Origin of the sequence: Parabacteroides sp. ZJ-118, assembly GCF_011038785.1 — a bacterium.
Taxonomy (GTDB): Bacteria; Bacteroidota; Bacteroidia; order Bacteroidales; family Tannerellaceae; genus Parabacteroides.
This window is the reverse complement of sequence record NZ_JAAKDT010000011.1, coordinates 1-57,671: the sequence shown is the minus strand read 5'-3', so window position 1 is coordinate 57,671 and position 57,671 is coordinate 1. Positions and strand designations below refer to the sequence as shown.

At 47.1% G+C, this 57,671-nt stretch carries 47 protein-coding genes, 1 tRNA gene and 3 pseudogenes (1 of these 51 running past the window's edge); 19 read left to right on the top strand and 32 right to left on the bottom strand.

All coding sequences use genetic code 11. From position 1 onward, the window contains the following. From G7Y39_RS05080 to G7Y39_RS05060, 5 genes are all read right to left on the bottom strand, one after another. Positions 1-111, bottom strand: the 5' portion of a protein-coding gene (locus tag G7Y39_RS05080) for a sensor histidine kinase (RefSeq protein WP_165155695.1). The gene continues 2,889 nt to the left of window position 1, outside the view; 111 of the gene's 3,000 nt are visible here — the first part of the coding sequence; it begins with the start codon at positions 109-111; its stop codon lies beyond the left edge, outside the window. Next, positions 95-1,663: a hypothetical protein gene (locus tag G7Y39_RS05075; protein WP_165155693.1), complete on the bottom strand. Its 1,569-nt coding sequence runs from the start codon at positions 1,661-1,663 to the stop codon at positions 95-97. Before G7Y39_RS05075 ends, G7Y39_RS05080 begins: the two co-directional genes overlap by 17 nt. 3 nt (positions 1,664-1,666) lie before the next feature. Beyond that, the gene (locus G7Y39_RS05070) at positions 1,667-2,836 is read right to left on the bottom strand and encodes a PP2C family protein-serine/threonine phosphatase (RefSeq protein ID WP_165155691.1); all 1,170 of its coding nucleotides are present in this window, start codon (positions 2,834-2,836) and stop codon (positions 1,667-1,669) included. A 117-nt stretch (positions 2,837-2,953) separates the two neighbouring features. After that, positions 2,954-4,081 (bottom strand): 4-phosphoerythronate dehydrogenase PdxB, encoded by a 1,128-nt coding sequence (pdxB, locus tag G7Y39_RS05065; RefSeq protein ID WP_165155690.1) that lies wholly within the window; start codon positions 4,079-4,081, stop codon positions 2,954-2,956. A 106-nt stretch (positions 4,082-4,187) separates the two neighbouring features. Further along, positions 4,188-5,387, bottom strand: coding sequence for an MFS transporter (locus tag G7Y39_RS05060; protein ID WP_165155689.1), 1,200 nt, complete (start codon positions 5,385-5,387; stop codon positions 4,188-4,190). Between the two features lie 102 nt (positions 5,388-5,489). Here G7Y39_RS05060 and G7Y39_RS05055 point away from each other — a divergent pair, with 102 nt between their 5' ends. The 3 genes from G7Y39_RS05055 to G7Y39_RS05045 are packed head-to-tail and all read left to right on the top strand — an operon-like array spanning position 5,490 to position 7,860. Next, on the top strand, positions 5,490-6,095 hold the full coding sequence (locus G7Y39_RS05055; RefSeq protein ID WP_165155688.1) for a DUF4254 domain-containing protein: 606 nt from the start codon (positions 5,490-5,492) through the stop codon (positions 6,093-6,095). After that, a complete protein-coding gene (locus tag G7Y39_RS05050) occupies positions 6,095-7,123 on the top strand; it encodes a glycosyltransferase family 9 protein (protein WP_165155687.1) in 1,029 nt (342 codons plus the stop codon). The genes G7Y39_RS05055 and G7Y39_RS05050 overlap by 1 nt, the downstream gene beginning before the upstream one ends. Continuing rightward, on the top strand, positions 7,120-7,860 hold the full coding sequence (locus G7Y39_RS05045; protein WP_165155686.1) for a lipopolysaccharide kinase InaA family protein: 741 nt from the start codon (positions 7,120-7,122) through the stop codon (positions 7,858-7,860). Before G7Y39_RS05050 ends, G7Y39_RS05045 begins: the two co-directional genes overlap by 4 nt. Before the next feature lie 60 nt (positions 7,861-7,920). Here G7Y39_RS05045 and G7Y39_RS05040 read toward each other — a convergent pair whose 3' ends face one another. Further along, positions 7,921-8,625 (bottom strand): DUF5672 family protein, encoded by a 705-nt coding sequence (locus tag G7Y39_RS05040; RefSeq protein WP_241159963.1) that lies wholly within the window; start codon positions 8,623-8,625, stop codon positions 7,921-7,923. Between the two features lie 301 nt (positions 8,626-8,926). On the opposite strand from G7Y39_RS05040, the gene G7Y39_RS05035 reads away from it, so the two are divergent. After that, entirely contained in the window at positions 8,927-9,790 is an 864-nt protein-coding gene (locus G7Y39_RS05035; RefSeq protein WP_370520357.1) for a hypothetical protein, read from the top strand. 7 nt (positions 9,791-9,797) lie between these two features. On the opposite strand, the gene G7Y39_RS05030 is transcribed toward G7Y39_RS05035, so the two are convergent. The 5 genes from G7Y39_RS05030 to G7Y39_RS05010 form a co-directional block, all read right to left on the bottom strand. Beyond that, positions 9,798-10,433, bottom strand: coding sequence for a viroplasmin family protein (locus G7Y39_RS05030; protein ID WP_165155707.1), 636 nt, complete (start codon positions 10,431-10,433; stop codon positions 9,798-9,800). Between the two features lie 124 nt (positions 10,434-10,557). Further along, positions 10,558-11,574 (bottom strand): S41 family peptidase, encoded by a 1,017-nt coding sequence (locus tag G7Y39_RS05025; protein ID WP_165155683.1) that lies wholly within the window; start codon positions 11,572-11,574, stop codon positions 10,558-10,560. A gap of 11 nt (positions 11,575-11,585) precedes the next feature. Next, a complete protein-coding gene (locus G7Y39_RS05020) occupies positions 11,586-12,455 on the bottom strand; it encodes a DUF3316 domain-containing protein (RefSeq protein WP_165155682.1) in 870 nt (289 codons plus the stop codon). Between the two features lie 3 nt (positions 12,456-12,458). Next, positions 12,459-15,101 (bottom strand): DNA gyrase/topoisomerase IV subunit A, encoded by a 2,643-nt coding sequence (locus G7Y39_RS05015; RefSeq protein ID WP_165155680.1) that lies wholly within the window; start codon positions 15,099-15,101, stop codon positions 12,459-12,461. Between the two features lie 690 nt (positions 15,102-15,791). Beyond that, positions 15,792-17,228, bottom strand: a complete 1,437-nt coding sequence (locus G7Y39_RS05010; protein WP_165155678.1) for a Gfo/Idh/MocA family oxidoreductase — start codon at positions 17,226-17,228, stop codon at positions 15,792-15,794. A gap of 138 nt (positions 17,229-17,366) precedes the next feature. On the opposite strand from G7Y39_RS05010, the gene G7Y39_RS05005 reads away from it, so the two are divergent. Beyond that, positions 17,367-18,911: a glycine--tRNA ligase gene (locus G7Y39_RS05005; RefSeq protein WP_165155676.1), complete on the top strand. Its 1,545-nt coding sequence runs from the start codon at positions 17,367-17,369 to the stop codon at positions 18,909-18,911. Positions 18,912-18,915: 4 nt separating this feature from the next. After that, complete coding sequence (locus tag G7Y39_RS05000) at positions 18,916-19,437, top strand: FKBP-type peptidyl-prolyl cis-trans isomerase (RefSeq protein ID WP_165155674.1); 522 nt, start codon at positions 18,916-18,918, stop codon at positions 19,435-19,437. Positions 19,438-19,838: 401 nt separating this feature from the next. Here G7Y39_RS05000 and G7Y39_RS04995 read toward each other — a convergent pair whose 3' ends face one another. The 8 genes from G7Y39_RS04995 to G7Y39_RS04960 all read right to left on the bottom strand — a co-directional run bounded on the left by G7Y39_RS04995 (position 19,839) and on the right by G7Y39_RS04960 (position 28,099). Continuing rightward, entirely contained in the window at positions 19,839-20,636 is a 798-nt protein-coding gene (locus tag G7Y39_RS04995; protein ID WP_165155672.1) for a LytTR family DNA-binding domain-containing protein, read from the bottom strand. Positions 20,637-20,643: 7 nt separating this feature from the next. Next, entirely contained in the window at positions 20,644-21,411 is a 768-nt protein-coding gene (locus tag G7Y39_RS04990; RefSeq protein ID WP_165155670.1) for a LiaI-LiaF-like domain-containing protein, read from the bottom strand. A gap of 318 nt (positions 21,412-21,729) precedes the next feature. Then, positions 21,730-22,962 (bottom strand): glycosyltransferase, encoded by a 1,233-nt coding sequence (locus G7Y39_RS04985; RefSeq protein ID WP_165155668.1) that lies wholly within the window; start codon positions 22,960-22,962, stop codon positions 21,730-21,732. A gap of 33 nt (positions 22,963-22,995) precedes the next feature. Then, positions 22,996-24,207 carry a radical SAM protein gene (locus G7Y39_RS04980; RefSeq protein ID WP_165155666.1) on the bottom strand — a complete coding sequence of 404 codons (1,212 nt, stop codon included), beginning with the start codon at positions 24,205-24,207 and terminating at the stop codon, positions 22,996-22,998. Then, positions 24,168-24,413 carry a hypothetical protein gene (locus tag G7Y39_RS04975; RefSeq protein WP_165155664.1) on the bottom strand — a complete coding sequence of 82 codons (246 nt, stop codon included), beginning with the start codon at positions 24,411-24,413 and terminating at the stop codon, positions 24,168-24,170. Before G7Y39_RS04975 ends, G7Y39_RS04980 begins: the two co-directional genes overlap by 40 nt. Before the next feature lie 215 nt (positions 24,414-24,628). Then, on the bottom strand, positions 24,629-25,384 hold the full coding sequence (locus G7Y39_RS04970) for a succinate dehydrogenase/fumarate reductase iron-sulfur subunit (protein WP_165155662.1): 756 nt from the start codon (positions 25,382-25,384) through the stop codon (positions 24,629-24,631). A 30-nt stretch (positions 25,385-25,414) separates the two neighbouring features. Then, the gene (locus G7Y39_RS04965) at positions 25,415-27,358 is read right to left on the bottom strand and encodes a fumarate reductase/succinate dehydrogenase flavoprotein subunit (RefSeq protein WP_165155660.1); all 1,944 of its coding nucleotides are present in this window, start codon (positions 27,356-27,358) and stop codon (positions 25,415-25,417) included. 48 nt (positions 27,359-27,406) lie between these two features. Beyond that, positions 27,407-28,099 (bottom strand): succinate dehydrogenase cytochrome b subunit, encoded by a 693-nt coding sequence (locus tag G7Y39_RS04960; RefSeq protein ID WP_165155658.1) that lies wholly within the window; start codon positions 28,097-28,099, stop codon positions 27,407-27,409. Between the two features lie 323 nt (positions 28,100-28,422). Between G7Y39_RS04960 and G7Y39_RS04955 the strand changes: the two genes are divergently transcribed. Next, on the top strand, positions 28,423-30,627 hold the full coding sequence (locus tag G7Y39_RS04955) for a patatin-like phospholipase family protein (protein WP_165155656.1): 2,205 nt from the start codon (positions 28,423-28,425) through the stop codon (positions 30,625-30,627). A gap of 38 nt (positions 30,628-30,665) precedes the next feature. Next, the gene (locus tag G7Y39_RS04950; RefSeq protein WP_165155654.1) at positions 30,666-31,337 is read left to right on the top strand and encodes a DUF2461 domain-containing protein; all 672 of its coding nucleotides are present in this window, start codon (positions 30,666-30,668) and stop codon (positions 31,335-31,337) included. A 12-nt stretch (positions 31,338-31,349) separates the two neighbouring features. Here the strand turns inward: G7Y39_RS04950 and G7Y39_RS04945 are convergent, their stop codons facing one another. After that, positions 31,350-32,534 carry an LruC domain-containing protein gene (locus G7Y39_RS04945; protein ID WP_241159962.1) on the bottom strand — a complete coding sequence of 395 codons (1,185 nt, stop codon included), beginning with the start codon at positions 32,532-32,534 and terminating at the stop codon, positions 31,350-31,352. A gap of 328 nt (positions 32,535-32,862) precedes the next feature. Between G7Y39_RS04945 and G7Y39_RS04940 the strand changes: the two genes are divergently transcribed. Next, positions 32,863-33,273: a DUF3836 domain-containing protein gene (locus G7Y39_RS04940; protein ID WP_165155650.1), complete on the top strand. Its 411-nt coding sequence runs from the start codon at positions 32,863-32,865 to the stop codon at positions 33,271-33,273. 161 nt (positions 33,274-33,434) lie between these two features. Here G7Y39_RS04940 and G7Y39_RS04935 read toward each other — a convergent pair whose 3' ends face one another. Beyond that, positions 33,435-34,796: a TrpB-like pyridoxal phosphate-dependent enzyme gene (locus G7Y39_RS04935; RefSeq protein WP_165155648.1), complete on the bottom strand. Its 1,362-nt coding sequence runs from the start codon at positions 34,794-34,796 to the stop codon at positions 33,435-33,437. 157 nt (positions 34,797-34,953) lie between these two features. Here G7Y39_RS04935 and G7Y39_RS04930 point away from each other — a divergent pair, with 157 nt between their 5' ends. Continuing rightward, positions 34,954-36,174 (top strand): DcaP family trimeric outer membrane transporter, encoded by a 1,221-nt coding sequence (locus G7Y39_RS04930; RefSeq protein ID WP_165155646.1) that lies wholly within the window; start codon positions 34,954-34,956, stop codon positions 36,172-36,174. Positions 36,175-36,227: 53 nt separating this feature from the next. On the opposite strand, the gene xerD is transcribed toward G7Y39_RS04930, so the two are convergent. Further along, complete coding sequence (gene xerD, locus G7Y39_RS04925) at positions 36,228-37,133, bottom strand: site-specific tyrosine recombinase XerD (protein WP_165155644.1); 906 nt, start codon at positions 37,131-37,133, stop codon at positions 36,228-36,230. A gap of 102 nt (positions 37,134-37,235) precedes the next feature. Between xerD and aroQ the strand changes: the two genes are divergently transcribed. The 5 genes from aroQ to G7Y39_RS04900 are packed head-to-tail and all read left to right on the top strand — an operon-like array spanning position 37,236 to position 41,401. After that, positions 37,236-37,652 carry a type II 3-dehydroquinate dehydratase gene (gene aroQ, locus G7Y39_RS04920; protein ID WP_165155642.1) on the top strand — a complete coding sequence of 139 codons (417 nt, stop codon included), beginning with the start codon at positions 37,236-37,238 and terminating at the stop codon, positions 37,650-37,652. Between the two features lie 60 nt (positions 37,653-37,712). Further along, positions 37,713-39,170, top strand: a complete 1,458-nt coding sequence (pyk, locus tag G7Y39_RS04915) for a pyruvate kinase (RefSeq protein ID WP_165155640.1) — start codon at positions 37,713-37,715, stop codon at positions 39,168-39,170. Between the two features lie 5 nt (positions 39,171-39,175). Continuing rightward, positions 39,176-39,811, top strand: a complete 636-nt coding sequence (locus G7Y39_RS04910) for an O-methyltransferase (protein WP_165155638.1) — start codon at positions 39,176-39,178, stop codon at positions 39,809-39,811. Between the two features lie 12 nt (positions 39,812-39,823). Further along, entirely contained in the window at positions 39,824-40,159 is a 336-nt protein-coding gene (rbfA, locus tag G7Y39_RS04905) for a 30S ribosome-binding factor RbfA (RefSeq protein ID WP_165155636.1), read from the top strand. Between the two features lie 12 nt (positions 40,160-40,171). Further along, complete coding sequence (locus G7Y39_RS04900; protein ID WP_165155634.1) at positions 40,172-41,401, top strand: FtsX-like permease family protein; 1,230 nt, start codon at positions 40,172-40,174, stop codon at positions 41,399-41,401. Positions 41,402-41,445: 44 nt separating this feature from the next. Here G7Y39_RS04900 and G7Y39_RS04895 read toward each other — a convergent pair whose 3' ends face one another. Then, positions 41,446-42,528, bottom strand: coding sequence for a mannose-1-phosphate guanylyltransferase (locus G7Y39_RS04895; protein WP_165155632.1), 1,083 nt, complete (start codon positions 42,526-42,528; stop codon positions 41,446-41,448). 205 nt (positions 42,529-42,733) lie between these two features. Here G7Y39_RS04895 and G7Y39_RS04890 point away from each other — a divergent pair. After that, positions 42,734-42,817 (top strand) — tRNA-Leu (locus G7Y39_RS04890). A gap of 664 nt (positions 42,818-43,481) precedes the next feature. Beyond that, positions 43,482-45,056 carry a VapE domain-containing protein gene (locus G7Y39_RS04885; RefSeq protein ID WP_241159961.1) on the top strand — a complete coding sequence of 525 codons (1,575 nt, stop codon included), beginning with the start codon at positions 43,482-43,484 and terminating at the stop codon, positions 45,054-45,056. A gap of 67 nt (positions 45,057-45,123) precedes the next feature. Here G7Y39_RS04885 and G7Y39_RS13635 read toward each other — a convergent pair. From G7Y39_RS13635 to G7Y39_RS04850, 9 genes and pseudogenes are all read right to left on the bottom strand, one after another. After that, positions 45,124-45,387 (bottom strand): annotated as a pseudogene (locus G7Y39_RS13635) (GNAT family N-acetyltransferase); the annotation flags it as partial. A gap of 74 nt (positions 45,388-45,461) precedes the next feature. Continuing rightward, a pseudogene (locus G7Y39_RS13630) lies at positions 45,462-45,650 on the bottom strand (GNAT family acetyltransferase); the annotation flags it as partial. Positions 45,651-45,721: 71 nt separating this feature from the next. Next, positions 45,722-48,922, bottom strand: coding sequence for a type I restriction endonuclease subunit R (locus G7Y39_RS04875; RefSeq protein ID WP_165155628.1), 3,201 nt, complete (start codon positions 48,920-48,922; stop codon positions 45,722-45,724). A 2-nt stretch (positions 48,923-48,924) separates the two neighbouring features. After that, positions 48,925-50,037, bottom strand: a complete 1,113-nt coding sequence (locus G7Y39_RS04870) for a YhcG family protein (protein WP_206225147.1) — start codon at positions 50,035-50,037, stop codon at positions 48,925-48,927. 19 nt (positions 50,038-50,056) lie between these two features. Then, the gene (locus tag G7Y39_RS04865) at positions 50,057-51,268 is read right to left on the bottom strand and encodes a restriction endonuclease subunit S (protein ID WP_165155626.1); all 1,212 of its coding nucleotides are present in this window, start codon (positions 51,266-51,268) and stop codon (positions 50,057-50,059) included. Between the two features lie 4 nt (positions 51,269-51,272). Continuing rightward, positions 51,273-52,952: a class I SAM-dependent DNA methyltransferase gene (locus tag G7Y39_RS04860; protein WP_165155624.1), complete on the bottom strand. Its 1,680-nt coding sequence runs from the start codon at positions 52,950-52,952 to the stop codon at positions 51,273-51,275. Positions 52,953-52,959: 7 nt separating this feature from the next. Continuing rightward, entirely contained in the window at positions 52,960-53,166 is a 207-nt protein-coding gene (locus G7Y39_RS04855; RefSeq protein ID WP_165155622.1) for a helix-turn-helix transcriptional regulator, read from the bottom strand. A gap of 82 nt (positions 53,167-53,248) precedes the next feature. Further along, positions 53,249-53,395 (bottom strand): annotated as a pseudogene (locus G7Y39_RS13625) (KilA-N domain-containing protein); the annotation flags it as partial. Further along, positions 53,392-54,438, bottom strand: coding sequence for a Fic family protein (locus G7Y39_RS04850; RefSeq protein ID WP_165155620.1), 1,047 nt, complete (start codon positions 54,436-54,438; stop codon positions 53,392-53,394). The pseudogene G7Y39_RS13625 and the gene G7Y39_RS04850, both read right to left, overlap by 4 nt. Before the next feature lie 929 nt (positions 54,439-55,367). Between G7Y39_RS04850 and G7Y39_RS04845 the strand changes: the two genes are divergently transcribed. Both G7Y39_RS04845 and G7Y39_RS04840 read left to right on the top strand, forming a co-directional pair. Then, entirely contained in the window at positions 55,368-57,059 is a 1,692-nt protein-coding gene (locus tag G7Y39_RS04845; RefSeq protein WP_165155618.1) for an RNA-binding domain-containing protein, read from the top strand. 167 nt (positions 57,060-57,226) lie between these two features. Further along, positions 57,227-57,514 carry a helix-turn-helix domain-containing protein gene (locus tag G7Y39_RS04840; protein WP_165155616.1) on the top strand — a complete coding sequence of 96 codons (288 nt, stop codon included), beginning with the start codon at positions 57,227-57,229 and terminating at the stop codon, positions 57,512-57,514. The last annotated feature ends 157 nt before the right edge of the window (positions 57,515-57,671 follow it).

Below are 57,671 nucleotides of genomic sequence, written 5' to 3'. Positions count from 1 at the left end.
CCGGAAAAACGGTACACCTTCTTGCGACAGGGCCGGCAAGAGCGTCCCTATCCACACGATCCATAGGATGATCGTGTACTTGGGTGTCGATATATTATTTATACGTCTCATATTGATTTAACTCACCGATATAATAATCCCATTCCTCCCTCGTGAAGTTCCGGGATATATGTTGCCGGATTTGCGCCGCCATATAGTCTGGGGAGATAGAGACCAAGCTGAGGTTTCCTTTCTCGTCGCCGGTAAAGATCCAGTCTCCGCTTTCTCTGATCACGAATGTATGTATCCACTCGGAAGGCTGGTACACGATGGATGAGACGATCTTACTCTCATTATCGATGCTCCATAGACGAACCGTGCCGTCGTAACTGCTCGTAAATAATTTCCCTCCGGAGAATCGGATCTCGGTCACGGGCGAGATATGTCCGACTAGCTCTTTATAGTTTTTGGTTGCGGTATTTACGATAGCCACTAATCCGTTTTTATAACCGATTGTTAACCTCTCGGTCTGTTTGCCGATTCGCATACAAGAGATCGGTTGCTTGATCAAATCCCATAGCAAGCGAATGTTTCCTTGCTTGTCAAGTTGATAAACCCCACCTTCCTCATCGCCCCAAATGATGTCAAGCCCATTTTTGGTAAAAGCCGTGATACGGTGTGGGTGCTTGCAGACCGTCGTAAATTTCCAGTCATTGATTTTCGCCTTTTGGATCTCCCCTTTTTTATAGGCGATGAATAGTTGGTTCTCGATTTGTTCCATACCGACTGGCTCTTTCATGCCCAAAGGAAGCTCTATCTTTTTATTGGCGTTATTTACGACGAGTAATAGGTCCGGATAAGAGAGCGCGATATATTGTTTGTGCTCCGAATCTACCACGACCTTCCGGAAATCATAAGTGGAATTACTCACGAGAAAATGTTCTTGCGATAAATGATTCCCTTCTATTTTCCATACATATAACTCTCCATATTGACTGGCGGAGAGCAGATGCGAGCCTTGGGCATCTTGGAAAACCTGTATGTCCCGGATCGCTCCGGCATGGAGCCTCCAGCGCTTGGATAGGTCGCTAATTTGAGACAACGCATCGAAAATAGCCGGTTGGTAGATATCTCCTTTGTTTTCAGACGTGAATTTCCATGCGGAGTAACTTAATAAGGTGGCCAATTCCTTATTCCCGATCGTATATTGTGTAGAGGCCTGTGAGCCCAACGAACGTCCCAAGGCCAATCGAGCCAATGTGTCCGCTTTCATCCGGGCCTCTACCGCCTCTTTCCGACGGATCTCCGCCAGTTTCTTCTGCTCCTCCATCTGATTGTAGGCTTCTAGAGCAGCTTCTTGAGCCATGACTGCTTTTTCCTTCTCTAGTTCGGCGTGGTTGCGCATCTCCTCGGCGATCTTGGTTTGGTTGACCGCTTCTTGCCGTTGTATGTCGGATATCTCCTTTTGCTGGTAGGCTATTTCTTCCAATTGTGTACTGATACGGCGAGTGATGGTCGCTTCTTTCTGGCTCTCGGTGGCTTGCCGTAATTGCTCAATCAAGGTGGCTCGTTCTTGTTTATGCCGCAGGTTCTCTTTCCAAAGCGAATACACAGATACCCCTCCTCCCGCCAATAAAAGCAAAAGGAATAGCGTGAGTCCGATATGTCGCTTTAGGAAAGGCATGTGTTAGTTTTTCTTACGTTTGATCACAAGCATCGTCATGTCGTCGGATTGGGTCGTATCACCGATGAAATCGCCTAAATCGTTATGAACTTCCTCGATGATAGTTTTGGAGTCCTCGTAATACAATTCTGCGAGCGAGTCTGCTAGGCGTTCCTCGCCGAAGGCTTCGTTTTTCGTATTAAACGCCTCGGTTATTCCGTCTGTGTATAATACGATCGCCTCGCCGGGATTTAGATGTGCAGAGTCATTCTTATACACGAATCCCTCCAGCCCGCCCGCTACGAAATTGGTGTGTTGCGGTACTTGTTCCACTGTTCCGTTGTCTCGCAAGATATAAGAGGGGTTATGTCCGGCGTTGGTAAAGTCTATATCGCCGGTTTTATGATTTAAGATACCGTATAGCATCGTGACGAACATGGAGTTTACGCTCGCTTTGCATAAAAGCCGGTTTACCTCGTTCATGCACTCGTTGGTCGTCTCCGCGGACATGGCCACGGAACGGAGCAGGGTGTTGCTTACCGCCATGAAAAGCGCCGCGGGGATTCCTTTTCCGGAGACGTCCGCCATGACAAAACCGATCTTGTCCTCGTTGATGCGGAAGAAATCATAAAAATCTCCGCCGATATCTTTCGCCGGTGTCATGGATGCATAAATATCCAACCTCTTCTCTAATTCTGGGAAAGGCGGGAACTTGCATGGTAAGATCGCTTTTTGGATCTCTCCGGCCGTAGCCAGATCGGTTTGCAAGGATTGCAACTGGTAATGCTCTTTTTGCGTCTCCTTGATATATTTGATTTGCTCGACCGCTTTTTCGATGGTCGTGGAGAGATCGTCCAAGTCGATGGGCTTGGTTGCGAAATCGAAAGCCCCCCGGTTCATCGCTGTACGAATATTCTTCATGTCGCCATAGGCAGATACCATGATGCATTTTTGGGCGGGATTCCGAAGCTCGTTGATTTTGGAGAGCAGGGTGAGACCATCCATCTCAGGCATATTGATGTCGCTAAGGATAATATCGAAGTCGGGATTTTCTACCATCAACTTCAATGCCTCTAGTCCATTATGGGCAAATGTGAATTCGTATTCTCCTTTCCGGATTTTCCGTCTAAAGTAGTGGGTTAACAATACTTCCAAATCCTGCTCATCGTCTACGCTTAATATTTTTATCGCCATATCGCTTGTTGTTTCATTTGTAAAGAGTTATAATTGAATCACAAAGATAGCGAGTTTTTTAATAAACATCTTCCTTGTTCCTGTACGTTTTTATATTAAAACGTCCTCGTCGCTATGTCAAATAGTCTCGGGTGTTATACTAAGTCCAAAACCGAGTGCGTTCAGTTTTTGAATTTCTTCCGGTCGGGCATGTAAAACCCGGTAGGCTTTAAACTCTCGAGGATGGTTGTAATGAGACCTGAACCATTCGAACCGTTCTGGTGACTCTCTCAAGGCCCGGTCTACCGCTATGGGATTGAAGGTGGATAAGACAGCCTGTTCGATCCGGAGGCCTTGAAATTGGTCGAGGTCGATCTGCTCGTTGGAAGGAGCGGGAGGAGCCACTTGCCCTATCTCCTCGATCCGTAAGCCTAGATGGCGTTCAATCTGTTCTAGGCACATCCGTGTGCCGTTGGCTTTTCCGTCGGCGGAGAAGCCGGCTATATGCGGGGTGGCTATCGTGGCCTCGGACAATAGCGTGCGATCTATGTCCGGCTCATTTTCCCAGCAATCGATAATCAGATCGCTCACAAGCCCAATTTGTTTGGCTTGTAGTAGAGCAAGGGTATCGCATACGGCTCCTCGGCAACTGTTGATGAACCATGGTTTTCGCTTAAGTTTACCGAAGAAGGTCGTATTGGCGAGATGATAGGTCGGGTATTTCCCCTCTTGGGTCAGCGGGACGTGCAGGGTGATGATATCCGCCTCTGCGGCGATCGTGTCCAGTGGGACGAATCCTTCCACTCCTTCTCGCTCTGCCCGGGGAGGGTCATTTCGGAGTATCCGCATACCCATGGCACCGCAAAACCTTTCCACGACACGGCCTACATGACCTATTCCCACGATCCCGATCGTTTTGCCCTTTAGGCTCTCGCCTCGTTGTAATGCTGTGTGGATCAAGGAAGATAATACGTACTGCCCGACCGATACGGCATTGCATCCCGGAGCGTTTTTCCAGATAATGCCTACCTCCTCGCAATAACGGGTATCGATATGATCGAAACCGATCGTGGCGGTGGTGATCAAACGCACACGGCTGCCCTCCAGCAAGTGGCGTGTACATTTGTCGATACTGCGGACGATCAAGGCATCAGCATCTCGTACGTTCTCGGGTGTGAAATCCTTGGATTCCAAATAAGATACGTCCGCTATCGGCTCCAAGATCCCTTTTAGATAAGGGACCGTGTTATCTGCTATTATTTTCATCTTATTCGCTTGATTATCGTTACGCGATATTAAGTAAAAAACAGGGGATATACAAGTGAAGGGAGTTTCTCCTAGTAGAAACTGTAATGTACTAACAATAGGGTGTCTATCTTAACTTGTGCCGATTGAAATGGGGACCCGCCTTTAGTAAGAAGAACAAGGTGGACAATACCGTAAGGCAAGCGCCGGACAGGTAGGCGTGGTTGAACCCACCCAATTCTTGTGCGATGGCGCCCCCGGCCATCAGCCCAATACCGATACCTATGTCCCAACTAGTTAGATAGGTAGAAGTGGCCGTACCCCGTTGGTTGTTGGGCGCCAGATTTACGAAAAGCGTGTTGAAAGCCGGGAACATGGTTCCGAACGCCACGCCTTGCGAGAGGGCTATACCTATGTAGAGGTAAGAAGAAAATACCGGATTCCAATGCATCAATTCCTTGAGCGCCGCGAGAAGAAAGAATGTGGCCGCCGCCAAATACATCCCGAGGGAGATAACAAGCGTGATCCGCCCTTTATCCACTTGCCGTCCGGAGAACAGGCGAGACACAGCCAGCCCGATCGCCATGAAGGTGAAATAGAGCCCGGAGTTTATGCTGATCCCGATCTCGGCGGCATACATGGCCACATAGGAGGTCGTCATTCCGTAGGGGATGGAAAGCAATAGTAGGGAGATCCCCGCCCAAGTTCCCTTCACCAAGAAAAAACGGTCAAGGGAGATCGGTTCTCGTTTGACCGGTTGCTTATAAGGCGTCTTGACCATATAGGCCATGATAAAGCCAAGGCTTCCGGATAGCAGCGAGCAGGAAAAGATCACGTCGTATGTGAAGTTCCCTTGCAGGAACAGCCCGATCATCGGCCCGAAACTCATAGCGATGTTATTGGCTAGGCCATAATAGCCAATGCCTTCCCCGCGGCGGGAGGAGGGCAGGATATCGATCAGTATCGTATTTCCGGCCACTGTCACCATGCCGAAGGCGAAACCGTGTACGATGCGTAAGGCGATAAAGAGGGTAAGTGCCGTGGCTACCATGTACCCGCCGAATATGGCGGTGAAAATGAAATAAGCTACCAGATATAAGGGACGGCGGGCGAAAGTATCCAGCAAATATCCGGCGAATGGACGGATACAGAGCGCCGCCAGCGTATAGCACGATAAGATAAACCCGATCATGGACCTCCCGATCATGAATTCTTCCTTTAGATAAAAGGGCAAGATTGGCAGGATTAGATAAAATGCGAAAAAAAGCAGGAAATTCGCCGCTAATACATAGCAAAAGCTGGATGTGACGATCTTATCAGTATGCATGGGGACGTATCGTTTATAAATCGTGCGAAGTTAGGTGAATTTATTGAATGAATCTTTATCTTTGCCACACAAAGTAGTTACCGAAAGAAAATAATTGAACTTATGAACTTCAGCGAACAATGTTTCCGGATTTTTGAGCAAGCTACGGAAGCTTATCACGTGACCGATGACGTAGACTCCACGGTGCATAACCCGTATGCGGTAAAAAGCATTGAGTTTTACCTTTATCTAAAGAATTGGATCGATGCCGTGCAATGGCATTTGGAGGACATTATCCGGAATCCGGAGATCGATCCGGTGGAAGCGCTGGCTATCAAACGCCACATCGATAAATCGAATCAAGATCGTACAGATTTGGTGGAGCTAATTGATAGTTTCTTTCTGGATACGTACAAGGGCGTAAAAGTATTGCCGGACGCTACGATTAATACGGAAAGCCCGGCTTGGGCGATTGACCGTCTGTCTATCCTTACGCTAAAGATCTATCATATGCGCGAGGAGGCAAACCGTTCGGATGCCACAACCGAGCATAAGGCCCGTTGCGAGCAGAAACTAGCGGTGCTGGTGGAGCAAAAACAGGACTTGTCTTCGGCGTTGGATCAATTACTGTCTGATATTCGTGACGGTAAGAAATACATGAAAGTATATAAGCAAATGAAGATGTATAACGACCCGGCTTTGAATCCGGTATTGTACGGTAAGAAATAATGGCAGACATATTAGTAATACGACTTTCCGCTATCGGGGATGTGGCGATGACCGTTCCTGTTATCTATTCCGCTGCCAAGGCGAACCCGGAGGACTCTTTTACGGTATTGACACAAGCTTTCTTGGTCCCGGTATTTATGAATCGGCCTGGGAACGTGAACGTGATCGGTATTAATACGAAGACCACGGAGAAGAATTTGGCGGGGTTGCTCCGTTTTACCTCTGCGCTGGTAAAGTACGATTTCGACTTGGTACTGGATTTGCATGACGTATTGCGAACCATGATCATCCGCACGTTTTTCCGCTTGAACGGCAAGCGGGTATTTGTCGTGGATAAGGCCCGGAAAGACCGCGCGCGGTTGACCGACGCGGAGCATAAGCAATTTAAACAACTTCGCCCGGTGATTGAATGTTATGCGGATGTTTTCCGTAACGCCGGACTTAATTATATGGAGACATTTACGTCGCTGTTTGAGTCCTCCGCGCCGGATTTATCCGCCTTGGAACCTCTTGCGGGAATGAAGACCGGAAAATGGATCGGCATCGCCCCTTTCGCCAAGCACCGGGGAAAGATTTATCCGGTCGATGAGATGGAGCAAGTCGTGGCCAAGCTTTCAGAGAGAGAGGATCTTACGATCTTTCTGTTTGGTGGTCGCGGTTACGAGGAGGCTGTCCTGGAGCAATGGGCTTTTGAACATCCCCGGGTAAAAAGCGTGGCGGGTAAATATGCCTTGGATCATGAGCTGGCCTTGATCAGCCGGTTGGATCTGTTGCTTTGTATGGATTCTGCCAATATGCATTTCGCCTCCTTGGTCGGTACGCGGGTACTTTCTATTTGGGGCGCTACCCATCCTTATGCTGGATTTTACGGATATCATCAAGATCCGAAAGATTGTATCCAGCAGTTGGATCTGCCTTGTCGCCCTTGTTCCGTATTCGGCCAAAAGCCCTGTTACCGGGGAGATTGGGCCTGTATGTCCGAGATCACGCCGGAGCAGATCGTTGAAAAGATAGAACTTTCTTTATGAAGATTGTGATCCATCCGAAATATGCGTATCTAAGCGATTTCATACATCGTATTCCGAGCCTCTTTGAGCAGGAAGGCACGATCATTTATGTGGGCAGGAATTTGATAAAAACTTTTGATGTCGAGGGGCAGGTCTTAAATGTCAAGCGGTTTAAGAGGCCTCATCCTTTGAATCGCTTGGTATATACCCTGTTTCGTCCCTCGAAGGCGAGGCGGGCCTATACCTATGCCTTGCGATTGTTGGAGAAGGGAATAGAGACCCCGGAGCCGGTCGCTTATATCCTATGTAAGGAGGGAGGGGTGTTGGGATGGAGTTATTTTATCAGTATCCAGGTTCCGGCCTCTTACCATACCTTGTATGAGATCAGTCAAGGTCCGCTGGTAGAAAATGAGGATGTTTTTCAGGCTTTGGGGGGGTATACAGCCCATTTGCACCAAAAAGGGGTTTATCATAAAGACTACTCTCCGGGAAATATCTTATATCGTAGGGACTGTAAAGGAGTTCGTTTTGTCCTGATCGACATAAACCGGATGTCATTTGGCGCTGTCTCTTTGAGGCGAGGGTGTGCTAATTTCGCCCGTATATGGGGACGGGAAGCCGCTTTCCGCATCTTGGCGGAAAGTTATGCGGATACCTTACGGGTAGATAGGGAAAGATGCGTAAGGCTCGTGCTCCGTTATCGGAAAACGTTTTGGCATCGGTACGCTAGAAAACATCCCGTGAAGTTCGAGATGTAGGCGTTTAACGTGCTTTTTTCGACCGGGAACTCCATTCGGTGATGTGCGGGCGATCGCTTTCTAGCTTGATGACCGTCTCTTTGCGCGCATAATACTTGGTTGAAAAGGGATGAAACGTGTCCAAAAATTTCTCATTTTTCGTTTATACCAAGCATGGCATCCGAATGGCAATTGCTTGTTATTCATTTTGAAACATAAGTCCGGGTATTTGTCGAAGGCAAAGCGGAGTGCTTCTTGGACCGATGGATACAGGAACCTTTCGGCTTCTGTGGCCCAAAATGCATCCTCATTATATAGGTGATGACGCTTTTGTGCCAGATAAAAGCGGATACGCTCTTTTTGCTCCTGTGTCACACGGTAATGGCTGGCTGTTTTCCGGAGGGATAATCCTCCATTCCCTATTTTGTTGTATAAATCTTGCTTGGATGGCTCTCCCCGGAATTTATGATAAGCGTGTATCAGGCGCATGATACCGGATAAGATCGGGTATTGGTATATTTTACGTTGTAACCAAGGAGCTCCGATATAATCATACCCCTGTCCGCACCAATCCGTCAGAGCGTCATAGAAGACATAGGCGTCCAGTTGATATATGAGGATATAGTCGCTATCGAGAAAACGCTCATAGAAATCGCTTGATAACATCAATCGGTTGTAGCCACTGATCCCCTTAAAGTAGAAGTCGGGAAATGAGACGAACGTAATGGCCGGATGTGTATTCGCCAGCTCCGACAAATCCAGTGACTCTGGTTTGACAACTACCAAAGGATATGCCTTTAAGATTTTGTATGCTTGTGAGAGAGAGAGCCTTTCTTCTTTTGAAAAGGTCGCCTTATAAATCGGTATGACTACTTTTACTAAACTCACGTTACCTTGTATATTGAATAGAATATCTTTGTGGGGAACAAACATAACTAAAAACATTAATTTTCTTATGGCTAGGCTTGAGAAAATTTTGATTTAAGATTTTTATGTTTACTTTTACACACCCAAAAGTGGAGCGATAGCTGAGTCATCTGATTTTTGGTGTGCGTTTTGCCTTGTTGAGGCGATAATTTAAAAGAGGGTGCTTGTTATGTGGATGAGGATTGTCCTTTTGTTTATTTTAAGCCTATATATATCTTTCCCCGCGGGGGCGGAAAGTTGGCGGGATAAGACCGCTCTGCTGGTTTATTCACCTCGTTATTTCGGGGCGAACGCTTTTCCGCTTCCGGTGCTGACGGGGGGGGATTTGTCCGACCGTTGGGAGCTGGAGTTGCGCGGCGAGTATCATACGATGCCGGGCGATCAGACAAAAGATATTTTCGCTCGTGTTTATGTACCTATCGCGCAGGGACGTGCGGGTGTGGTGGTGAGCGGCGTGATACAGGAATGGTATAAGACTTCGGAGGCTGTGCGCGACGAGCGTAATGCGGTGGAGACAAGTTCGCCTATTCGTTGTTTCGGCGATGTAATCGTCAATTGTTATTACCAAGTGTTGCGAAACAAGCGCTGGGCGGATGTCGTCGTGAGTGTGAATTTGAAGACGGCGAGTGGCGGGCGTTTATGTGACGCTCGATTTACGGATGCGGCCGCTTATTGGTTTACGGCTGAGGCTGGCCGGATGTTGTGGGAAGATACGTCTCGATCTGCCTGGGTCCGTTTGCAGGGGCTGGCAGGCTTTTACTGCTGGATGACCAATGATTTGATACATCGTCAAAATGATGCCTTTTGCTATGGGATTGGTCTGAGCGGTTGTTTCAAAGGACTTTCGCTGAGTTGGGATTGCTCCGGTATCCGAGGGTATAAAGGCAATGGGGATCGACCGATTGTTTTACGTTCTACGTTAAGCTATGAGATAAAGAAGAACATCCTTTCGTTTGGTTATAAGCATGGAATACAAGATTATTTGTATGATAGCTTTTCCTTGGCTTATACCCGTTGTTTTTGACAGGTAATCATTTCCTTCCGAAATCTGCCGGGATCTCTCCCCATACGGATGTCTCCCATTTGAGGATCCGGGTGGTATAGGTGTGGGTGTTCAACCATTTCTCGGCCCGCTCGATGAGGTCGAAGATCGGTTCGTTGATCGGTTTACGCTCCAATAGCGTTTTGCATTTCTTTTTCTTGACCCAGTTGATGGCGTTGCGGCTATCCGAATAGATCGGTAGGTCGCTTCCTTTTTGCTGCAGCAAGGCGAGGCCGTGTACCAAGGCGAGGAATTCCCCGACATTGTTCGTACCCTCCTGCAGCGGGCCGATATGGAAGATCTCTTGTCCGGTAGCGGTATAAACACCTCTGTACTCCATATTCCCAGGATTGCCGCTACAGGCGGCGTCTACGGCAAGACTCTCATTGATGGGCCTCCCGATCGGGGCTCCCGGCGCGAGACGGGCCGCGGCTCTCGGAGAAGAGGCAGTCTTCAGGTAACGGGTATAGCCGGCCTCGAAGGCTTTGGCGGCCTCCTCCCGGTTCTCGAAGGATTTATACTTGGCCCCCTCTTGCCCCTCTACCTGTGCCTTGCATTCCGCCCAGTTATCATAGATTCCCGGGTTTAACCCTTTCCATACGACATAAAACTTATTCTTGGCCATGGCGTTGAACTTATCTATAAATTCTCTCATCGAATCTAGATCTGTCTACGGGGCAAAATTACATAAAAACGGCGACTTTTATGCGGGCTGGATAAAAATACTGTTTTTTAGCGAAGCCTTATCCTTATCCCTCCTCAGTCTTTGACAAGAGGTAGGCGATCGCCGCCTCGATAATCGTATCTTTACCTTTCTCGATATCTTCTTGGGTCATAGATACCTTGTGTGTGGGGTCGATACCGAATTCTGTATGCTGTTTGTTTACGTCCAGCATGGGAGATGCGGAGAAACGGACACCCCAGCCGTTGGGCAACTCGGAGTTGAAGGGGAAACCACTACCGCCTCCGGTACGATCCCCCATCGTCGTTACATAAGGCATCATGCGTACTTTCTGTACGAAATCGTTGGCGGCGCTGTAGCAATGGCGGTTTGTTAAGACCACGACAGGACGCAACCAGCGGATACGCTCGGAAGGTGAGAGATAGAGGGGATAAGGTTCGGAAAAGTCATGGTGTCCTTTACCTGTCTTATGCCGGATATAGCCGGTCAGTATCTTTTCCTCCAAGAAACGGGAAGCGATGCGATCGGCGTTTGATAACATACCTCCGCCATTATCCCGGATATCGAAGATCAAGCCTTTGCAATCCTTGAATTGATAGAATATATGATCCAAACCGCTCTCGCCGGCCGAACTGGAAAAGCTACCGTAGTAAATATACCCGATCTGCCCGTCACACAATGTCGTGTATTTAAGTCCTCCGGCGATTGAGTAGTCCCTTCCGAGATAATTCTCTTGTATGTCCGAGTCGAAGTTTTCCGGATAATCGAGGTACCAATCCCAATAGCGGGACATATTGAAGGTAGATATCAAATTGGTATGCCCGTCTTTCAGCTCGTTTAGCATGTTGCCTAATACGTCGAATAAGACGTATTGGCTCATCGTATCGCTTATCTGCGTTTTATAGCGGTCGTGAACCTCGTTCCAATCCATCTCCTTGTATTCGAAGAAGCAGTAATTCTCATCCAATATTTTCCAGAGTGCCTCAAAATTCTCCTGTGGGGAGGCTACGTATTCGTCTGATTTCTCACATCCGGCAAACAGGAATCCGAGAGATATACATATATATGTAAGGTATCGTTTCATTTGATTTCCTTTTAATAATAAGCGCTTCTGGCCTGCTGGGTATTCTTTAGGCGCTTTCCTCCGAAAGCGATAAATTCTTTCACGAGGCCGATCATAAAAGAGTGAGAGATCATATGAGACTGTATCCCATTGACATCCGTACGATAAGAGCTGTTTAGATAACCTGCCCGTATCGTGAAATCACAAACCGGGAAATCAACCGTGAAAAAGTTCTTCATGGCGAATTTATTATGGAAGGAGTTGAATTGTACCACTCCCGAGGCGTTCCCCAGATTGAAGATCTCATAATACGATTGCCCGTAATGGGGGGAAAATAAAATACCGGCGAAGGGGATCGTGAACTGGTAGCGTAGCGTCATGAGATATTCCTTGACGCATAACTTATAGATCGCCATGGCGGAGATGTTCAAATCGATATCCGCTTTCGCCGAGGCCGGGTTATTCCCGTTGCGGGTATTGTAAATAAAACCACCCATGCCATGCACGGCACCACCCGCCAGAAGCTTTAAATCCGGCAATACCGCGGGCAAATGATAATGGTATCCCAGCGTATAATCAATAAAACCCGCGAGATCCGTAGCGGTAGAGGCTGCATTATCCGTGTTCGCCAGATCGACACTTATGATTTGCTGCCTGGATACCTGATAGTTTGCCAGCCGGACCCTTTTCATCCGTTCATTCATTACCCGTAATCCGGGGCCTGTATAGTTCTTATCTTCCATGCTGGGAGACAAGTAGGTGTCCATTAGGTTGTAACTTCCTATACCGATCATCGTCCCGCTGTTGATAGACCAAGGGATCTCGCTTCCACCGGACTGGGCCTTGGCCGGTGACGCGATAAACAGCAGGAGCAAACCGATTAAACAGGTAATAGCTTTCATAGGTTATTTGTCAAACAATTTCATCTGTCCCGTAATTTCATCGATAATATCCGTGTCGCTCTGCCCGTCGTCAGTATCGCTGCCGGCCTCATTGGCTTCGGCATCGCCTGATTCTGGTGCGTTTTCGGAAGGGACGAAGCGATTTGGTTCCAGCTCATTGATGGTCTCAATCTCAAATGTGGAGATTCGTTTACCTTTGGCTTTGAAGCCTTTCACCGCGATAAATTCGTCAGCATCGAGGACAAGCGCTTCCCGGAAGGCATCATGGCCTCCGAAGATCACCTCGATACGAGGGTAGACCTCATCCGTAAGCAACATCAAGCGGTTCTTCGGATTCTCTCCCAGGAAATTCTGCTTCCGTGTGTTTACCTCCAACAGGAATCGCTTGATGTAATAATATTTCTGATCTGCGTCGTATAATACGGCAGTCCATATCTTGCTCGGCCGGTATTTCTCGATGACCATAATATTGGACTCGTAGTGATTGCTAAGATCGAAATTCGTGGCGTAGAAATCGCCGTTCGGCAGGATCACTAATATTTGATCGTTGCTGTGGAACTCGCCTAGCTCTTCTCCCCGTCCATCGTAATTCAACCGGAGTACGTCCCAGTCGAACCATACTTCCCGTCCGCCCAAGGTGGAAGAGCCTTTCTGCTTGAGGCTGATCTTGTGTACTTCCGCTTTCGTCAGGATATTACCTTGAGAACCGCGTCCCTTGATGGCTATCTCGCTGAAGTTCTTCTCGAAGACGAGTAGTTTCTGCCGAGGTTTGGGTTTCAGGATTACCTTGACGGTCTCCGCCTCTCCGTTCGGGTTTGCGCTGAAGTAAAGGACACGGGAGTTTTCCGTACCTTTGGTCAGGTCGTATTCCCGGTCGCGTGTAGCGCCTGTGACGGCGAAGCGTTTGATGTAATTATATCCGAACTTGCCGTCCCGGTATACGACATTGTAGATGGTGCGGTTGTCATTACGCTCAAATATGTTGACATATAGAGTATCTTTACCGATAAAGATCTTATCCGCTACCTTAACGATCTTATAAGTACCGTTGCGATAGAAGATGATGACGTCGTCTATATCCGAGCAGTTGCATATGAACTCGTCCTTTTTCAGTCCCATGCCGATGAAACCTTCTTGACGGTTGATATACAATTTCTCGTTCGCCTCCGCGACCTTGGTCGCCTCGATCGTGTCGAAATTGCGTATCACGGTATGGCGAGGGTAAGCCTTGCCATATTTCTCTTTCAGCATAGCAAACCAATCGATGGTATAGTCGACGATATGTTCCAGCTTATCATTGATCTTGGCGATTTGTTCCAGGGTCTGGGCGATGAACTCGTTACTCTTGTCGGAGTTGAACTTTAAGATGCGTCCCATCTTGATCTCCATGAGTTTCAAGATATCGTCCCGGGTGACTTCACGGATAAATTGAGGCTTGAACGGCTCCAAACGAAGATCGATATGAGATACCGCCTCGTCCATGTCTTTAGCGTTCTCGAACTCCGGATCCTTATAAATGCGTTCCTCGATAAATATCTTTTCCAGGGAGGCGAAGAACAGGGCCTCCTCTTGCTCTTGTTTCTGGATCTTGAGTTCTTCCCGTAAAAGCTCCAGCGTACGATCCGTGGAGTGGCGGAGCACATCGCTGACCGTAAGGAAATGCGGCTTGCCCTCCTTGATCACACAGCAGTTCGGGGAGATACTGATCTCACAATCCGTAAAGGCGTATAGGGCATCGATGGTCTTGTCTGAAGAGACTCCCGGAGCGAGATGCACCAAGATCTCAACATCCTTGGCGGTATTATCGTCTACCTTCTTGATCTTGATCTTCCCCTTATCGTTCGCTTTTAGGATGGACTCGATCACGATAGAGGTCGTTTTTCCATACGGGATCTCCGAGATCGCCAATGTCTTATTATCGAGCTTGCTGATTTTCGCGCGGACTTTTACCGATCCGCCTCGTTCTCCATCATTATATTTGGCTATGTCGATAGAGCCGCCTGTCTGGAAATCCGGGTATAACGCGAATTCCTCTCCCCGTAGGTAGGCGATGGAAGCGTCTAATAACTCATTGAAATTATGAGGAAGTATCTTGGAAGACAGGCCTACGGCGATACCTTCCACACCCTGTGCCAGCAATAGAGGGAATTTTACCGGCAAGGTAACCGGTTCCTTATTACGTCCGTCGTAAGAAAGCTGCCAAAGGGTTGTCTTGGGATTGAATACGGTCTCCAAGGCAAACTTGGAAAGGCGAGCCTCTATATAACGGGGAGCTGCGGCTCCGTCTCCCGTCAGGATATTACCCCAGTTCCCTTGGCAATCGATCAATAGATCCTTTTGTCCCAATTGCACCAAGGCATCTCCGATAGAGGCGTCTCCGTGAGGGTGGAACTGCATAGTGTGACCCACGATATTCGCTACCTTGTTATACCGCCCGTCATCCAACCTTCTCATGGAGTGCAGGATACGTCGTTGTACGGGCTTCAGTCCATCGTTGATATGCGGAACGGCCCGTTCCAAGATCACGTAGGAAGCGTAGTCCAGGAACCAGTTCTGGTACATCCCAGACAAATGATAGGTCGTGACACGTGCGTCCCCTTTTCCCTTATCCTCGATATAATCGTCTTCTTTATCTTCCGGTCTCATAAAAAATCCAGTTCTTTCTACACAACGCTATTGCGACAGATTGCTAACAGGGTGTAAATATAGCAAATTCTATTTTATTTCTTTGATAATTTGGCTGACAACATACGAACGGCGCCTCACTTTTCCATGATGATTAGCTATGTCGACTAGGTTTTGACATTTTGTAAACGAAAGTCCCGGAGAATCGATTATTCCGGGCCAAGGGACAGGGACTCTTCAAATTCACGTTAAAATATATTTAATCAATTCATCTTTAATCATATACGGAAAAGCGCCCTTTCATTCTAGCGAAAATCATTCATCCGAAAGCGTATCCATTGACTTCTTTGGGCGATTCCATTGGGTTACGACTGGGTTCTAACGAGGTTACAATGCCCATTCACGGCTGTTGACAACCCTATTCATGATGGTTTACAATGCCCAACGGCAGCGTTGGAAGTTGCTCAACGCGACTAAATGTGTAGGCTTTTGCCACCTTTTGCGCCTGAAAGTGGGGATATTTCCACCTAAAAGCGCGTTTCATGGCTCCTCTTGGCTTCTGGTTTGGCCGATCTTGGGGATGTCGTTGTCACGATTTACCCATAAAAAGAATCAGAAAGAAAGGAATAGGGCGATTTGGGTGACTAGATCATAGGGGAGAATTGAAAGCTAAAGCGATAAACAAATAACTTTCAATTCTCCAGGTTTGAATTAAATGGTATAGTATTGTTCCCATCCTTTGCGAGGTGGTACTCCGCACAGCATCTTATTCGCCTCCGGATCGTTCGTGATCTGTTTCGTGTCACGGTCGAAGACGAGCTTGCGGTTCAAACGCTGAGCCAATACGCCGAGACAGAATACCTGACTCAATGGGCCGGCGATAGAGAACGGCGAGCGGGTTTTCTCCTTACCCATACAACTTAGCAAAAAGTTCGCGAAATGGTTAGACGGGCTTTTCGGTACTTCCGGTAAGCGGGATTCCATCTCTTTCGCTTTCTCATCCGGGATGATAGATAAGGTGCTCCCGTGAGATCCCCCCTTGAAGGTTAATTCTTTCGAGTAGATTTCCTTACCCGGGTTCAACTTCGCCGGTTGGATCTTGCCGCCGGCTACGGTCGGGATGTTCGGATCAAGCTCCGATACGCCGTAACCTTCCGGTACGGCGGGGATATTGTCCAGCCCATCGTACCAAGTGATATCCACGGCCGGCATATTCCCTCTTTCCGGGAATCTAAACAAAAGGGTGGACGACATCGGGAAGAAGAACGGGTTATGATCTTTCAAATAGAGCGGATTTACCTCCGTAGGTAACCCCAGATCCAGAAACTCATGCGCCGTATCCAGAATATGAGCGCCCCAGTCCCCTAACGCACCCATTCCGAAATCATACCAGCAACGCCATTGCCCCAGATGATAATCATGGTTGTAATCGTGATATTGAGCCACACCGATCCAAGTATCCCAATCCATCGTGGCGGGAACCGGCTCTCCCATAGGCATATGCCTAATGTTCGGGTTCCAGCCGTGCCAGCGGCGGGAGTTGTTCATGTGAGCGGTGATCGCTGTCACGTCCTTGATGATACCAGCTTCTTTCCATGCCTTGAATTGGAAATAGTTCGCCTCGGAATGTCCTTGGTTACCCATTTGGGTGACAACGCCGTATTTCTTGGCCCCACGCATCATGATCTCTATTTCTTGGAACGTGCGGGCCATCGGTTTCTCTACATATACATGTTTGCCGTGTGCCATCGCCTCGATCGTGATCGGGAAGTGGGAATGATCCGGTACGCCTACGCTTACGGCATCGATCTTGTCCGCCATCCGGTCGAACATTGTGCGGAAGTCCTGAAAACGGGCCGCTTTCGGGAACATGTTGATAAGCTCTTGCGTGTGCGGGGCTCCCATGTCCACGTCGCAGAGAGCTACTACGTTACATAGGCCTGTGTTATACAATTCCTTGGCGATCTCGCCCCCTCGTTGTCCGATGCCGATGAACGCTATATTTACCCGGTCATTGGCGCTGATTAGCGGGGAAGTAGGTAGGACATGTCCGTGCGCGGGTGTCCAGAATGACGGGATAGCCGATACCGCCGATAAGGTTAACGCTCGCTTCAAGAACGAGCGGCGTGAGATTTCTTCTGATTTCATGGTATTATCTTGTTTAAATTATACTGTTTGCGCAGACACTAACGATTTACGTCGTAAATATACAAAACTTTCTATAGTTACGGAAAAAATTACTTACTTTGTGGCCTTAATGATGGATCAATAGCAAATTAGTATAGTATGGCACAAGAAGATGTATTTAAGAAATTAGTTTCACACTGTAAGGAGTATGGTTTCGTATTTCCCTCCTCGGAGATTTATGACGGACTGGGAGCGGTATACGATTACGGCCAGTATGGTGTTGAGTTAAAGAATAATATAAAGAAATATTGGTGGGATAGCATGACGCTGCTGCATGAGAATGTGGTGGGTATCGATTCCGCTATTTTTATGCACCCTACTATCTGGAAAGCTTCCGGCCATGTTGACGCTTTTAATGATCCGTTGATCGATAACAAGGACTCGAAGAAACGTTACCGTGCGGACGTCTTGATCGAGGACCATTTGGGCAAGATCGAGGAGAAAATGAATAAGGAAGTGGCGAAAGCCGCCAAGAAGTTTGGCGACGCTTTCGATGAGGCGAAGTTCCGTGAGACGAATCCTCGCGTGTTGGAGCAGCAAGCGAAATGGAACGAGATCCATGAGCGTTATAGCAAGGCGATGAACGAGTCTAACTTCGAGGATCTTCGCCAATTGATCTTGGATTGCGAGATTGTTTGCCCGATTTCCGGGACTCGTAACTGGACGGAGGTCCGCCAGTTCAACTTGATGTTCTCTACGGATATGGGTTCTACCGCTGATGGTGCGATGAAGGTTTATCTTCGTCCGGAGACAGCTCAAGGTATTTTCGTGAATTTCTTGAACGTGCAGAAGACCGGCCGTATGAAGATCCCGTTTGGTATCGCTCAGATCGGTAAGGCGTTCCGTAATGAGATCGTGGCTCGTCAGTTTATCTTCCGCATGCGCGAGTTCGAGCAAATGGAGATGCAATTCTTTGTTCGTCCGGGAGAGGAGATCGAGTGGTTTAAGAAATGGAAGTCTACTCGCTTGAAGTGGCATAAAGCTCTTGGTTTGGGCGATGAGAAGTATCGCTATCACGATCATGAGAAATTGGCTCACTATGCTAACGCGGCCACGGATATCGAGTTCGAGATGCCGTTCGGATTCAAGGAAGTGGAAGGTATTCACAGCCGTACGAACTTCGACCTAAGCCAGCATGAGAAATTCTCCGGCAAGAAGATACAGTATTTCGATCCGGAATTGAACCAGAGCTATACGCCATATGTAATCGAGACCTCGATCGGGGTAGATCGTGTATTCTTGAGTATCATGGCAGGTTCTTACTGCGAGGAGACATTGGCGAATGGCGAGAACCGCGTGGTATTGAAATTGCCCGCAGCCTTGGCTCCGATCAAGTTGGCTGTATTGCCACTGGTAAAGAAGGATGGCCTGCCTGAGAAAGCGGAGGAGATTATGAATAGGTTGCGTTTCGACTTCCGTTGCCAATACGACGAGAAGGATTCTATCGGTAAGCGTTATCGCCGTCAAGATGCGATCGGTACCCCGTATTGTATTACGGTAGATCATGACACCTTGAAGGATAATTGCGTAACGATCCGTTTCCGTGACACGATGGAGCAAGAGCGTGTAAGCATCGATAAGCTTCACGACATTATCACGGAGAAGGTGAGTCTGAAGAATTTATTGAAAAAGGTAATAGAGTAAACGGATGAAGAAGTACTGGTACATTGCGTTGATGTTGTTTTGCGTGCTCATGATCACCTCTTGTGGGGATGATGAAGAGACACTAGAGGTGGATGAGGTTTGGAAGGTCCAGAACGAGGAGGCTTTTCAAGCCCAGATGCTGGTTCCAGGTTTCGAGCAGTTGAAATCTCAAAGTAACGCCGGATTTATTCTTTACAAGGTCTTGAAGACAGGGGAGAGTAAGGAGCCGATTTATTATACGAGTAAGGTGGAGCTTTACTATAAAGCCTCTTTTATTGATGGAACAGTTTTTCAAGATAAATCATATGAAGCTGGAGCTCCATATACAACGAAAGAAGGCGTTTTTGAATTTATTGATGGTTTTTCTACGGCTTTGCAAAATATGCATCCAGGAGATTGTTGGGAGGTTTGGATACCTCAGCAACTTGGATATGGCTCTGCTGGTGATAAGAGAGGCGATGTGATAATTAAGCCTTATACAACTTTAATCTATGAGATAGAGGTAGTAAGAATTATTGAAGAGTGAATGGTTCCCTTGCATTCTATGAGTTTATTTAATGATTTATGGAATGATAAAATCAAGGATATGTTAGTGCCTCTATTAATAAAAAGCGGCTGCCTCTTGGTTCAAGAGGTGGCCGCTTCTGGACTCTTGCGGATGGAAATAAGAGCATCCTATATAAACAATTAAAGCCTGTCTCCCGACAAGCCCTAACCAAACTTTGTTAACCTTAAATCTAATACTATTATGAAAAAACCACAATGCAAAGGTACGCTCGTCAAGACCTTTTGTCAAGTCTTTTGCGGCTAATATATGTTAAGTAACATATTGATGCTTGCCAAAAAGTGTTACGTAATACAAAACTCTATATATTATGATCAAAATCTTCTAATTTTAATGATGATTAGATCCCTTTTATAGGAGTGCTAAAGGGAAAGACGCTCTTTGAGCAGCTTATATCCTGCGCTACTGGCGCGAAGATAGGTTCCATCTTTTAACCGTACTTGATAGGTTTCTTTTCCGAATAATTCCACTCGCAATATCTGTTCTGTATTTACAATATAGGAGCGATGGATACGTACGAACTCCGGAGAAGGTAGGCTTCGTTCGAAATACTTCATGGTTTGTTCCTTCACGTGCTGACCGGAGGTGGTGAATAAGGTCACATAGTCGCCACATGCTTGTAAATAGAATATCTCCTTTATCGGGATGATGTGAATACGTGTCCCGTCTTTTACGGATATACGGTCCAGCATCTCCTCCGGAATGGTAGCCGGCGGAGGAGATGCCGTATCTTCTTCCATTTGTCTCACGATAGACTCCGCCTCGCTCTTTCTTTCCCGGCTGGCATACCATTGGGATAGAATGGTCCATGCCATTAGGCCGAACAGGAACCGGAAAGGAATCGTGATCGAGAATTCCTCCCAATCTTCCCATTCGAATATTTGTAGCAAGACCGAGCATCCGGCTATGCAGGCGATTTGTACGAGTACGGCGAAAGCCACTCGTGCTTGCATGATATGCAACGTACATTGTACATACCAAAGGTAATATCCCGCTACGGCGAACAATGCGATGGAAAGCAGGCTGTCGACCAACGTGATGCTCAACGGAAGATCGCCGTAAAGAGTTAATAACGCGCATTGGATCACTATGGCTAAAAGTAGTAATAGGCTTCCTAGTCCTTTATGTAATATGGATGTTGTAATAGGATGTTCTTGCATGATGAGTTTAGTCCCTTAGTTCAAGGCCGCTGAATGACAGGTCTCCACATACGCATAGTGTATGCGTCATATCAGTTGCTTCTGTCAGTTCCCTCATATCTTGGCATCCAGCCAAGAAAGAACCAACCTTCAGACGAACCAACCATCCTTTAGGGACGTATATTACTACGCCGCTGAAGGAACTATCTATGTTTATGATGGTTTCATCGGCCTCTAATGTTGTTTTTTTAAGATCAAGAATCACGTTGCCGAAAGATACGTCTATGTCCGCCCCCTTGAATACGGGATCCAGCACGATGTGTCTTACCGAGTTGAATGTGGCGTTAACCGATACGAAACCGTTATCAGTCTCATTGTTGATCTCATCGTTAGGCTTTCCGTTCCCGAAAGGGGGATGGTTAAAAGGACGTTTATGCTTTTTCGAACGGATAGAATCTTTGCGCTTCAGTATGATGACCAATCCTAACAGGATTAATCCTAATGGCCAATATATACGTAAGAAATCGTTCGTGATCCAATTTAACTGCGGGAAAAGAAAATAGACTCCCACGCCCACAAGGAGCATGCCCCCTACCGGATTACGGTGGAAAATCGTAAAGATGCCCAACACGACAAGCAGCATCGGCCAAGATACAAGCAAGTCAAATAAGGATGGATCTATCATTCCTAGATTCCGCAGTAAAAATAATATACCGACGATGATAAATAACGTAGCGATCAGATACCCGTTTGTCTTCTTCTTTTTAAAATCGTTGTCATAATCTTTCATATCCATAAGTCTCATTTTTTTATTTTCACCAAATGTACAGGTTTGTTATTCTATACACAAATAAATACCGCTGATTTCCATACCGCTATCGGTAAATAACCGAATAATCCCGATTAAATAATCAAGGCCTTATGGGAAGCAGACCTTATAAAACAATTAAAGCCTGTCTCCCGACAAGCCCTAACCCAACTTTGTTAACCTTAAATCTAATACTATTATGAAAAAACCACGGTGCAAATGTACGGAGTTACCGTTATTTTGCAATAGTATAAGTGCTAAATTATGTTTTGTAACATGTAATAAAGTCTAATAGGAATTTTGGATTCATTTAAAACTTTCGATAGAGTCGCATATATTCTTTATACCCTCCTCTTTTTGGATCATCTTGCCGATATGAGCGGCATTTTTCTTATAAAGCGGATTGGTGACTAGGTCGCAAACCTTGCGTTCGATCTCCTGCTCGCTTGCTTTCGCTACCTTAAGCCCATCCGGTCCTAACCCCAATTGCTGGATTCGATAGGACCAATAGGGCTGATCGATAATCAACGGAGTGATTAATTGGGGCTTTCCTGCCCTTCCTGCGCTATGAGTCGTACCGCAACCGCCATGATGGATAACACCGTCGCAGTGTGGAAATATCAAATTATGAGGAACGGGCTGTTTCATTAAGAATAAATGTTTATCCGCTTGTAAGGTAATTCCTGTCTTTGCCCAACCGGAACCGATGATGAGCCGATAGTCATGTTTTTTGCAAATATCGGCCAAGGCTTTACTGAAACGGTTACCATCCTTGGAACTACAACTCCCGAGGGTAAAAAAGAGAATAGGGCTTTGAGCGCTGTTGACGAATGACATCATTTCCTCGTAAACTTTCTCATCATATTGAAAAGTATCATTGAAGCAATAACCTCCGATCGCCCATTCGAACGTCCAATCTGGATCTACGTTCCCCAGGTGCTGACTGAAAAGCAAATAATTATATGAATGCTCTCCCGCATGGTAACCAAAATTTCGGATCGGTGCGAGTCCGTATTTAGCCCGGTTCTTGTTGATCGTGTCTTTGACCATGAAATTAGTCATCCGGTTCATCAACTTCCATAGGATCGCAGGAGTGATGATCGGGTTGGGTTTGGGAAATGGCAATACGGCGGGGGGAATCTTCTTACCCGGCAAGAATGGGGCGTAAGCGGTACGTATCAAGGGTTTCTTCCAATATTCGGCGATACTTGCGACCGCGAATTCCGAGTTGGTCGACACTAAGATATCATGCTCTCTTAGTAGGGGAATCAATTGATCAAATTGTTTATCGATTACATCCCGCATCCATTTAAGGAATGGCCGGAATTTATGTGAGTTTTGCGCTGCGCTATCGATCATGCCGCCGATATCGTCAAACTGCTGTAATACGTATTTGAATCCGTAGGGTTTAACGGTATCCTCGAATATTTGAGGGAGATTGATGGTCACCTCATGGCCGCGTCTTTCCAATTCGGCCGCTATGGCCAAATAAGGAAGGACGTCGCCTTGTGAGCCTCTGGTTACTAATAGTATTTTCATGCGATGTTTATTTATGGGCTATGAGGGATTTGTTCACCGGATATTCAGTTGATGTAAACGTCCAATATCCAGATTATATTTGGCTTCTATTGTTTGTAATTTCTGCTCATCGATGGCTAGGGGGTGATTCAATCGCTTCGTTTCCCGGTATCCTTTATATACGGAGCAAATCATCTTACGTGGATTGAAAATAACGGATGAAGTGATCCAGCAGCCGTGCGTACACCAACAGTTGGCTCTATACCCATGTCCGATAGCGGCTATTTCCTGTTTCATCGCTTCGCCATTCATCACTTTACTTATATCGCAACCATACTCTTTTATATTCCCGAGCGGCTCCCGTAATTCGCAGGCACGAAAACGTCCGTCGTAGTCGATTACCAAGGTAGTCTCTCCGGCCGTACAATCCATCCCCCAAGGGGTCGGGTGATCTATATTGCTGGCGCGTACATTATACAAGGTACGTATAAGACCGAGATAGAAGAAGCGTGTGATCGGTCTCCTTAAACCAGTGGTATCCGCTACCATCCGCTCTGCGTACGCTGAATAGATAGGGGATATGTCGTCTTGTATTTTGCGTAGCGTTGACTCGGTTAGGATTTTCACGCCATCGTCACGAGTCATGCCTCTGGCGGCCTCAATCGTATGCGTGGAGATATGGAAACGCCCGTATACCCAAGCCATGAAGTCCTCTATCTGGTCTATGTTGTATTTCGTGATAACGGTTGCTATATTCTTTAAGACTTTACCATCGTCTCCGAAATTCTCCTGTATTTTACGCAGGGCTTCTAGCGCCTTATAGAAGTTTCCCGGTACGCCTCTCTGTGTATCATGGGTCGTGCCGAAGCCATCCAAGGAAAGGCTTACGTTAATATTGCAATCCGGACAGTTCTGGCGGAATCGTTTTATCCATTCCACGATCCGGTCTGGTTTTAAGCCGTTCGTAGGGATGTTTACATCTTTAATATGGTTGTTTTTGTAGAACAACTCCAATATTTCCGGTAGATCCTCACGTAGGGTAGGCTCTCCCCCGGATATCCATAATCGGTTGAATTGTCCGGCGGTTTCTGATATCTTCTTGATTTCATCGAACGTGAGGTCGGGTTGCTTCTTATCCATTTCTTGGGCATAGAAGCACATCGCACATTTGGCATTGCATCGGCCTGTTACGAAAAGGAAGATCGACTCGAGTTTTCTTTCCGTGCTCATAGCCCTAAAAGAACTGGTGGTTCGTTTTTTGTCCATTTTATTTTTGTTTTATCATTTGTCTTATCTGGCGCATGATTTTTCCCTTGTGTTTGATCAACACCCGGAGAAGATAACATAAGAAGCCAAATAAAATACTTATTAGCATATACGATGATCTTTAAAGGCAAAGATCGATGATAAAATGACGCTAAACAATCTCTATTTACAGGATTTTGTGATCCATATTTAAAAGGTAGGCCCATAAACAATTAAAGCTTGTCTCCCGACAAGCCCTAACCCAATTTTTTTAACCTTAAATCTAATACTATTATGAAAAAATCACAATGCGAATGTACGAAGTTCTCAACTCTTGTTAAAGGGTGTAATGCTAAATTATGTTTTGCGATATATAACAAAAAATAAAAGAGCGCCTTTCTTTTAGAGAAAGGCGCTCTTCCCATGATATACTAATCAAATATTAGTCTTGTAATTTAGCGCAAATGAACTCACGGTTCAAACGAGCGATGTTACTAACGGAGATGTTCTTCGGACATTCCATCTCGCAAGCGCGTGTGTTTGTACAGTTGCCGAAGCCAAGCTCATCCATCTTAGCAACCATTGCTTTGGCACGGCGAGCAGCCTCGACTTTACCTTGAGGTAACAAAGCCAGCTGGCTAACCTTAGCGGATACGAATAACATAGCGGAACCATTCTTACAAGCGGCAGCACAAGCACCACAACCGATACAAGCGGCGGCATCCATAGCTAAGTCAGCATCCTCCTTTGGGATAGGTATTGCGTTAGCGTCGGGTACACCACCTGTGTTGACAGATGTGAAACCACCGGCTTGGATGATTTTGTCGTAGGCGTAGCGGTCTACCATCAAGTCGCGAATAACAGGGAAACCTGCGGAACGCCACGGTTCGATTGTGATCGTCTCTCCATCGTTGAAACGACGCATATATAGCTGGCAAGTCGTAGCTCCGGTCGCCGGTCCGTGCGGGTGTCCGTTTACATACAATGAACACATGCCACAGATACCCTCGCGGCAGTCGTGATCGAATACGATCGGTTCCTTACCTTCGTTGACCAACTGTTCGTTCAAGATATCCAACATTTCCAAGAAAGAGACACTCTGATTGATCTTCTCAATTTTGTATGTCTCGAACTGTCCTTTCTCCTTCGGACTTCTCTGACGCCAAACCTTAAGTGTTACACTTATATCTTTATCCATGATTCTAATTTTTTCTGAAATTGATGATTATTACTTCTTGTAGTTACGTGTTTGAGGAACAACGAACTCATAGTTCAAATCCTCCTTCAACATGACAGGCTCTTTGTCCTCGCCTTGGTACTCCCAGCAAGATACGTACATGAACTTATCGTCATGACGCAAGGCCTCACCTTCTTCTGTCTGGTGCTCCGTACGGAAGTGACCACCACAAGACTCAGCGCGATCCAAAGCATCGTGTGCCATCAATGTACCGATCTCGATAAAGTCGGCTACACGTAATGCTTTCTCTAACTCTGTATTCAAGCTGTCCGCATTGCCCGGGATGAATACGTTGCTCCAGAACTCTTTCTTCAAGTCTTTCAGCATCTGGATAGCTTCTTGCAAACCTTTTGCGTCGCGTGCCATACCGATATGTTCCCACATGATATGACCTAGTTTGCGGTGGATAGTGTCTACGGTTTCTTTACCTTTGACGTTCATCAAATTTTGGATACGATCCTTGATGGCCTTTTCTGCCTCGACGAACTCCGGCAGATCTGTACTGAAGCGCGGAACTTGGATTTGGTCGGACAAATAGTTCTGGATCGTGTATGGTAATACGAAATAACCATCGGCCAATCCCTGCATCAAAGCGGAAGCACCTAAACGGTTCGCTCCGTGATCGGAGAAGTTAGCCTCACCAATAGCGAACAGGCCCGGAATAGAGGTCATCAACTCATAGTCAACCCACAATCCCCCCATTGAGTAGTGCAATGCCGGGTAGATCATCATCGGAGTCTCGTATGGATTATCGTTCGTGATCTCTTCGTACATGTCGAACAAGTTGCCATATTTCTGTTTAACGACCTCTTTACCTAAACGGTTGATTGCGTCGGAGAAATCCAAAAATACGGCCAAGCCCGTACTGTTCACGCCGAAGCCTGCGTCGCAACGCTCTTTAGCGGCGCGAGAAGCCACGTCACGAGGTACCAAGTTTCCGAATGCCGGATAACGACGCTCCAAATAATAATCACGGTCTGCCTCGGGAATATCTTTACCTTTCTTCGTCCCGGCCTGTAAGGCTTTAGCATCCTCTAGTTTCTTCGGAACCCAGATGCGACCGTCATTCCGTAAGGATTCGGACATCAAAGTCAATTTAGATTGGAAGTCTCCTTTCACCGGTACGCAAGTCGGATGGATCTGAACCATACAAGGATTAGCGAAGTAAGCGCCTTTCTTGTAGCATTGCCATGCGGCGGAACCGTTAGATGCCATAGCATTGGTAGACAAGAAAAACGTATTAACATAACCACCCGTGGCTACAACTACAGCGTGAGCGGCATAACGCTCGACCTTACCTGTAATCAAGTTTCGGGCGATGATCCCGCGAGCACGACCGTCTACCTTAACTACATCCAACATCTCATGGCGAGTATACATCTTAACCTTACCCAAACCGATCTGACGGCTCAACGCTGAGTAAGCACCTAACAAAAGCTGCTGACCCGTCTGGCCACGGGCGTAGAACGTACGAGATACCTGAGCGCCACCGAATGAACGGTTATCCAATAAGCCACCATATTCGCGAGCGAAAGGAACACCTTGAGCCACGCATTGGTCAATGATTGAGTTAGAAACCTCAGCCAAACGATAAACGTTAGCCTCACGAGCACGATAGTCACCTCCCTTGATCGTATCGTAGAACAAACGGTAAACAGAGTCGCCGTCATTCTGGTAGTTCTTAGCAGCATTGATACCTCCTTGAGCTGCGATGGAGTGCGCACGGCGGGGAGAATCTTGGATACAGAAGTTCAATACATTGAATCCCATCTCTGCCAGAGATGCGGCAGCGGAAGCTCCAGCCAAACCTGTACCGACTACGATAACATCCAAACGACGCTTGTTAGCGGGGTTCACCAATTTCTGGTGATTTTTATAATTAGTCCACTTCTCAGCCAACGGGCCTTGAGGTATTTTAGAATTTATTTCAGACATAATGATTTAATTTCAAAAGTTCTTAATTATAAAACCTGTAGCTTGCTATTAAGCACCTACTCCGTTTAAGAAGAAGATGACAGTGATGATTGCGAAAAGTCCGCAAATAACCGTAGCTACGATCTTAGAGATACATTCCCAACGGTTCATCCAGATCGTATTATTCCAACCGATTGTTTGGATAGCGCTCCAGAATCCGTGAGTCAAGTGGAACCACAAAGCCACGTACCAGATCAAATAAAGAACGGTGATCACGACATTACCGTGGAAGTAATAGTTGATGAAAGCGGCTCCATCTTGTGGAGATACCATAGCTGACCCCAATGCCATTTCGTGATGACCGATCAATTCGGCGAACATCATCTTATACCAGAACTGGCTGAAGTGTAATAGCATGAACAGGATGACGATCAAACCCAGAACGAACATGTTCTGAGATGCCCATTCCACGCCTTTCGGACGAGCGTTGATAGCGTAACGGTCGTTACCACGTGCCTTACGGTTTTGCAAGGTAAGAATGATAGCGTACACGAAGTGGATCACAACGCCTGCGGCCAATACGAGAGTGGCTGCCACGGCGTACCAATTAGAGCCCAACAGCGAACAAACCATGTTATAAGCCTCTCCGGAGAAAACGGCCGTCACGTTCATCGACAGGTGGAACAATAAGAACAGAACAAGAAAGAGGCCTGATATACTCATTATCAGCTTCTTCCCGATAGAAGAATTAAGTAACCACATAAGATAGTAATTTAAGTTATTTAATTGTGTTTGGAAATTTCTACTTAAACTATGTAAGTATCACGCAAAGGTATGCTAAATCCATATATCGCGCAAACGATTAAAGAAATATTTCTGCATTAATGGAGAGGTTAGGGCATGTGCCCCGACACATGAAATAGTACGGAAGGAAAAGGCTTCAAATACGTGCGTTAATTTAGTTCAACCAACAGACAGCGATTTATTTAAGGATAGATGGAGTTCCGGGCCTAAAGCGGGATTTGGCTATCTATCCGTTTGCGTTTTCGAGTAAACCTACTATATTTGCCGGAAAGAATATCTAGATGAGGAAGTCCCTTTTATTGTGGTTGGTTGGGTTGATGTTGGTGCCTTCTGTGATGGCTGAGCGGAAAAAGGTTGGCTTGGTATTAGGAGGCGGTGGAGCGAAAGGTGTCGCTCATATCGGGGTGTTGAAGGTGCTGGAGGAGGCAGGTATCCCGATCGACTATATTGCCGGCACCAGTATGGGGGCGATCGTGGGTGGTTTGTATTCCATCGGGTATGACGCGGCGGAGATTGACAGCATGGTGCGGTTGCAAGATTGGAGCATGTTGCTAAGTGACCGTGTGAAACGTAGTAACCTCACTTTCCCGGAGAAAGAGAACTCCGAGCGGTATGTCTTCTCCCTCCCTTTTGGCCGGAACAAGAAAGACCGGGTGATACAGGGGATGATTAAGGGACAAAACCTGCAAAACCTTTTCTCTGACCTGACGATCGGCCATCATGATTCCGTGGATTTTAACCAATTGAACATACCTTTCGCTTGTGTAGCCTTAAATGTCGTGGATGGGGAAGAATATGTATTCCATCAGGGTAGTCTTCCTCTGGCGATGCGCGCCAGTATGGCGATCCCTGCTGTTTTCGCTCCGGTGCGTTTGGATAGTATGGTACTGGTGGATGGGGGCATCAAGAATAATTACCCCGCGGACGTGGCCCGGGATATGGGGGCAGATATTATCATCGGCGTGGATCTCGGTACCAGTGATCTCAAGCAATTGGAGAAGATCAATACCCCTTGGGATATCATCGGACAGATCATTGCTTTGCATGGCTATGAGAAATATGGCCCGAACAAGGAACGGACGGATTTGCTGTTTCGCCCGAATACGGAACCGTATAATTCCGCCAGTTTTAGTGAGACGGCGTTGGACACGCTGATTAACCGGGGAGAACAGGTCGCCCGTAAGCAATGGAACGAGATCTTGGCCTTGAAAGAGAAGATTGGCTTGACGGATGGTTCGGAGATATATGCGTCAAGACAGGCCCATTCTTATCCGGTTGCGGATACGGATACATTCTATATCCATCGGATCTTGTTTGAGGGTGTTGACCCGCGTGACGAGCGATGGCTGTCGCAAATCAGCGGTTTGAGAGAGAACAGCCTGATCACCGTAAAGAAGTTGCGGAAGGCTATGTCGATCGTAGTGGGGACGAATCTCTACTCGAATGTCAGTTATAAATTGGTGGGGGAGAAACAGGAGGATTTGGTGCTTACGGTGCAAGAGAAATCCAGCAGCGCGATCAACGTTGGACTGAACTTCAATAGCGAGGATATCGTGGCCTTGTTGCTGAACGCGACCTTTGATAACCGTGCCCGGTATCATTCCAAATTCTCCGTGACCGGAAGGATCGGAAAGCGTATGTATGGCAGGGTGGATTATGCGATAGAACGGAATCCCTTGCGTAACATCAACTTGTCTTATATGTTCACGTATAATGATCTCGACGTGTACAATCGGGGGAATAAGATCCTGAACACGACGTACCGCCATCATTTTGTGGAATTGGGTTACTCGGATATGAATTGGCTGAACTTTAAGTTGAAACTGGGGGCCAGGTATGAGTATTTTGATTACAACTCTTTTCTTTATACGGATGACAACCATGATTATCAAGTGAAGCCGGAAGGCTTTATCAGTTACTTCGCCCAAGCGCATCTGGAGACGCTGGATCGCAGCTATTTCCCGAGCAGGGGCGTCTCCTTGCAGGCGGATTATTCCATCTATACGGATAATTTCGTGACCTATAAGGGACATACTTTCTTCTCCGCCTTGAAGCTGAGTTTCTTATCCGTATTGCCTTTGACTTCTCACCTGAGTTTATTACCTTCCATAGACGGTCGTGTGCTTATCGGGAAAGATCCCGCCTATCCGTTCTTAAATGCCGTCGGTGGCGATATGCCGGAAAGATACCTTCCCCAGCAGTTACCGTTCGCGGGGATCAACCGAATGGAGATATTCGATAATTCCGTGGCGATCGTTCGCTTGAACTTGCGTCAGCGTATCGGGCAGCGGCACTATATTTCGTTGATAGCCAACTATGCGATCCATGAGGATAATTTCTTCGACCTGTTCAAGGGAGAAAGTGTATGGGGAGGCAGCATCGGTTATGCTTACAATAGTATGCTCGGCCCGATGAATACGAACTTCGGATTGTCGAACCGGAATAATAACCTGCAATTTTATCTGAATCTGGGTTACAGTTTCTGATATTTCTTACCTTTGCAAGGATTAAAAAATGGAAAGTTATGAATGAGCGGATCATAGAGTTCTTGACAGAGCTGAGGAGCCATAACAACCGGGAATGGTTCCAAGAGAATAAAAATCGTTACGACGCGCTACGTAGGGCTTTTATCGATGAGGTACAGGATCTAATCGGTCGTATCTCCTTGTTCGATCCCGAGGTAGCCGGGTTGGAGGCGAAAGATTGTTTGTTCCGGATATACAGGGATATCCGTTTCTCTCCGGACAAGACTCCCTATAAATGTCATTTCGCCGCTTACATTTCCCAAGGGGGGCGTGCCAGCGAACGGGGTGGTTATTATATCCATCTGGAGCCGGAGGGTTGCTTGCTTTCCGGTGGCGTGTGGTGCCCGCCGCCTGCGCTATTGAAGAGACTCCGTCAGGATATATACGATCATATCGAGGAATTTACGGCCATTATCGAGGAACCCGCATTTAAAAAAACATTCCCGGTGCTAGTTGGAGAGACGCTGAAACGTATGCCCGCCGGCTATCCAATGGATTCCCCTTACGGCTATATCGTGAAGCATAAGGATTTCAGCGTGATGTCTTATAAGCCAGACAGCTTCTTTTACGCTACGGATTGGATGGACAAGGCGGTGGATGACTTTAAGTTGTTATTGCCGTTCAACCGTTTCTTGAACTATACGGTGGATGAATATCTGGGGAGGGTTTAAAACCTCCCGGCTTTATTCTCGGGCATAAATCCACTTGTCAACGGTATTCTGGCTTTTATACCATTGTACATGCTCGCTACCTCCACTTACCCATTTCAATATATCCGGATAGGCATCACCGATAAAAACTTGTTCCACCGGGTATTTGAAATCGCCCGGTATCATTAAGGCCCATACGCAATTGTCATTTGAGTAAGAGCGGTATTTGACACCTTTTGGGGTATAGCTATAATCGCGTTGATGGATTTCCGTGCGTAAGACGTCGCCTTCCCGCTTTAGTACGGTGGTGAAAAGATCGATGTCATCAATGGTCAAATCTTTTACGGCACCGGCAGCGAACGAAAAGGTGATCAAACGTTCTTGCGTTCCCCTATAGGGAAGGTCGTTATCGGTATTGATCATTTCATGAAAAAAGAATAATCCATGTATGTCATCCGATAGGACATAAATCGGAGTCTCGGTTTCTGTTTCCGGAGTCGTTCTCCAGCCATTTAACTCGGCTTCCCGGATCTCCTCGGGAGTCATGCCGGGGAAATGGATGAACGCTCCGGACCGCTTGCTCCCGCCTAGCGCGCGGAACGTCAGTTTTATATTGGCGGATTGTACGTAATCCTCTTTCATGGAAGTCTCCAGCTGCACTTTTATCACGACATCGTTAAAATCATAATCTCCATAATAGGGGAAAGAGTCCTCTACGATAAACGTGTAGGTGGAAGATACGCTTCGTGTCGGGGTGCGGCTGACCGGAGTGGCGGTTGTTTCCCGCGATACGGCCAGCGAGTCGAAAGCGCAGACATTGTCGTTACCCGGTGTCAGGGCGACAGGAGCGGTAGCCCGATAGCCGGTAGGGGTCGTCAATTGTACGTAGACTTGGCCCGGCTCTCCCTTGGGATAGATGATCTTCTTATCGAAAAGTGTTTTCTTTGAGCAGACCCCGGTGGCGAGAAGATTCGCCTCCGGATCTTCCGGGCTTTTATCAAATACCTCCACCAGATAATTATAGGCGCCATCATAAGGGTCGAAAGACCGTACGGTAAGGCGAGATGTTTGTATCATCGACCAATCGAAATCGGAGGCGACCGTTACCTTTGAGAATGGATTAGGACCTTCTCCCGGGATCTTATCGGAAGGATCATATACATCCTTCGTACACCCCGCGAATAGGATCAAAAGAAAGGATGTGATAAACAGTTTCATGATTTGTCGCATGTCAAGAATTCAATTTGCGTTCCACCATCGCGAAGGTAAGAATATATTTTTATTTTATTAAAAAAGCGCTGGCTAAAGTTCTCTTTTGAAAGTTGCGCCCGGCCGGCGGTAAATAATAGGTATTTAAAAATCAGGGAAACTTACGATTTGGTTTACAATATGGCAACAAATAAGGGAAAATCGGAGAATGTGAAGGCTCTAAATGTGTTAAATATTGTGATATCGCTAACGATTTATCAATTTTATTTTGGCGGTTATCGGGAAACTTTCTTACTTCGTGGTACGAGATGACAGTAACCTTATAAATCAAAATAGTATGAAAACATTAGTTCGGAGTAAAAGCATTCTTACGCTTGTTTTTATGTTCATGTGTAGTTTAGCGGTGAGCGCGGTGTCTCCCAAGGATTATCTGTATGATACGAAAGAGGAGAATGGCAAGATTGTCTCTAAAGTGGTGTTCTTGCAGGAGAACGGGCTGTTGAGCAAACAGGTAAGATATGAGTTCCAATACAACGAGAACGGCAAGGTTTCCGAGAAGAAAGCGTTCCGTTGGGATCGGGCGAACGATGAGTGGGTCCCGTTCTATCAGATCACTTATCAATATGATGATCAAAGTGGAGAGATAAAGACCAGTTACGGCATGTGGGACAAGAAGAAGAAAGACTTTAGCCTGAATGTCCAGAACATGGTTATCCCGAGTGTCAATTACGAAGAAATTTTCTCATAATACATACTTAAACAAAGATTTTCATAGGCAAATAGGGAAAAGGGGCGATGGGGTATCGCTCCTTTTCTCGCTATTATGGGTCCGGTAAGGGGCATGGCCCCCGGGCTCCACGGGGTTTTTGCCCCCGGCGAGCCCGGCCGTATCCGCCTGCCCGATTCCTATCAGATGATTTTCTCCAGATCTTTCAGGTTGTTCGCCACCTCCTCGTCCGTCACCTCATGGTTCGTCAGGTCACCGGCCAGATATTGGTCGTAGGCGGCCATATCGATCAAGCCGTGGCCGGATAAGTTGAACAAGATCGTGCGAGGTTTACCCTCGATCTTGGCCTGCTCTGCTTCCCGGATCGCCGCGGCGATCGCGTGAGACGATTCCGGGGCCGGTATGATCCCTTCCGCTTGTGCGAATAAGGTGGCGGCCTTGAAGGTATCCAATTGTTCGATATCCACGGCGCTCATCAACTTGTCTTTCATCAACTGGCTGACGATGGAGCCGGCGCCATGATAACGCAAGCCTCCCGCGTGGATATTCGCCGGAGAGAAGTTATGCCCCAGCGTAAACATCGGGATCAGCGGAGTATAGCCGGCCTCATCGCCGAAGTCGTATTGGAATTGCCCTCTCGTGAGTTTCGGGCAAGATGCCGGCTCCGCCGCGATGACCCGGATATCCCTGCCTTCCGTCAGTTTATGGCGCAGGAATGGGAACGTGATACCGGAGAAGTTGGAACCGCCGCCGAAACAGCCGATGATGACATCGGGATACTCTCCCGCCATCTCCATTTGTTTCTCGGCTTCCAGGCCGATGACGGTCTGATGCAGCATGACGTGGTTCAATACGCTGCCCAACGTGTATTTGCAGTTCGGTGTCTGCATGGCCAGCTCTACCGCCTCGGAGATGGCGGTGCCCAGGCTGCCTTGATAATTGGGATGGTCTGTCAGGATCTTGCGTCCGGCTTTCGTGCTCATGCTCGGGGAGGCGATCACTTGCGCTCCGAAAGTCTGCATGATCGAGCGGCGGTAGGGTTTCTGGTGGTAACTGACCTTTACCATGTAGACGGCAAGCTCCAGGCCGAAAGCCTTTGCCGCGTAGGAGAGCGCGGCGCCCCATTGCCCGGCGCCTGTCTCGGTTGTGATATTTGTCGTGCCCTCTTGCTTGCAGTAATAGGCCTGAGCCAGGGCCGAGTTCAGCTTATGTGAACCGATCGGGCTTACGCTCTCGTTCTTGAAATAGATATGAGCGGGCGTATCCAGCGCTTTCTCCAACCCGGTGGCACGGACCAGCGGGGTCGGCCGCCATACCTTGTAGAGCTCGCGTACCTCGTCGGGGATCTCGATCCACGCGTCTGTCGTGTTCATTTCCTGATGCGAGACGCCTTTCGAGAACAGGGGATACAGATCTTCCTCCTTCAGGGGTTGTTTGGTTTGCGGGTTCAAGATAGGCAGCGGTTTGCTCTTCATGTCCGCCACGATATTATACCATGCCGTTGGTATATCTTTTTCTTCTAGCAAAAACTTTTTAGTACTCATTTCCTTTATCTGGTTTTACAATGTCAATTTGATTGGCTCTTTAAGGCTTACAATTTGGAAGCAAAGGAACAAAATAATATTCGTTTCCTCAAATGGAATCCCCAAAAATGTATACATTCGCGGCTCGCAAGGTAAGAAAACTAACAACTGAATTACAATGAGACGGATTACCCTGTCGCTCGTGGGGATGCTAGCCTTATTTTCTACGACAGCGCAAAAGAAAAACTTCACTTACGAATTCTACGGGCAGGTACGCGGAGACCTGTTCTACAATTCCCGCGCGAACGCCGAGATCGTGGATGGTTTGTTCCACCTGTATCCGAAAGACGTGGCGCCGGACGCGGATGGCAAGGACTTGAACGCGAGTCCGAACGGTAGTTTCTACCTGCTTTATTCCCGTTTGGGGATTGACGTGCGAGGGCCGGAGGTCGGTTCGGCCAAGACCTCCTTGAAACTGGAGGGCGATTTCCGGGGCTCGGGTAGCGACTGGGCGGTGCTTCGCGTCCGCCATGCCTACGTGAATCTGGATTGGGGCAAGTCCGCAGTCTTGATCGGACAGACGTGGCATCCGCTATTCGGCGAGGTCTTCCCGCAGCTGCTAAATCTTTCTACGGGCGCCCCGTTCCAGCCCTTTAATCGCAGCCCGCAAATCCGTTATCGTTACGCGAGCAACAGCTGGCAACTGACCGGGTCGGTCCTGTGGCAGTTGCAATATCTATCGGCCGGGCCGAATGGGAAAAGCGAGGAATATATCAAGAACAGTTGCGTACCGGAGGTCTATCTCGGGGTGGATTACAAGAAACCCGGTTGGCAGGTAGGAGCCGGTATGGAAATCTTGTCGTTGGTGCCGAGAACGCGGAGCGAGATGGATGGGAAGACCTATAAAGTCAGCGAGCGGGTTACTTCCGTATCCGGCGAGGCGCATGCGAGATACCAAGACGCGAATTGGTTGGTGATGGCGAAAACCTTGCTGGCCTCCAACCTGACGCAGGCCTGCATGTTGGGCGGTTACGGCGTCACCTCGATCGACCCGCGTACCGGCGAGCAGGAATACGCGCCATACCTCTTCTCGACTTCTTGGTTGAATATCGTGTACGGCAAGAAATGGAAACCGGGTTTGTTCCTGGGCTATTTGAAGAACCTGGGCGCGAGCGAGGCGCTGGTAGGTGAGACCTATGGCGTAGGCCTGGACGTAGATCAGGTATTTACGGCTAACCTGCAACTTTCGTACAACCTCCCGCACTGGAAACTGGGTGTCGAATACAGCCCCTCCATCGCTTGGTACGGTAACGTAGACTTGCAGGATGGCGGACGGATCCACGACACGCACTCGGTAACCAACCATCGTGTATTGGGCGTGTTGATTTATAGCTTTTAATGGGTTCACAGGGTTGCCAATACCGCCCGAGGAACATTCTGCTTCTGTCCTTTTTAAGTCCTTGGCTTGCTCCTTGGATGATGTCGCAGTATCTCTTCGCGAAGGAATTCCCGGTCGATATGTGTATAGATCTCGGTGGTGGTGATTTTCTCATGCCCCAGCATCTCTTGGATGGCTCGTAAGTTGGCGCCGCCTTCCAGCAAGTGGGTGGCGAAAGAATGGCGGAAGGTATGGGGGCTTACGTTCTTATGGATACCGGCGGCCTCCGCCTGTTGCTTGATGATGTGAAATACCATGATACGGGAGAGGGCCGTCCCTCGCCGACTTAGGAATAGAATATCCTCGAAGCCTTTTTTAACCGTGATCGAATTCCGGTCATAGAGATAGTTCTTGATTTCCCGTAAAGCGATCTCGGAGATAGGGACAAGCCGCTGTTTGCTTCCCTTGCCCTCTACCCGGATGAAACCTTCCTTGGGATAGATATCCGAATAACGCAGGCCGGTAAGCTCCGATACGCGCAGTCCGCAGCTATATAAGACTTCCAGCATCGCGCGGTTGCGCTGTCCTTCGGGAAGCGTGAGGTCTATCGTATCGAGAATGCTGTTTATCTCGTTGACGGTGAGAACCTCCGGTAGCTTCAGCCCGATCTTGGGAGATTCTAACAATTCGGTCGGATCATTTGTTATATAATTGTCAAGCAATAAGAAACGATAGAACGATTTGATTCCCGAGATGATGCGTGCTTGCGATCGGGGATGGATACCGATGTCTCGTAATTGGGCGATGAATTGCTGCAGGTCGTCGTAGGTGATCTCCTTAACGTCCTTTTTCTCATCCTCCGCGAAACGCAGCAATTTGTCAAGATCTGTCAAATAGGCGTCGATCGAGTTGCCTGAGAGCGATTTCTCCAGCCGTAAATAGGTCTTATATCGGTTGATTATGTCTTTTCCTTGTCGCATTGTCAGTATGTCGTTATGAATGTGTCAAATAAAATCCTTACCTTTGCCGAGTGATTCCGGCCTCGACGGGGGTGGTACAAAGGTAATAAACTTAGAATAAGAATGAAGAAGATTCAGATCATCAATGGCCCCAATTTGAATCTGTTGGGCAAGCGAGAGCCGACAGTATACGGAAATGCCTCGTTCGAGGGCTATTTGAGTGGGTTACGTGCCCGCTTCCCTCAGTGTGAGATATCTTATTATCAAAGTAACGTGGAAGGTGAGATGATTAACAAGATCCATGAGGTGGGTTTTGAGTATGACGGTATCGTGTTGAATGCCGGCGCCTATACCCATACCTCCATAGCGTTGCGCGATGCTATCAAGGCGGTTGCTACGCCGGTGGTGGAGGTGCATATCTCGAATGTGCATGCCCGTGAATCGTTTCGCCATGTATCGATGCTATCGGCGGCATGCCGGGGAGTGATTCTCGGGTTTGGGCTGGATTCGTATCGATTGGCGATCGAATCGTTTATGTGATAGAAGGTTTAGCAGGTTATCAAATAGAATTAATGATTAGGTTATAATAATTTAAGGTATATGTTAAAGCATACGAAGATTGTTGCTACAATTTCCGACCAGCGCTGCGACGTCGCGTTCATCGAGGCGTTATATAAAGCGGGAATGAACGTGGTGCGCCTGAATACGGCTCACATGATGGAAGAGGGGTTGACCCGTGTGGTAAATAACGTCCGTACCGTATCCGACCGTATCGGTATCTTGATGGATACGAAAGGACCGGAAGTACGTACCACGACAACAATAAACAAGGAGCCGATCCTTTTCAAGACAGGAGAGATCGTGAAGGTAATTGGTAATCCCGATCAAGAAACCTCGCGCGATTGTATTTGTGTGTCATATAAGAATTTCGTGAACGACTTGGTGGTTGGCAGCGATATCCTGATCGATGACGGTGATCTGGAAATGAGGGTTACCGGGAAATCCGGCGACTGCTTGCTCTGCGAGATCCAGAACGACGCTACGCTAGGTAGCCGCAAGAGCGTGAATGTGCCGGGCGTACGTATCAATCTGCCTTCATTAACGGAGAGAGACCGTGATAATATCCGTTGGGCGATCAAGCACGATCTTGATTTTATCGCTCACTCATTTGTTCGCAACAAACAGGACGTATTGGATATTCAACGTATCTTGGACGAATATAACAGCCCGGTCAAGATTATCGCTAAGATCGAGAATCAAGAGGGCGTGGATAATATCGACGAGATCTTGGAAGTGGCCTATGGTGTCATGATCGCCCGTGGAGACCTGGGTATCGAGGTCCCGGCCGAGAAGATACCGGGTATTCAGCGCATGTTAATCCGTAAGTGCGTGGAGATGAAGAAGCCGGTTATCGTGGCTACGCAAATGCTTCATTCCATGATTAACAATCCTCGTCCTACCCGTGCAGAGGTTACGGATATCGCCAACGCTATCTATTACCGTACGGATGCCTTGATGTTAAGCGGTGAGACGGCTTATGGAAAATATCCGGTCGAGGCGGTACAGACCATGACGAAAGTGGCTTGTGAGGCCGAGAAGACCAAGCTTTCCGCGAATGATATCCGTGTACCGATCGAGGGAAATGATTTAGACGTGACCTCTTTCCTGGCGAAACAAGCCGTTAAGTCCTCTTCCAAATTGCATGTGAAGGCGATTATCACAGATAGTTACACCGGTCGTACGGCACGTTATCTGGCCGCTTTCCGCGGAACCTCTACCGTGTTTGCTATCTGCTATAATCCTCGTGTGATGCGTATGTTGGGCCTTTCCTATGGCGTATGGGCGGTTCATCAACCGTACAACGACAGCCGTAGGGGATATTTTTATGACGCGCTGAATCAGTTGATTCATGGCGGACGTATCACTTGTAACGATATGGTAGCCTATTTGAGCGGTAGCTTCGGCGAAGGTGGTGGTACCAGCTTTTTAGAGATTAATAACGTAGGAAAGGTGCTGGATGCAGGCTCGCGATACCAGTTGCCTACCTTTAAAGAGTAAAAGGCATGTTCACAGGCGAGATAGATGCGTATATTCTCTCTCATATAGACGAAGAAGGAGATTTGCTGTCGGCGTTGAATCGCGATGCCAATGTAAACCTTCTCCGTCCGCGAATGCTATCCGGGCATTTGCAGGGTAGGATATTGAAGATGTTTTGCCGGATGATCCGTCCGAGAAGAGTCTTGGAGATCGGGACGTATACGTCTTATGCCACTTTGTGCATGGCGGAAGGCATGGACGAGGGGGCGTTGATCCATACGATCGAGATCAATGACGAGATGGAGGATTTTATCATGAAATATCTTTCCCGTTCGCCGCATAAGGACAAGATAAAAGTCCATTTCGGGGATGCGATGGAGATTATTCCCCGTTTGGATGAGATGTTCGATATGGTTTTTATCGATGCCGACAAACGTCTGTATTCCGAGTATTATGATTTGGTATTCCCTATGATCCGCCCGGGCGGCTTGATTCTCGCGGATAATACGCTTTGGGACGGTAAAGTGGTAGAAGAAGTGCATCCTTCCGATAAACAAACGAAGGGAATACTGTTTTTTAATGAAAAGATCAAGCAAGACGATCGGGTAGAGAAGGTGATCCTCCCTTTACGCGACGGTTTGACGATGGTTTGGAAAAAGTAAATGATAAAGCGTATGGAAAGTACTAGATTACAAAAGATCGAACGCCTTCTTCAGAAGGAGTTGAGTGATATATTTCAGAAGCAGACGCAAGGGATGCCTGGTGTATTGATCTCTGTCAGCGTGGTTCGTGTAAGTCCGGATTTAAGTGTGGCAAAAGCCTATTTAAGCATCTTCCCGTCAGGGAAATCGCAAGGGCTATTGGAGGCTATACGGAGTAATACGAAAGCGATCCGTTTCGATTTGGGGCAACGCATCCGTTTGCAAGTTCGCAAGATTCCGGAATTGAGCTTCTTTATAGACGATTCATTGGATTATATCGAGAATATCGACAAGCTTTTGCATAAGTAATCAAGAGGAGCCTTGAATCTTCCGTTCTATATAGCCCAGCGATATCTCTTTTCGAGGAAGTCGCACAATGCCATAAATATCATATCGATGGTATCGGTATGCGGGGTTGTTGTCGCCACGATCGCCTTGGTATGCGCCCTGTCGGTCTATAATGGTTTCAACGACTTGGTCTCTTCGCTCTTCAGCAATTTTGATCCGCAGTTGAAAATCAGGCCCCGGAAAGGGAAGGTTTTCGATCCGACCTCGGAAGAGATACGAAAGGTGCGGGAATTGCCCGGCATTGTTTGTTTTAGTGAGGTGTTGCAAGACAATGCTTTGGTTCGTTATCGGGATCGTCAGGGTGTCGCCACCTTGAAAGGGGTAGACGATCAATATGAGAAACTGGCGCAGATCGATAGTATCTTGATCGATGGAAAGTTCCTTCTGAATGACGAGGTGGCGAATTATGCGAATATGGGGATCGGATTGGCTTTGTCCCTAGGTATAAACGCGGGCTTTGTCTCTCCACTGGAGATCTACGCCCCGAAGCGGGAGGAGAAGGTGAACATGGCGAATCCGGCTTCTTCCTTTAATTTGGAGTATGCTTATATCGGCGCTGTTTTTCGAACGGACCAACAGGTTTACGATGATTCATATATGATCGTGCCTTTGTCGTTGGCCCGTTCTTTATTTAATTATGATAAAGAAGTGACGGCGGTAGAATTGAAGGTGAAAGATGGCGGGGATATCGCTTCGGTAAAGAAAGAGGTTCAACGAATCCTGGGTGATCGATATATCGTGCAAGACCGTTTTGAGCAGCAGGAGGCTTCTTTCAAGATGATGCAAGTCGAGAAATGGATGACCTTCTTGATTCTTTCTTTTATATTGGCGATCGCCTTATTCAACGTGGTGGGCTCTTTATCCATGTTGATGATCGAGAAACAGGAGGATGTAAGTACGCTGCGTAATATGGGGGCTGATGACAGTCTGATCCGTCGGATTTTCTTGTTTGAAGGTTGGATGATCTCCGGTTTTGGAGCTTTGATTGGAGTCTTGATCGGAGTTGTGCTTTGCTTGTTACAACAAGAGTTTGGCTTTATAAAGCTAGGGGAAGCCGCCGGTGCGTTTGTTATAGAGGCTTATCCGGTACGTGTAGTCCCAACCGATATAATTACGATCTTTGTAACGGTGTTGGCGATAGGCTTTTTGGCAGCGTGGTATCCTGTGCGATATCTTGCTAAGGAATTGAAAATTGAGAATTGAGAGTGAATACCGCTTGCCGATAATTCTCAATTCTCAATTTTTAATCAGTTGTATTCTTTTCCGTATTTAATCTTAGCGTCGGCTACGAATTGTTTGATACGTTGTTCGTCATCTTTCTTACAAATCAATAACACGTTTCCAGACTCGGCTACGATGCAATCTTTTAGCCCTTGGATAACAGCCAAGCGTTTCGGGTTATTCAATGCGATCACGTTGCCGGAGCATTCGTATAGCATTGCCTCGTTATTTTTCAATACGGCGTTCTCATTCTCGTCTTTATTCGCCAGGTCGAACAAAGATCCCCAGCTGCCGAGGTCGGCCCAACCGAAATCAGCGCATAGCATATATACGTTGTGCGCTTTTTCCATGATACCGTAGTCAATGGATATATTTAGGCAATAGGGGAAATTCTCTTGAATGAACGTTTTTTCTTCCGGGGTATTAAATTTATCCTTACCCAGATCGAAACGGCTGCTGATATCCGGGAGATATTTAGAGAACGCTTCCAAGATCGTATTCACGTTCCAGACGAACAAGCCGGAATTCCAGAAGAATTCTCCACTTTCCATAAACACCTTTGCCAACTCGAGGTTTGGTTTTTCCGTAAAGGTCTTCACCTTGGTGAAATCATCTACTACCGTGTCACTGCTTTGAATATATCCGTATCCTGTCTCTGGGCGGCTAGGCTTGATACCCAAGGTGACCAACGCACGGTTTCTTTTCACGAAATCCAACGCCTTTTGAACGTCCCTCAAGAAAATATCCTCTTTTAAGATCAGATGGTCGGAAGGGGCTACGACAATATTCGCTTCCGGATTGCATGCCTTAATATGATAAGCCGCATAAGCGATACAAGGAGCTGTATTGCGGCGAGCCGGTTCCAAAAGGATTTGTCTTTCCGCTAATTCGGGCAACTGCTTCTTGATTAAGTCTGCGTAAGATTCGTTGGTAACGATGTATATATTTTCAGTAGGGATGATTTTTGCGAAGCGATCAAATGTCATTTGCAGTAAAGACCGTCCGCTCCCAAAAAAATCAAGGAATTGCTTTGGGTAACTTTCTCTACTGAAAGGCCAGAAACGACTACCGATTCCGCCTCCCATGATGACGCAATAGTTATCTTTCATGATATTGGCTGTTATTATGATTATACGTTCACAAATGTAACGAAATAATCTTTCTATGCGAAACAAACCTATATATATTCCCTCCGTGGGAAAAATATTTGAAAATTTTCATCCAAACGCTTGCAGGTTTAAAAAGAAACTGTACCTTTGCAACGCATTTGAGGGGCAAACCTGCGGTTAAAGCTGGAAAGGTTGTTCAAAAAATGCCCAGATGGCGGAATTGGTAGACGCGCTGGTCTCAAACACCAGTGGATTCACTTCCATGCCGGTTCGATCCCGGCTCTGGGTACGCAGAAATCGCTAATAGTCAGATATTTAGACTGTTGGCGATTTTCGTCTCTCGGCATACTGCACCCGGGCAGAGCCAAATGTAAGGACACGGATGTGCGGGAGAAACCGATTCCAATGCCACACTTCGCAAGGGAAAATACCACACTTCGCAAGGGAAAATGCCTCACTTCACAGGGGAAAATGCCTCACTCGGGGAAGGCTGAAGTGTGGCATTTCCGGAGGCCAAACTGCATGGATGGAACAACCGCCCTTTCATGCCTTACCGTTCATACCGTCCTATAAAAATCGCTACATGGATGTGCTTGCCGAGTTTTACGTTCATCCTTTCATGACTGTTTGGAAGTGCTGATAAATAATCGTTTACGGATGAACGTACATTGGCATTCCCTCCTTTCAGATATCCTTTCAGACGTTTTTCATTTACGCGAAAAGGAGCGATGAAGGGATGAAAGAGGATTGGGAATTATGAATTTTGAATTATGAGTCGTCAAATGCCGGGCGTCGAGCCGTCATAAACCTCTACATTGTGTTGCTAAAGCGCCACTTTAGCGAGCTAAAGAGGTCTATACTGTCGGAAGAAAATTGCATTTTTACTTGACAACGGCTTTTTGATGTCGTATATTTGTAGAAGCGTGTGCAGAAAACTCAAATCTTGAATGACTATGATAAACAATCCCTTTCTTTCCACCGTAAAACGGATGTTTGGCCGGCGCAGCCGGACGTATGCCTCTGCCTCTTGTTCCACCCCGAAGACCGAGGGCGAGGAACTCTTTGCCCCTGCGCTGGTCAAGATACAACGCATCTGCGCGTTCATACCCGGCAGCCGCTTCTGCATCGATGTGGAAGAGGGGCGCATGGTCATTGCCGTGGCGTGGACTCCACGCACCAATGAAAGCAAACACTTTGGGAAACACCGCTTCGTGATAGACGCCACGGGCGGACATGAGACGAATGCGGGCGGACATGAAGCGGACGCAGGTGTCACCGCCCTTGCAGGGAAACGTGCGGTGACGGGTGGCAAGCCGGTACGCCGGGAAGAAGCCACCGAATCCCCCTCCAAGATAACGGGGCTGGTTCGCCGTGTAACAGACTACCTGACAAGCCGATACCTCTTCCGCTTCAACGTGTTGACCGAGCAGACGGAGTATATGGAACGGGCAACATGCACGGAACAGGCGGAAGAATCCGCCTCCCACCTTACTTGTATATACAGGAAAGTGGATAAGCGAGCCCTCAACGCCCTCTCCCTCGATGCCCTTGAGGCCGGCGTGGAGTGCTGGGACCGCGACGTGCAGCGCTTTGTCCACTCCAAGCGCATTACCGCCTACCACCCCTTTACCGATTATATGGAGCACCTTCCCGGGTGGGACGGGAAAGACCGCGTGACGGAACTCGCCGCCCGTGTCAGCGACAATCCCGTGTGGCTGCAGGGCTTCCACCGCTGGATGCTCGGTGTCGCCGCCCAATGGATGGAGCACGGTACGGGACTCCGTGCCAACAGCGTGGCTCCTTTGATAGTCAGCAACGAACAGGGTTGGGGCAAATCCACCTTCTGCCGCTCCCTGATGCCCAATGAACTGGCGGATTACTACACGGACAGCTTCGACCTCAACGCCCCTTCCGCTTGCGAACAGAAATTGGCTGCGTTCGGCCTTATCAACATGGACGAGTTCGACCGCCTGCCCGCCTCGAAGATGCCCCTGTTGAAAAACCTGATGCAGATGTCCGCCCTCAATATCCGCAAGGCGTACCGCCAAAGCCACGAGCCGTTGCGCCGCATCGCCTCCTTCATCGGCACGAGCAATCTGGAGACGTTGCTGGCGGATCGCACCGGCTCGCGCCGCTTCCTCTGCGTGAAATTGGAGCACCCCATCGACTGTGCCGCTCCCATCGACCACGCACAGATTTACGCCCAACTCAAGGAGGAGCTGCTGCAAGGCGAGCGCCACTGGTTCAGCAAGGAAGAGGAGGCCGCCATCCGGCGCAACAACTCCCTATTCTACAAGCACGTCCCCGAGGAGGAGCTGTTCGGCAGTGTCTTCCGTTTCGCTACGGCGGACGACAAGGAGGAGGACGTACGGACGCTCAACGCCGCCCAAATATTCGAGGCGATGAAACAGGCGCATCCAGCCGCCATGCGCGGGTTGACGGCTTACAGCCTCAGCCGTGTGCTGCCGCAACTCGGCGAGCGCATCCATACGATGAAAGGGAATGTGTACCGGGTGGTGGAAGTGTGATCTTTCCAAAAAGATGATTTAGGGTGACGCAATGACGAAGTCAGGAAATATCACGATGAAGAATAGGTTATTCCCCAACCACCTCTTCCTTTAAGATACTGTACACGTTAATATCCGCATATTCGCCCGAAGCCAACAGTTGCCCGGCGCGTTCCGTACCCTCATGTTTAAAGCCGAGTCTTTGGGGTATGCGGTTGCTTGCCACGTTGCCCACGGCGCAACGTATCTGTATGCGCCGGATGTCACGTTCCTTCACCGCCCATCGGCACAGCAGCCTCACGCTTTCCGTCACGATGCCCCGGTGCTGATACTCCGGCAACAGCCAGTAACCCGGAATAAATCCTTCCCTTCGGCTGCGTCCGACTGTCGGGCCGTCCGGATGGTCATGCCGTCTTTCATCGCATATTTCAGATACACCATGTCTTTCAGCCGGATGCCGTCTTCGATGATGGGGTGGTCGTAGTGGTCCGTGAAGAAGTTTTCGACACGGTGGGAATAGGTAAAGCCGCAATGCAGGTAAAACCCGACGGTAGAAGGGACATCGCCCGTGCCCACGAGCATCCGCTCATATCTTTCGGAATAATGGCTGATCAGCCGGCGGAGTCGTTACATGTATGATGCGGGCATTTTCCATGTTATCCTATTTACAGTTTATTAATCCCTTTCTATGCCGTAAGCCAACCGTAACCTTGGACTGCCATGTCGATGAAGTGATTCATCAGCAGGTTTGTTTTGGATACAAAGACTTCCCGATCGTATGATTCAGGCAGGTCGTTATCCAGGGAGACTTTGATGATAGTCATCACCTTCTGTCTGGGCTGCTCGTCTTTGTACCAGTCCACAACCATTACCTTGTTCTTCTCCTCGGAGAGTTTCTTATATAGGTTCTTCGCTGCTAATTTCACCTTTTGCTCTTCTTTCTGCGTCAGTTTACGATCCTTGATAAGCAGGTCGAAGATTTCAAGTTCTTCTTCCGCCAAGTCCATCTCGGTGGCACGATTCTGCTCACGCTTCAGATCCTCTATGAGTTGGAGAAGTTTCTCGTAATAGTCTTCATTTTCGCTGCCGCCGGCATTATATCTGTCAATAATATTCTTGTATCGTTCAGAGAACCTGATACGAGTACAATTCTTATTGATGAGTTGCTTTAAGGTCCCTTCAATATACTCACGTAAACTCTCTATTTCCAGCGCCTTATAGGGAGACTCGCTTATAACTTTGCGTACCGCATCTACATCAAGTTTGCTAAGGTCGATAACCTTACTTTTATATATGCCATAGTGGGCTTGATCTTCTGCTACAATAGCCGACACGCTGTCGTCAAGCGTATATGCCATTCTTGCCTTGGCACGCTTCAGCTTCTCGTCATCTATCCGGTTGCAAAAAAGTCCATTAAGATAACTTATAGGCGCAAACTTATCGTTTGCCCACCCTCTTTCGAATATCTCCGGTTTGCTTGCGTCGTAAAGGTTCATCAGCAGATTGCTCAGCACCTTAAACCGGTCTTTCCATTCATCCTTTTCGAGTATCTTCACATACGCCTGCCGTAAGAGTTCAAGTTGGTCAAGGGTATTGGTCTCTGCTATAATATTCTCTATGCTTATGCCCAACTGCATAAGGAACATTTCGCACTCCGTAATACATCCGTCTATATTCCGGATAAGCGTTTCGATGTCTTTTGCCGGATATTCCGAGCCATTATCATTGGACGCATAGTCGCTCAGTGCTTGCTGCATATACTTAAACACATTGACATAATCGACCACGATACCGCAACTCTTACCGGGAAATACGCGGTTTGCACGGGCTATCGCCTGCATTAGCGTATGGCCTTTCATCGGTTTGTCGAGATAGAGCGTGGAGAGCGAGGGCATATCAAATCCCGTCAGCCACATGGCGCATACGAACACGAGGCACAACGGATTGTCCGGATCTTTAAAGCGGTCTTCTATGTCCTTGCCGTCCGGCGTTATCTCATTCAGTTTCTTGCGGTGAAGTGTAATGTCAAGTCCCTGCGCGGCGAATTTCTCTGCTTCATCGGCATCTTCGCTGATTACCACCGCCATTTCAACCTTATTCATATGGTTGAGTATCGTTGTGAAGCGGTCTCGCTCTTCTTGGGTCGTTGCGTGGCTGCGTTCCTTGACAAGATTCTTCTTCTCCTCTACCCAGTACTTCTGTACTTTGTCGTACATCTTCACCGTAGTGTACTTGTCTACGCTCACGACCATTCCTTTACCGAGGAAACCACGACGCGGGAAATGATGCGCGATGTCTTGCGCTATCCTGTCTAAACGCTCGTCGCGTTTTATTACTTCCAGAATGCGAGAGGAGGCGTTTTCAAGCAACTCTTTTTCACGGTCATTCAGGTTTTCGTCCTCAACTATTTGGTCGATGTCGGTATCGAGCCAGTCATTGGTAAGCCCGACTTCTGGAACGCGCCGACTATAGAACAAGGGAACGGTACTGCCGTCTTCGATTGCCTGCGCAAAATTATACTCTGATACATAGTCGCCGAACCACTGGTTTGTCAGACACTTGCTGCCTAAAAGCGGAGTCCCTGTAAATGCGATATAGTTCGCATTGGGCAGCCCCGTGTGCATATTTTCCGCCAACTGCTTGTATTGCGTGCGATGCGCTTCGTCTACAAGCACGAAGATGTCGTTTCGTTCAGAGAGTATGGGGTATTTCTTCGTCTTGTCATATTGGAACTTATGAATGAGTGTGAATACCATCGGCTTGTTGCCCGACAAGAACTCTCGGAGTTGCGCGGCATTCTTCGGCTGACACTCCTCCTTGTCTCCAATCACTTCTGACCGCACGAAGGTCTTGTGTATCTGCGTGTCAAGATCTTCCCTGTCGGTAATCACCAAGAAAGTAAAGTTCCCGTGCAATTTGCGCTTCACCTTGCGCACGAACATGACCATCGAATAACTCTTGCCCGAACCTTGCGTATGCCAGAATACACCTAATTTCCCTTTCAGCTCTTCCCGATTCTCAACGCTCCTCATCAGATTATTGACGCCAAGATACTGGTGGTTTTTGGCGATGATCTTTATGCGCTTGTTGTCGAAGAAGATGAAATTCTCTATGTAGTCGAGCAAACGCTCTTTGCGGAAAAGACCGTCAATCAGGTTCGTGATGCTCAGCCCGTGTTCTTCAATTTGTTTGCGGTCTACTTTCTCCTTCTCGTCATCCACGCGCAGCCACTCGAAGAAAAACTCATATCCGGCATTCCACGCTCCGATCTTGGTCTGCAAGCCATTTGACAGAACGCAGATTTGGTTTAAGGCAAAGATATTGGGAATATCTGCCCGATAGGAAACGAGGTTTTTGTTGTAGGATTCCTCGATTTTTACCGTTGAATTCTTCAACTCGATGAATACCAAAGGCAGCCCATTGACAAAAAGCAATACATCCGGACGGCGGTAGCGGAAACGGCCTTTTATCCACATCTGATTCACGCAGTGGAAGTCATTGTCCTTCGGATTGTCGAAATCAATCAGTCGTACAATATCGAAATCTTCCCGATTCTGTTTGCGGGTCTTTACCTTGATACCGTTGCGAATTTGGTTGTAGAACTTGTAGTTCGTGTCCACCATATCCGTGCCGGTATAATCTTTCCGGTATTCGCGCACGATCCCATCGAGTATATCCGAGTCAATCTCAGGATTGATACGCCGCAGCGCATTGCGGAATACCTCGGGCAGTATGCACTCTCCCACGCTCGACCGTCCCGTCTTCGACACATCGTTCTGCGCCTCGACGCCGGGATCGCACGCTATGCGCTGCCACCCGTATTCCGGTTGCGACAGTCGGTTGCATATCGCCTGTTCGATATTGTCTTCGCTGATGAATGATTTCATAACTATTCCTCTTTTTCGCGTTTTGCTCTCAATGCCAATTCGGCCACCGTGCGGTCAACTACCTCTTCCAATTGGTAGGTAGCCACGCCCAACGGTTTATTGATGTCTTTTAGCGACCATTCCACTACGGTTTTGTCCGTCGATTTGCAGATAATCAACCCCACGGAGGGATTGTCGCCGTCGCCTCGCAGCAGTTCGTCGGCAGCCGTAACATAGAAATTGAGTTTGCCTGCAAACTCGGGAATGTACTTTACCGCTTTCAACTCTATGATGACATACCTGTGCTGTGGGATATGGTAAAACACCAAATCGGGGAAGAAGGTCTGCCCGCCCAGCATCTGCAACTCCATCTGACGCCCTACGAAAGAGAAGCCTTTGCCCAACTCCAACAAAAACTGCGTAATGTTGGCTACGAGTGCTTCTTCCAAATCACGTTCGTCATATCTTGGCGTCATTGATAAGAAATCAAAATGATAGGGATCTTTCAATATCTCTTTGGCCAACATATTCTGTGGGGTAGGCAGTGTCTGCTCAAAGTTTGTAACGGCAGAGCCTTGGGCTTGGAGCAACTTGGCTGAAATCTTGGCTTCAAGTGCGCTGCGACTCCACCCCTCGTCTGCTGCTTTGTTGATATAGAATAAGGCCTCGTCAAGGGATTGGCATTTGGAGATAATAAGTACGTGATGTTTCCACGGCACTCGACCGAAAATTTCGGGCATTTCTAAAAAGCCACTAACTCGGTGGCTTTTTTCATCTTCTAATTGGCCACCAACTTGGTGGCTTTTTATAACTCGCTCATAGTAAAACGAGTACCACTGCTTCATGTATTTGACATTGGAGACAGAGAAGCCTGTTATATCCGGAAATGCCTGACGCATATCGAGGGCGAACTGCTTCACCACACCTGCGCCCCAACACTCCTCTGCACGCAGTGCTACCAAGTCGCGCCCGATGCTCCAATAGAATTCCAGCATAGAGGTATTGACCCGGACGGAGGCTTTTATCTGGCTTTGGCGGAAGCGAGTTTTTACATCGGACAACCACTCCACATATCTGGCGTCCGACAGCATTCCATCCCGATATACAAATGTTGGTTTGCTTTCCATATCTTCCATTCTTTTAGAGCATTCAAATTTACGCTTTTACTTCCAATTTTCCGCTCATCAAGCGAGGCAATAACAAGTCGCGCTGGCGAGCCAAGAGGGCGGATTGACGCTGAAGAAGTTCTATTTGTTTGTATAATACAAATATGTTTCGTTCAAAGTCGTTCAAAATAATTTCTGATGGTATAGTAATCCGTATATTATTAATTATTGACTGACTAAGATTTTGTTGGGCCGCGCCAAATCCAATAATTAGGAGATACTCCCTAATACTCTTGAGATAGAAAAATAAATAGTAGAAAGTCTTTTTCTCGTTATTGGGTAGAAATGCACATGCGGCTTGATTGCATGACATCTGCTTTGTCAATATTCCAAGTTTGCCAATATTTACTCCATACATGGCCATTAATAGGCTGTTACGAGGCAATAATTTCGCAGAAGAATGTTTGAGTGCTTCTGATGTTATCTTTTCTTCCGTGTCAATAATTATCGAATCTTGAATCTCTCCTGTTTTTACCCAAGGTATACTGCCATTAATATAATATTCAGGTTTTTCTCTGCTCGGGGTGCCACCAGAGCAAGTCCTGTAACAGTCTTTAATTTTCAAGACTTTCCACCCTTTGGGCAAACCATCCACAAACTCTGTATGCTCGTGTCCCGGAAAGCGGAAACGGACAAACCATTCTTTGTATAGATTCTCTGCCATTTGTTCCAGCATACGAATCCGCTTGGTATTGTTCTCTATCAAAGAATCGTATGCGGATAGGATAGAGGCTATCTTCTGTTGAATGGGAAGAACAGGAAGAGTTATTTTGTATTTCTTAATGATAAAGGCATTTAAGTTTTGTTGAGCACCGCCGTTTGCTAATCTATTCAGGTTCTCACTTTGTTGCAGTAAGAAATAATATACATAACGATAGTCCGCTTGGCTTTCATCAATGATGAGATTACAACACGCTTGATTTGTAGTCAAAGGAATTTTTGCTATCGCTGATTTTCCCGCAGTGACACCATACATTGCTACAATAATCGAATTTGCAGGAATATATTTCGCAGCAGAATGATTAAGTCCTTCCTCCGTTATTTTCCTATTTGTATCATATATATTGCAGAAGTTTACTTCATTTGTGTTTACCCATGGAATAGTACCTCCCTCATAATACAAAGCATTTGTACTTGTTGGAGTGCCTCCACTACAAACTTTTCGACAAATATCCCCAATATGTTTAATTAGATACTCCATGCTATTATTCCCCAAACAATTCCGTCATATTCTTCTCTATCTCTGCCATAAGGGTTTCTGCCTCGGCGTTGAGGGCTTTGAGTTCGGCGTGGTTAGCCTTCATCGTATCGGCAAACTCTTCCGCAGTCATACCGTCATCCTCAATCACCACACCGACATAACGTCCGGCATTGAGCGAATAATCTTGGTCGATAATGCCGTCCTCACCTTCGAGTGTGGCGACTTTGCACAGACCGATAATGTCGCGATAAGTACCCTTGGGCCAACGCTCCAACAGCCAATCGACCTGCTCCTGCTTGCCCTCGTTTCGATACTCCTCGACAAGCGCCCAGAATGCGGCGCTGTCTCCCTCGTAAAGGCGGGTGATAATGCCGAGATTCTTTATCTGTTCATCGCTGAATTTGCGGTGTGCACGGTCTACTTGTGTAAATATGTTTCTCGCGTCGATAAACAGGATTTCATCTTTGTTCTTTCGCTCCTTATTGAAGAACCAAAGCGTCGCCGGTAGCGTGACTGTCGAGAACATATTGCTTGGCAGCGTCACCATCTGCGAGATAATGCCGCCCTCAATCATCTTTTTGCGGATTTCCAACTCCGAGCCGCCTGCATCGCTGGCGGAGTTCGCCATTACCAATGCCGCCTTGCCGGTGGCATTCAGCGAAGTTGCAAACAATCCAATCCAAAGATAGTTGGCGTTGGGGACTGTCTCCTTTTTATCGGATGCTTTTTTACTCGACTTGGTTTTGTTGCGGGGGACGCCATAAGTATTAAATCGACGGTCGTCGATAACCTTGTCCACCACAACCTCGTCCACATTGAACGGCGGATTTGCCATTACATAGTCGAAATTCCCGAATTCGTTGTGCGGATCGGAGTAGAAAGAGTTTGCCTCGATAATATCGCCTCGCACATTGTTCAGCAGCAAGTTCATTTTGGCGAGTTTCACGGTATCGGGGTCTTTCTCCACACCATAGCAGCGAATTCGCATCAGGTCGCTGTTTGTGGCATTGTGCCGGTGCATATAGCGGGCTGCCTGAACGAACATGCCGCCCGAACCGCAGGCGGGGTCGAGAAATTTTTTGTCGCCGCTTACGGGTTGAAGTACCTCCACCATATACTGCACGACAGACGAAGGGGTGTAGAAAACGCCACCACCTTGGCCTTCACTCAATGCAAATTCGCCAAGGAAATATTCATATATTTCACCGAAAATGTCGATGCTTATATTTTCAGGGATATCCTTGAATGTGCGAATGATTTTGCTAAGCAATTCCGGTTCCTCCTCCGGAACTAACTGCCCATATACCTCTTTGGGCAGGACACCGTCCATCCTCGGATTCTCTTTCTCGATAGCCTCCATCGCCTTTTTTACAAGCACGGCTTTGTTGGCATCATCGGGAGCATTGTTGAGATAGTCGAAATAGGCACATTCTGGTAGGAAGAAGCCACACTCTTCGACGGCGACATCTTTGTAGGTCTTCTCCATTCGGGTGCCTTTATACTTATTATACTCCGCTTCAATCTTATCCTTATGCTGTTTGAAAAGCACATCGGCGTAACGCAAGAAAATCAGACCGAGAATCGGCTGCCCGTACTTGCTGGCGGAAAGGTGGGCACTGGCGCGAAGCATATCAGCCGAGTGCCAAAGGTTATCTTTGAGTTGTTTGAGTTCCTGGTCTGTCATAGCTTTACTATTGCGGTTTAACAATCAATTCCGTATAGTCCACACCTAAAAGTTCGGCTATCTTAAAAAACATGTCGATTGACGGTTGAGAAGTATTCGTACACCATTTGCTGACAGTGCCGGGGTCTTTCCCCAGTTGCTCTGCCAACCACTTGTTTGTGCGCTTATGCTCAACCAGCACGACCTTGATGCGATTCAAGTCTCTATTATCCATTACTGATGGTCTTTGCTTATTTATAACGGCAAATATAGCAATAAATTGAGATATTCTCTATTTATTGGCAAAAACACGTCCGATACTTATAGCCATTTGTCAGACTGAGCCAACGGAAGATAATATGCTCTTGCGGTTGGCTTCTTGCCATGTCCGTCAGGCTGATGTAGTCTTCTTCATTGTACTTGACAACGCTAATATCTGTATTTTGAACGGTAATTTTTGCTATTTTTTGATATAGCCCGTAGCTCTTGCCTTGCCCACCTTTTCTATATATCCGGCATCCAATAACTCTTTCAGCGTCCGTTCAATGGTCGTTTCGCTGATGTCAGGACAATATGCCGCAATATCGGCTTTTGTGAGCCTGCCCATTTTCTTGTCGAACACCGCTTTCACTCTCTTGGCTTTGGATAGGCCGCGATATTGCAGGTGCTCCACTCTTTCCTGAAACTCCTTGTACGCCTTTAAGATGATTCCCAAATAATAGCGGACGAACGGTTCATAATCGTTTTCGTTGTCATGCCATCCGGCGGAGCTTTCCCGAAGGGCTTCGTAATAGGTTTCCTTCGTCTTCTCCACCAGCATTTCGATACTGATGTATTTCCCCACGATATAACCACTCCGATACAATAACAGCAGCGTGAGCAAACGGCTCATGCGCCCGTTGCCGTCATTGAACGGATGGATGCAAAGGAAGTCAAGGATAAACATCGGGACAAGCAGAAGCGCATCGTATTTGCCGCTGTCTGCCACCGCCCGGAACCTATCGCAAAGGCGTTCCATCGCTTCCGCAGTTTGGAAAGCCGGAACCGGGACAAAACGCACTTTCTGCGCTCCGTCTTTTCCAGATTCCGCAATCACGTTATCCGAATTCTTGAACTTGCCTCCGCTGTTGCTGCCGCTGAAACTGTATAAATCACGGTGCAGTTGCAGGATATTGTTTGTGCTGACAGGGATATACTCATGGCTTTCATGTATCGTAGCCAACACTTCCCTGTACCCTGCGATTTCTTCTTCCGAACGGTTTCGCGGCTCAGCTTTTTCCATCACCAACGCTTCCAAGCGCTCGTCAGAGGTGAATATGCCTTCTATCTTATTGGACGCTTTCGTGCTTTGGACTTTTGCAATATTCAACAGCGCAGTCAGGACATCGGTTTGTGCCTCGATATACAACTCCTGCCTGCCCTTGCATTCATGTATGGCAGAGAGCAGATTGACGATATCCGGTGTCAGCAGTTTGCCGGGGGTATCCATGTATTCGTAATCATGCATGACGTTCATGGTTTTGTAAGGACGAAGTTAATCATCTTTTTTCTTTTATCTGCATCAAAAGCAAAATATCTGCATCGCAAAGTAAAATCATGATGCAGATATTCCAATTGATGAGGTAGATAAGATACTTATCATAAAACAGGTTATGAGAAGCTTCTCATAACGTATTCCGGGACTCCAAGCAGTTTACAGGGCTGAACCATTGCCAGGCCCGTGACTTGCGCAAACTCGACTTCGCTTTCAATGCCTCGCTCGCATCGGTCAACGTCGCAAAAGTAATCCGAAGCGAATATTACCCGACGCTGTCCATCGGCCTGCTAAAGTCCTATATGGGCAATATTTACATGCTCAGACGATTTTTAGCGAGGTCCGGTCTGCGACCGAACAGAACTTTAAATGCTAAACTTGTCAATGAACTCTTTGGCCTTGTGGCTGATGCCGCTTAGCCGATAATTATATTTTTAACGGACTATTGTTCCTTTGAAAATAAGGAATATACGCTTCCTGTGACGGGAAACTTCTATACCCTTAGATCCAACTCGAAGCCATGTAGCACCACTACAAGAAGCCACATCTTTCCCGTGGGTTGCCCGCTATAAAATAGTACCCTCTCCGAAAGGACGAGGCAGTTTTAAATGAAAGAGCCGTGAAAACCATATACAAAACCATCGTCTGGATGAAGGCTGTTTTAAAACTTTTGCGTAACTTCGCCGAGCAACATCTCAAGGCTTCGATTACGATTTCCTCATATCGGTCAAGTGCTGTTTTCTGCATCACTTTAATGTGTGGTCGAATATCATTAAAGATACTGAAATTCAGCTACTTGACCTATTTTATTGAGCTAAACTTTGTTAACTAACTCGTTTATTTTCAACGGATTGAATAAAAATTTAACGAAGTATTATTTAAGAATAATAAAAAACAAATATATGACCGAACTCGAACTACAACAATACCTCCTCCGCGAGTATCCACAAGAGAATACCCGATGTGAATGGAAGGAATTTAAAAACCTGAAGAACTCGTTCTGTGGGGACGAGAAGGATGATGTGATATCCTATGTGTCGGCAATCGCCAACATGGAGGGAGGGCATCTTGTGATAGGTGTAAAGGACAAGACCCTTGAAATTGCAGGGACAGATATTTCAAGGCTTACTTTCAACGGACAACCTGCCAATCCACAATCGGCAACATTTAAACTTACGGAACAGTGTACATACCTGTCGTCTGAAGGATTGTCCATTGAAGAGTTTGTGACAGATGACACTCAAAAGAGGGTGTGGATTATCCATATTCCTAAGCATCTGCCTCGCCGCCCTGTGTTGGCTCACAAGAAAGCTTGGCAGAGAATTGAAGATTCTCTCGTGGAGCTTACAGCAGAACGGATGAATGTAATTCTGGACGAACCTATAAGTGGAACAAAAGACTGGTCGGCAGAAATAGTTCTCGATGCTTCTGCTGATGACCTTGACGAGGTTGCTATTGCAAAAGCTCGTATGATGTTTAAGAAGGTTCACAGTCGCATTCCTGTAGCAGAGGTGAATGCTTGGGATGTTCAGACATTTCTCGGCAAGTGTGGACTAACGAGGAATGGTCTCATTACCCGTGCTGCCATCATCTTATTAGGCAAATATGAATCAGTCTTCAAACTACGTCCTGCGGTTGCACAGGTAACTTGGACACGGCGGAATGCAAATCAAGACGTGGTTGACTACGAACATTTTACCGTTCCGTTCATATTGACCGTGGATGAAATACTCTCAAAGATTGAAAACCTGACTTTGCGTGAGATGCCTGGTGGTACACTTTTCCCAGATACTATGAAACAATACGATGACTACACTATACGCGAAGCTCTCCATAATTGCATTGCACATCAAGACTATACGCTACAGCGACGTATAAACTTTGTGGAGAATCCCGGCTACTTATATTATTCCAATGCCGGTACTTTTATCCCCGGTACACTGGAGAATGCATTGAGAAATGAAGAGTCTCAGAGTTATTTCCGCAACGAGTGTCTATGCAAGGCAATGGTTGACTTCAATATGATTGACACCGTAAGTCGAGGTATCAAGAAGATGTTTAACGAGCAACGGCGCAGACACTTCCCTATGCCGGATTACGAGATTGATGCGACAAAGAAAAGAGTCGTAGTACGCATATATGGCAACGAAATAAATAAGCGATATACAGACTTGTTGAAAACCAACAACGCCCTTTCACTATGGGATTGCATATCGCTTGACGCTGTACAGAAAGGCAGACTCATACATGAAGATGTGGCAAAAGATTTGCTGAGTAGAGGATTGATAGAGGGAGAGGCTCCAAATTATAACATCTCATTAGGTGTTGCTAAAAATACGCACCAACTACCTTTATATACCAAAACAAAAGGATTGGATAAGGAAAAAATTCGTCAGATGATTCTTCAATATCTTAAGAATGCAGGTGATGAAGGTGCGAAAAGGGACAGCATCCATGAATATATCAGAGATGTGTTACCGCAGAATAAAACTCATGAGCAACAACTGCGTATGTTAGGTGATATTCTTAATGCCATGAAGGAAGAGAATTTAATAATAGCAAAGGGCAGAACTTGGTATGAATGTCAAATATAGCGGATAAGACTATTTTATGGCGAAATAAATAGCGGATTCGTTATAATTATAGCGAATTACGGCGAGAAACACTATCTGTTCCGTCAAAAGAGTTCGAATCCATCGAAATACGATGACAGAATCATGAATTCAATGTAAGTAAATGCAAAACTTAATACATAAAAGATATGTTATTCGGGAACAAAATTAGAAAACTCAGAGACGAGCAAGGTCTGTTACAACGCCAGTTAGCAGCTGCATTAGAAATTGACACTCCAATGTTCAGCAAGATTGAACGGGGTGACAGACGAGCAAAGCGTGAACAAGTCATCAAGCTTGCAGAACTATTGCATCAGGATGAGAACGAGATGCTGAAGCTATGGCTTGCAGATAAGGTGATTGATGCAGTTGGGGATGAAGATGACCATGGACTGAAGCGAGAGGCCATCGAAGTAGCACAAAAGGAAATCTTGTAGGAATACGATTATGGATGTAGATACTATCATTAATACTTCGTTAAATTTTTATTCAATCCGTTGAAAATAAATGAGTTAGTTAACAAAGTTTAGCTCAATAAAATAGGTCAAGTAGCTGAATTTCAGTATCTTTAATGATATTCGACCACACATTAAA

What these genes read in the sequence shown, in the direction of transcription:
- G7Y39_RS04975 (WP_165155664.1), bottom strand. Translation starts at nt 24,413, where the DNA reads ATGGGCCTACCTTTTAAATATGGATCACAAAATCCTGTAAATAGAGAT.
- G7Y39_RS04865 (WP_165155626.1), bottom strand. Translation starts at nt 51,268, where the DNA reads ATGGAGTATCTAATTAAACATATTGGGGATATTTGTCGAAAAGTTTGT.
- G7Y39_RS04965 (WP_165155660.1), bottom strand. Translation starts at nt 27,358, where the DNA reads ATGTCTGAAATAAATTCTAAAATACCTCAAGGCCCGTTGGCTGAGAAG.
- G7Y39_RS04885 (WP_241159961.1), top strand. Translation starts at nt 43,482, where the DNA reads ATGATAAACAATCCCTTTCTTTCCACCGTAAAACGGATGTTTGGCCGG.
- aroQ (WP_165155642.1), top strand. Translation starts at nt 37,236, where the DNA reads ATGAAGAAGATTCAGATCATCAATGGCCCCAATTTGAATCTGTTGGGC.
- G7Y39_RS04955 (WP_165155656.1), top strand. Translation starts at nt 28,423, where the DNA reads ATGAGGAAGTCCCTTTTATTGTGGTTGGTTGGGTTGATGTTGGTGCCT.
- G7Y39_RS04995 (WP_165155672.1), bottom strand. Translation starts at nt 20,636, where the DNA reads ATGCAAGAACATCCTATTACAACATCCATATTACATAAAGGACTAGGA.
- xerD (WP_165155644.1), bottom strand. Translation starts at nt 37,133, where the DNA reads ATGCGACAAGGAAAAGACATAATCAACCGATATAAGACCTATTTACGG.
- G7Y39_RS04940 (WP_165155650.1), top strand. Translation starts at nt 32,863, where the DNA reads ATGAAAACATTAGTTCGGAGTAAAAGCATTCTTACGCTTGTTTTTATG.
- G7Y39_RS05000 (WP_165155674.1), top strand. Translation starts at nt 18,916, where the DNA reads ATGAAGAAGTACTGGTACATTGCGTTGATGTTGTTTTGCGTGCTCATG.
- G7Y39_RS04850 (WP_165155620.1), bottom strand. Translation starts at nt 54,438, where the DNA reads ATGCATGATTACGAATACATGGATACCCCCGGCAAACTGCTGACACCG.
- G7Y39_RS05070 (WP_165155691.1), bottom strand. Translation starts at nt 2,836, where the DNA reads ATGGCGATAAAAATATTAAGCGTAGACGATGAGCAGGATTTGGAAGTA.
- G7Y39_RS05030 (WP_165155707.1), bottom strand. Translation starts at nt 10,433, where the DNA reads ATGGCCAAGAATAAGTTTTATGTCGTATGGAAAGGGTTAAACCCGGGA.
- G7Y39_RS05060 (WP_165155689.1), bottom strand. Translation starts at nt 5,387, where the DNA reads ATGCATACTGATAAGATCGTCACATCCAGCTTTTGCTATGTATTAGCG.
- G7Y39_RS04845 (WP_165155618.1), top strand. Translation starts at nt 55,368, where the DNA reads ATGACCGAACTCGAACTACAACAATACCTCCTCCGCGAGTATCCACAA.
- G7Y39_RS04895 (WP_165155632.1), bottom strand. Translation starts at nt 42,528, where the DNA reads ATGAAAGATAACTATTGCGTCATCATGGGAGGCGGAATCGGTAGTCGT.
- G7Y39_RS05005 (WP_165155676.1), top strand. Translation starts at nt 17,367, where the DNA reads ATGGCACAAGAAGATGTATTTAAGAAATTAGTTTCACACTGTAAGGAG.
- G7Y39_RS04985 (WP_165155668.1), bottom strand. Translation starts at nt 22,962, where the DNA reads ATGAAAATACTATTAGTAACCAGAGGCTCACAAGGCGACGTCCTTCCT.
- G7Y39_RS04875 (WP_165155628.1), bottom strand. Translation starts at nt 48,922, where the DNA reads ATGAAATCATTCATCAGCGAAGACAATATCGAACAGGCGATATGCAAC.
- G7Y39_RS04860 (WP_165155624.1), bottom strand. Translation starts at nt 52,952, where the DNA reads ATGACAGACCAGGAACTCAAACAACTCAAAGATAACCTTTGGCACTCG.
- G7Y39_RS04970 (WP_165155662.1), bottom strand. Translation starts at nt 25,384, where the DNA reads ATGGATAAAGATATAAGTGTAACACTTAAGGTTTGGCGTCAGAGAAGT.
- G7Y39_RS05010 (WP_165155678.1), bottom strand. Translation starts at nt 17,228, where the DNA reads ATGAAATCAGAAGAAATCTCACGCCGCTCGTTCTTGAAGCGAGCGTTA.
- pdxB (WP_165155690.1), bottom strand. Translation starts at nt 4,081, where the DNA reads ATGAAAATAATAGCAGATAACACGGTCCCTTATCTAAAAGGGATCTTG.
- G7Y39_RS05045 (WP_165155686.1), top strand. Translation starts at nt 7,120, where the DNA reads ATGAAGATTGTGATCCATCCGAAATATGCGTATCTAAGCGATTTCATA.
- G7Y39_RS04840 (WP_165155616.1), top strand. Translation starts at nt 57,227, where the DNA reads ATGTTATTCGGGAACAAAATTAGAAAACTCAGAGACGAGCAAGGTCTG.
- G7Y39_RS04980 (WP_165155666.1), bottom strand. Translation starts at nt 24,207, where the DNA reads ATGGACAAAAAACGAACCACCAGTTCTTTTAGGGCTATGAGCACGGAA.
- G7Y39_RS04855 (WP_165155622.1), bottom strand. Translation starts at nt 53,166, where the DNA reads ATGGATAATAGAGACTTGAATCGCATCAAGGTCGTGCTGGTTGAGCAT.
- G7Y39_RS05025 (WP_165155683.1), bottom strand. Translation starts at nt 11,574, where the DNA reads ATGAAACGATACCTTACATATATATGTATATCTCTCGGATTCCTGTTT.
- G7Y39_RS04950 (WP_165155654.1), top strand. Translation starts at nt 30,666, where the DNA reads ATGAATGAGCGGATCATAGAGTTCTTGACAGAGCTGAGGAGCCATAAC.
- G7Y39_RS04870 (WP_206225147.1), bottom strand. Translation starts at nt 50,037, where the DNA reads ATGGAAGATATGGAAAGCAAACCAACATTTGTATATCGGGATGGAATG.
- G7Y39_RS05020 (WP_165155682.1), bottom strand. Translation starts at nt 12,455, where the DNA reads ATGAAAGCTATTACCTGTTTAATCGGTTTGCTCCTGCTGTTTATCGCG.
- G7Y39_RS05050 (WP_165155687.1), top strand. Translation starts at nt 6,095, where the DNA reads ATGGCAGACATATTAGTAATACGACTTTCCGCTATCGGGGATGTGGCG.
- G7Y39_RS04910 (WP_165155638.1), top strand. Translation starts at nt 39,176, where the DNA reads ATGTTCACAGGCGAGATAGATGCGTATATTCTCTCTCATATAGACGAA.
- rbfA (WP_165155636.1), top strand. Translation starts at nt 39,824, where the DNA reads ATGGAAAGTACTAGATTACAAAAGATCGAACGCCTTCTTCAGAAGGAG.
- pyk (WP_165155640.1), top strand. Translation starts at nt 37,713, where the DNA reads ATGTTAAAGCATACGAAGATTGTTGCTACAATTTCCGACCAGCGCTGC.
- G7Y39_RS04945 (WP_241159962.1), bottom strand. Translation starts at nt 32,534, where the DNA reads ATGAAACTGTTTATCACATCCTTTCTTTTGATCCTATTCGCGGGGTGT.
- G7Y39_RS04935 (WP_165155648.1), bottom strand. Translation starts at nt 34,796, where the DNA reads ATGAGTACTAAAAAGTTTTTGCTAGAAGAAAAAGATATACCAACGGCA.
- G7Y39_RS04930 (WP_165155646.1), top strand. Translation starts at nt 34,954, where the DNA reads ATGAGACGGATTACCCTGTCGCTCGTGGGGATGCTAGCCTTATTTTCT.
- G7Y39_RS05075 (WP_165155693.1), bottom strand. Translation starts at nt 1,663, where the DNA reads ATGCCTTTCCTAAAGCGACATATCGGACTCACGCTATTCCTTTTGCTT.
- G7Y39_RS04990 (WP_165155670.1), bottom strand. Translation starts at nt 21,411, where the DNA reads ATGGATATGAAAGATTATGACAACGATTTTAAAAAGAAGAAGACAAAC.
- G7Y39_RS04960 (WP_165155658.1), bottom strand. Translation starts at nt 28,099, where the DNA reads ATGTGGTTACTTAATTCTTCTATCGGGAAGAAGCTGATAATGAGTATA.
- G7Y39_RS05015 (WP_165155680.1), bottom strand. Translation starts at nt 15,101, where the DNA reads ATGAGACCGGAAGATAAAGAAGACGATTATATCGAGGATAAGGGAAAA.
- G7Y39_RS05055 (WP_165155688.1), top strand. Translation starts at nt 5,490, where the DNA reads ATGAACTTCAGCGAACAATGTTTCCGGATTTTTGAGCAAGCTACGGAA.